The organism is Mycobacterium sp. (assembly GCF_035274705.1).
GTDB lineage: Bacteria > Actinomycetota > Actinomycetes > Mycobacteriales > Mycobacteriaceae > Mycobacterium.
On sequence record NZ_DATENY010000026.1, the window covers coordinates 1 to 57472 of the forward strand.

53 protein-coding genes and 2 pseudogenes (1 of these 55 cut by a window edge) are annotated in these 57472 nt (G+C 64.5%); 26 read left to right on the forward strand and 29 right to left on the reverse strand.

Translation table 11 applies throughout. The features are described from left to right. Positions 1 to 418 (reverse strand): hypothetical protein (locus VJV41_RS06515; protein WP_325332315.1); only part of this gene is annotated, 418 nt, incomplete at its 3' end. A 108-nt stretch (positions 419 to 526) separates the two neighbouring features. Beyond that, positions 527 to 2125, reverse strand: a complete 1599-nt coding sequence (locus VJV41_RS06520) for a WS/DGAT/MGAT family O-acyltransferase (RefSeq protein WP_414684896.1) — start codon at positions 2123 to 2125, stop codon at positions 527 to 529. Between the two features lie 167 nt (positions 2126 to 2292). Between VJV41_RS06520 and VJV41_RS06525 the strand changes: the two genes are divergently transcribed. Next, positions 2293 to 2913, forward strand: a complete 621-nt coding sequence (locus VJV41_RS06525) for a hypothetical protein (protein ID WP_325332319.1) — start codon at positions 2293 to 2295, stop codon at positions 2911 to 2913. A 16-nt stretch (positions 2914 to 2929) separates the two neighbouring features. Here the strand turns inward: VJV41_RS06525 and VJV41_RS06530 are convergent, their stop codons facing one another. Together VJV41_RS06530 and fucP are read right to left on the reverse strand one after the other, a co-directional pair. Then, positions 2930 to 4198 carry an ABC transporter substrate-binding protein gene (locus VJV41_RS06530; protein WP_325332321.1) on the reverse strand — a complete coding sequence of 423 codons (1269 nt, stop codon included), beginning with the start codon at positions 4196 to 4198 and terminating at the stop codon, positions 2930 to 2932. Continuing rightward, complete coding sequence (fucP, locus tag VJV41_RS06535) at positions 4195 to 5541, reverse strand: L-fucose:H+ symporter permease (protein ID WP_325332323.1); 1347 nt, start codon at positions 5539 to 5541, stop codon at positions 4195 to 4197. Before fucP ends, VJV41_RS06530 begins: the two co-directional genes overlap by 4 nt. Before the next feature lie 171 nt (positions 5542 to 5712). Here fucP and VJV41_RS06540 point away from each other — a divergent pair, with 171 nt between their 5' ends. Beyond that, complete coding sequence (locus tag VJV41_RS06540) at positions 5713 to 6180, forward strand: SRPBCC family protein (protein WP_325332449.1); 468 nt, start codon at positions 5713 to 5715, stop codon at positions 6178 to 6180. Beyond that, a complete protein-coding gene (locus tag VJV41_RS06545) occupies positions 6173 to 7990 on the forward strand; it encodes a sulfatase-like hydrolase/transferase (RefSeq protein WP_325332325.1) in 1818 nt (605 codons plus the stop codon). Before VJV41_RS06540 ends, VJV41_RS06545 begins: the two co-directional genes overlap by 8 nt. Positions 7991 to 8153: 163 nt before the next feature. Here the strand turns inward: VJV41_RS06545 and VJV41_RS06550 are convergent, their stop codons facing one another. After that, positions 8154 to 8897: a TetR/AcrR family transcriptional regulator C-terminal domain-containing protein gene (locus VJV41_RS06550; RefSeq protein WP_325332327.1), complete on the reverse strand. Its 744-nt coding sequence runs from the start codon at positions 8895 to 8897 to the stop codon at positions 8154 to 8156. Between the two features lie 140 nt (positions 8898 to 9037). On the opposite strand from VJV41_RS06550, the gene VJV41_RS06555 reads away from it, so the two are divergent. Further along, on the forward strand, positions 9038 to 9424 hold the full coding sequence (locus VJV41_RS06555) for a hypothetical protein (RefSeq protein ID WP_325332329.1): 387 nt from the start codon (positions 9038 to 9040) through the stop codon (positions 9422 to 9424). An 85-nt stretch (positions 9425 to 9509) separates the two neighbouring features. Here the strand turns inward: VJV41_RS06555 and VJV41_RS06560 are convergent, their stop codons facing one another. Then, on the reverse strand, positions 9510 to 10754 hold the full coding sequence (locus VJV41_RS06560) for an acyl-CoA desaturase (RefSeq protein ID WP_325332331.1): 1245 nt from the start codon (positions 10752 to 10754) through the stop codon (positions 9510 to 9512). A gap of 221 nt (positions 10755 to 10975) precedes the next feature. Between VJV41_RS06560 and VJV41_RS06565 the strand changes: the two genes are divergently transcribed. Then, entirely contained in the window at positions 10976 to 11113 is a 138-nt protein-coding gene (locus VJV41_RS06565) for a hypothetical protein (protein ID WP_325332333.1), read from the forward strand. Continuing rightward, complete coding sequence (locus tag VJV41_RS06570) at positions 11097 to 12284, forward strand: N(5)-(carboxyethyl)ornithine synthase (protein WP_325332335.1); 1188 nt, start codon at positions 11097 to 11099, stop codon at positions 12282 to 12284. The genes VJV41_RS06565 and VJV41_RS06570 overlap by 17 nt, the downstream gene beginning before the upstream one ends. Before the next feature lie 180 nt (positions 12285 to 12464). On the opposite strand, the gene VJV41_RS06575 is transcribed toward VJV41_RS06570, so the two are convergent. From VJV41_RS06575 to VJV41_RS06620, 10 genes are all read right to left on the reverse strand, one after another. Beyond that, complete coding sequence (locus VJV41_RS06575) at positions 12465 to 12872, reverse strand: hypothetical protein (protein WP_325332337.1); 408 nt, start codon at positions 12870 to 12872, stop codon at positions 12465 to 12467. Between the two features lie 61 nt (positions 12873 to 12933). Beyond that, positions 12934 to 13131 (reverse strand): hypothetical protein, encoded by a 198-nt coding sequence (locus VJV41_RS06580; RefSeq protein WP_325332339.1) that lies wholly within the window; start codon positions 13129 to 13131, stop codon positions 12934 to 12936. A 70-nt stretch (positions 13132 to 13201) separates the two neighbouring features. Next, positions 13202 to 13360: a DUF6307 family protein gene (locus VJV41_RS06585; protein ID WP_325332341.1), complete on the reverse strand. Its 159-nt coding sequence runs from the start codon at positions 13358 to 13360 to the stop codon at positions 13202 to 13204. Between the two features lie 118 nt (positions 13361 to 13478). Further along, a complete protein-coding gene (locus tag VJV41_RS06590; RefSeq protein WP_325332343.1) occupies positions 13479 to 14282 on the reverse strand; it encodes a transglutaminase family protein in 804 nt (267 codons plus the stop codon). A 23-nt stretch (positions 14283 to 14305) separates the two neighbouring features. Further along, the gene (locus tag VJV41_RS06595) at positions 14306 to 15784 is read right to left on the reverse strand and encodes a glycoside hydrolase family 130 protein (RefSeq protein WP_325332345.1); all 1479 of its coding nucleotides are present in this window, start codon (positions 15782 to 15784) and stop codon (positions 14306 to 14308) included. Beyond that, positions 15781 to 16803 (reverse strand): glycosyltransferase, encoded by a 1023-nt coding sequence (locus tag VJV41_RS06600; protein WP_325332347.1) that lies wholly within the window; start codon positions 16801 to 16803, stop codon positions 15781 to 15783. Before VJV41_RS06600 ends, VJV41_RS06595 begins: the two co-directional genes overlap by 4 nt. Continuing rightward, entirely contained in the window at positions 16800 to 17936 is a 1137-nt protein-coding gene (locus VJV41_RS06605) for a glycosyltransferase (RefSeq protein WP_325332349.1), read from the reverse strand. The genes VJV41_RS06600 and VJV41_RS06605 overlap by 4 nt, the downstream gene beginning before the upstream one ends. Positions 17937 to 18165: 229 nt before the next feature. Next, positions 18166 to 18624, reverse strand: a complete 459-nt coding sequence (locus VJV41_RS06610; RefSeq protein ID WP_325332351.1) for a DUF5994 family protein — start codon at positions 18622 to 18624, stop codon at positions 18166 to 18168. A gap of 162 nt (positions 18625 to 18786) precedes the next feature. After that, positions 18787 to 18924 carry a hypothetical protein gene (locus tag VJV41_RS06615; protein ID WP_325332353.1) on the reverse strand — a complete coding sequence of 46 codons (138 nt, stop codon included), beginning with the start codon at positions 18922 to 18924 and terminating at the stop codon, positions 18787 to 18789. Between the two features lie 115 nt (positions 18925 to 19039). Beyond that, positions 19040 to 19243, reverse strand: coding sequence for a cold-shock protein (locus VJV41_RS06620; RefSeq protein WP_325332355.1), 204 nt, complete (start codon positions 19241 to 19243; stop codon positions 19040 to 19042). 352 nt (positions 19244 to 19595) lie between these two features. Here VJV41_RS06620 and VJV41_RS06625 point away from each other — a divergent pair, with 352 nt between their 5' ends. After that, positions 19596 to 20087 (forward strand): DUF5994 family protein, encoded by a 492-nt coding sequence (locus VJV41_RS06625; RefSeq protein WP_325332357.1) that lies wholly within the window; start codon positions 19596 to 19598, stop codon positions 20085 to 20087. Positions 20088 to 20108: 21 nt separating this feature from the next. On the opposite strand, the gene VJV41_RS06630 is transcribed toward VJV41_RS06625, so the two are convergent. Continuing rightward, on the reverse strand, positions 20109 to 20633 hold the full coding sequence (locus tag VJV41_RS06630) for a DUF5994 family protein (RefSeq protein ID WP_325332359.1): 525 nt from the start codon (positions 20631 to 20633) through the stop codon (positions 20109 to 20111). A 427-nt stretch (positions 20634 to 21060) separates the two neighbouring features. Further along, positions 21061 to 22605, reverse strand: a complete 1545-nt coding sequence (locus tag VJV41_RS06635) for an APC family permease (RefSeq protein ID WP_325332360.1) — start codon at positions 22603 to 22605, stop codon at positions 21061 to 21063. A gap of 162 nt (positions 22606 to 22767) precedes the next feature. Between VJV41_RS06635 and VJV41_RS06640 the strand changes: the two genes are divergently transcribed. From VJV41_RS06640 to VJV41_RS06655, 4 genes are read left to right on the forward strand one after another with little or no spacing between them, the layout of a single operon-like run. Next, complete coding sequence (locus tag VJV41_RS06640) at positions 22768 to 25035, forward strand: MMPL family transporter (RefSeq protein ID WP_325332451.1); 2268 nt, start codon at positions 22768 to 22770, stop codon at positions 25033 to 25035. 40 nt (positions 25036 to 25075) lie between these two features. Further along, entirely contained in the window at positions 25076 to 26137 is a 1062-nt protein-coding gene (locus tag VJV41_RS06645; protein ID WP_325332361.1) for a type III polyketide synthase, read from the forward strand. Between the two features lie 4 nt (positions 26138 to 26141). After that, a complete protein-coding gene (locus VJV41_RS06650; protein WP_325332362.1) occupies positions 26142 to 26651 on the forward strand; it encodes an isoprenylcysteine carboxyl methyltransferase family protein in 510 nt (169 codons plus the stop codon). Continuing rightward, positions 26648 to 27664 (forward strand): NAD(P)/FAD-dependent oxidoreductase, encoded by a 1017-nt coding sequence (locus VJV41_RS06655; RefSeq protein WP_325332364.1) that lies wholly within the window; start codon positions 26648 to 26650, stop codon positions 27662 to 27664. The genes VJV41_RS06650 and VJV41_RS06655 overlap by 4 nt, the downstream gene beginning before the upstream one ends. A gap of 3 nt (positions 27665 to 27667) precedes the next feature. Here the strand turns inward: VJV41_RS06655 and VJV41_RS06660 are convergent, their stop codons facing one another. The 6 genes from VJV41_RS06660 to VJV41_RS06685 all read right to left on the reverse strand — a co-directional run bounded on the left by VJV41_RS06660 (position 27668) and on the right by VJV41_RS06685 (position 34972). Then, positions 27668 to 27973 carry a hypothetical protein gene (locus tag VJV41_RS06660; protein ID WP_325332366.1) on the reverse strand — a complete coding sequence of 102 codons (306 nt, stop codon included), beginning with the start codon at positions 27971 to 27973 and terminating at the stop codon, positions 27668 to 27670. Positions 27974 to 28148: 175 nt separating this feature from the next. Further along, positions 28149 to 28628 (reverse strand): nitroreductase/quinone reductase family protein, encoded by a 480-nt coding sequence (locus VJV41_RS06665; RefSeq protein ID WP_325332368.1) that lies wholly within the window; start codon positions 28626 to 28628, stop codon positions 28149 to 28151. Next, a complete protein-coding gene (locus tag VJV41_RS06670) occupies positions 28628 to 28945 on the reverse strand; it encodes an antibiotic biosynthesis monooxygenase family protein (RefSeq protein ID WP_325332370.1) in 318 nt (105 codons plus the stop codon). The genes VJV41_RS06665 and VJV41_RS06670 overlap by 1 nt, the downstream gene beginning before the upstream one ends. A 71-nt stretch (positions 28946 to 29016) precedes the next feature. After that, entirely contained in the window at positions 29017 to 30825 is a 1809-nt protein-coding gene (locus VJV41_RS06675) for a bifunctional serine/threonine-protein kinase/transporter substrate-binding domain-containing protein (RefSeq protein WP_325332372.1), read from the reverse strand. A gap of 91 nt (positions 30826 to 30916) precedes the next feature. Then, a complete protein-coding gene (locus tag VJV41_RS06680; RefSeq protein WP_325332374.1) occupies positions 30917 to 31852 on the reverse strand; it encodes a DUF4231 domain-containing protein in 936 nt (311 codons plus the stop codon). Between the two features lie 45 nt (positions 31853 to 31897). Next, positions 31898 to 34972: a type 2 lanthipeptide synthetase LanM family protein gene (locus VJV41_RS06685; protein ID WP_325332376.1), complete on the reverse strand. Its 3075-nt coding sequence runs from the start codon at positions 34970 to 34972 to the stop codon at positions 31898 to 31900. A 554-nt stretch (positions 34973 to 35526) separates the two neighbouring features. Here VJV41_RS06685 and VJV41_RS06690 point away from each other — a divergent pair. Then, complete coding sequence (locus tag VJV41_RS06690; protein ID WP_325332378.1) at positions 35527 to 39645, forward strand: TIR domain-containing protein; 4119 nt, start codon at positions 35527 to 35529, stop codon at positions 39643 to 39645. A 156-nt stretch (positions 39646 to 39801) separates the two neighbouring features. On the opposite strand, the gene VJV41_RS06695 is transcribed toward VJV41_RS06690, so the two are convergent. Further along, positions 39802 to 39975, reverse strand: a complete 174-nt coding sequence (locus tag VJV41_RS06695) for a hypothetical protein (protein WP_325332380.1) — start codon at positions 39973 to 39975, stop codon at positions 39802 to 39804. A gap of 274 nt (positions 39976 to 40249) precedes the next feature. Here VJV41_RS06695 and VJV41_RS06700 point away from each other — a divergent pair, with 274 nt between their 5' ends. The 8 genes and pseudogenes from VJV41_RS06700 (at position 40250) to VJV41_RS06735 (ending at position 46470) form a co-directional block, all read left to right on the forward strand. Then, positions 40250 to 41209 (forward strand): asparaginase, encoded by a 960-nt coding sequence (locus VJV41_RS06700; RefSeq protein WP_325332382.1) that lies wholly within the window; start codon positions 40250 to 40252, stop codon positions 41207 to 41209. A 31-nt stretch (positions 41210 to 41240) separates the two neighbouring features. Next, positions 41241 to 41948: a FadR/GntR family transcriptional regulator gene (locus VJV41_RS06705; protein WP_325332384.1), complete on the forward strand. Its 708-nt coding sequence runs from the start codon at positions 41241 to 41243 to the stop codon at positions 41946 to 41948. A 134-nt stretch (positions 41949 to 42082) separates the two neighbouring features. Then, entirely contained in the window at positions 42083 to 43579 is a 1497-nt protein-coding gene (locus VJV41_RS06710) for an amino acid permease (RefSeq protein WP_325332386.1), read from the forward strand. Further along, on the forward strand, positions 43576 to 45012 hold the full coding sequence (locus VJV41_RS06715; RefSeq protein ID WP_325332388.1) for an aspartate ammonia-lyase: 1437 nt from the start codon (positions 43576 to 43578) through the stop codon (positions 45010 to 45012). Before VJV41_RS06710 ends, VJV41_RS06715 begins: the two co-directional genes overlap by 4 nt. Before the next feature lie 4 nt (positions 45013 to 45016). Beyond that, positions 45017 to 45199 carry a hypothetical protein gene (locus VJV41_RS06720; RefSeq protein WP_325332390.1) on the forward strand — a complete coding sequence of 61 codons (183 nt, stop codon included), beginning with the start codon at positions 45017 to 45019 and terminating at the stop codon, positions 45197 to 45199. A gap of 144 nt (positions 45200 to 45343) precedes the next feature. After that, a pseudogene (locus tag VJV41_RS06725) lies at positions 45344 to 45646 on the forward strand (aldehyde dehydrogenase (NADP(+))); the annotation flags it as partial. 128 nt (positions 45647 to 45774) lie between these two features. Next, a pseudogene (locus VJV41_RS06730) lies at positions 45775 to 46044 on the forward strand (LysR substrate-binding domain-containing protein); the annotation flags it as partial. Positions 46045 to 46137: 93 nt separating this feature from the next. Further along, entirely contained in the window at positions 46138 to 46470 is a 333-nt protein-coding gene (locus tag VJV41_RS06735) for a hemophore-related protein (protein WP_325332453.1), read from the forward strand. A 58-nt stretch (positions 46471 to 46528) separates the two neighbouring features. Here VJV41_RS06735 and VJV41_RS06740 read toward each other — a convergent pair whose 3' ends face one another. Further along, a complete protein-coding gene (locus VJV41_RS06740; RefSeq protein ID WP_325332392.1) occupies positions 46529 to 47494 on the reverse strand; it encodes a 2-hydroxyacid dehydrogenase in 966 nt (321 codons plus the stop codon). 270 nt (positions 47495 to 47764) lie between these two features. Between VJV41_RS06740 and VJV41_RS06745 the strand changes: the two genes are divergently transcribed. The 4 genes from VJV41_RS06745 (at position 47765) to VJV41_RS06760 (ending at position 50531) form a co-directional block, all read left to right on the forward strand. Beyond that, positions 47765 to 47947, forward strand: a complete 183-nt coding sequence (locus VJV41_RS06745; RefSeq protein WP_325332394.1) for a hypothetical protein — start codon at positions 47765 to 47767, stop codon at positions 47945 to 47947. Further along, entirely contained in the window at positions 47893 to 48654 is a 762-nt protein-coding gene (locus VJV41_RS06750) for an NAD(P)-dependent oxidoreductase (protein WP_325332396.1), read from the forward strand. Before VJV41_RS06745 ends, VJV41_RS06750 begins: the two co-directional genes overlap by 55 nt. After that, positions 48597 to 48983 (forward strand): DUF2237 domain-containing protein, encoded by a 387-nt coding sequence (locus VJV41_RS06755; RefSeq protein WP_325332398.1) that lies wholly within the window; start codon positions 48597 to 48599, stop codon positions 48981 to 48983. The genes VJV41_RS06750 and VJV41_RS06755 overlap by 58 nt, the downstream gene beginning before the upstream one ends. A 648-nt stretch (positions 48984 to 49631) precedes the next feature. Next, a complete protein-coding gene (locus tag VJV41_RS06760) occupies positions 49632 to 50531 on the forward strand; it encodes a hypothetical protein (protein ID WP_325332400.1) in 900 nt (299 codons plus the stop codon). On the opposite strand, the gene VJV41_RS06765 is transcribed toward VJV41_RS06760, so the two are convergent. Next, the gene (locus VJV41_RS06765; protein ID WP_325332402.1) at positions 50528 to 52972 is read right to left on the reverse strand and encodes a CocE/NonD family hydrolase; all 2445 of its coding nucleotides are present in this window, start codon (positions 52970 to 52972) and stop codon (positions 50528 to 50530) included. The genes VJV41_RS06760 and VJV41_RS06765 overlap by 4 nt on opposite strands. 76 nt (positions 52973 to 53048) lie before the next feature. Here VJV41_RS06765 and VJV41_RS06770 point away from each other — a divergent pair, with 76 nt between their 5' ends. After that, complete coding sequence (locus tag VJV41_RS06770) at positions 53049 to 53240, forward strand: hypothetical protein (RefSeq protein WP_325332404.1); 192 nt, start codon at positions 53049 to 53051, stop codon at positions 53238 to 53240. On the opposite strand, the gene VJV41_RS06775 is transcribed toward VJV41_RS06770, so the two are convergent. Together VJV41_RS06775 and VJV41_RS06780 are read right to left on the reverse strand one after the other, a co-directional pair. Continuing rightward, on the reverse strand, positions 53188 to 54552 hold the full coding sequence (locus VJV41_RS06775) for a cytochrome P450 (protein ID WP_325332406.1): 1365 nt from the start codon (positions 54550 to 54552) through the stop codon (positions 53188 to 53190). The genes VJV41_RS06770 and VJV41_RS06775 overlap by 53 nt on opposite strands. 22 nt (positions 54553 to 54574) lie before the next feature. Then, positions 54575 to 56041, reverse strand: a complete 1467-nt coding sequence (locus tag VJV41_RS06780; protein WP_325332408.1) for a DUF4407 domain-containing protein — start codon at positions 56039 to 56041, stop codon at positions 54575 to 54577. Between the two features lie 549 nt (positions 56042 to 56590). Between VJV41_RS06780 and VJV41_RS06785 the strand changes: the two genes are divergently transcribed. Further along, positions 56591 to 57472, forward strand: the 5' end (the start) of a protein-coding gene (locus tag VJV41_RS06785) for a hypothetical protein (RefSeq protein ID WP_325332410.1). It continues 1167 nt past the right edge of the window; the window shows 882 of its 2049 coding nt (coding positions 1-882); its start codon is at positions 56591 to 56593; the stop codon falls past the right edge of the window.

Below are 57472 nucleotides of genomic sequence, written 5' to 3' on the forward strand. Positions count from 1 at the left end.
CTTCACTTTCGGCTGTCTCGAAGGAACGAGGCGGCGCCTCGAATGTCCCGTCGAACGCTTGCTCAATTCCCGGCGGCCCCTCGTCCTGGGCTAGCCGAACCAGGCTCGCAAGGTTCGTCATCGGCAGGATGGCGTGGACGAATTCCTGCAAGGTCATTCGTATCGATATGAAGCTCCCCGTAGCGATCGGCTGACATTCCGCAATAGCGAGCTGAGTGCTCAGAAGATCGTCAAGAACCCGCGGCGTGCCGTACTCCTCGTTGGTGTCGAGGATCAAGTCGACGCGGCCGTCCAAGCCGAGCTCGGCCGGCCTCGCATACGCCAGCCAAACGTCAAACCGAACGGGGCAATCGGTAGCCCACGCGGCGGGCACCGCGCCCTCCCCGTAGAAAACCCTTGCGAGTTCATCGCGTTCCATTCGGGCCCCCGCCGGTTTGGGTCGATACGGTTCGCTAGCTTAGTGATCTCGGCGCGGGCGTCAGGCTGATTTGCAGGGCGATCCCGCGATTTGCGACGATCCCAATCCTCACAACGGCGCCGGAACCGCGCATTCAAGCAACTGCTCCAGCGCAACGTCGAAGTCGTCGGCGAGCCGCCACAGATCGGGTACCAGGTCCGGGCAGGAGAGGACCCCTACGTTCAACTTTCCGCTCAGCGACATCACCGTGATGTTCAGACCGCAGCCATGAAACAGCGGGCCGAGTGGATACATGGCCTCGACTTCGCAGCCCAAGAAGTACAGCTTCGCTTGCGGACCAGGCACATTCGAAATGATCAAGTTGTGGACCGGGTTTCCGATGTGCGGCGTGCTGGCGACAAGCCGCAACACCGAGCCGAGCAGCACTCTGCCCGCGAGTTGTGTCCAGTCCTGCAAGAGCGTCGGACTGATCGCCGCGCTGTGATTCTTCGCAGCGGCATCGTCTCGAGCGATCTCGCGTAGTCGCACCCCCGGGTCTCCGATGTTCGTCTCGAGTCGGCAGAACATCCCCGATAGCTGGTTGTGGCCCGGACGGTCGCACTTGTCGTGCACCGACACCGGCACCATCGCCACCAGTGATCTGTCAGGCAGCTCGGCATGATCGAGCAAGAACCACCGCAGCACCGCCGCGCACAGGGCCATCACGACATCGTTGACCGTGACGTTGAAGCGGTTCTTGACCTTCTTGATGTCCTCAAGGTCCATCTGGGCCAGCGCGACGTTACGTGCGATGGTGATTGACGCATTGAACCGTGTGGCCGGGGCCGCGAACGGTGCGGCCATCGTCAAGCCACCCCGCGCACGCCGCAGAGTCTTGACGATCGTCGCGACGGTCGTCGGCACCACATTGACGAACTGCCAGGGGCGCGAGGCGAAGCGCATCAGGCCGCCCGCCGCGATCTCGAGCGGGCCGGCCTTTCCAGGACCTGCCACCGCGTCGGGTGGTGGCGCATCGGGTTCAACGCTGCACAGCTGCGACAGCAGGCTGGCGCCGGTCACCCCATCCACCGCGGCGTGATGGACCTTTGTCATCACCGCCAAGATCCCGCCCTTGTGGGGATTCATCTCGGCGATGCCCTCGATCACCCACATCTCCCACAGCGGCCGGCTGCGATCCAACGGTACCGACGCGATGTGTCCGCAGATCTCGGCCAATTCCCGGCGCCCTCCCGGCAACGGCAGGCTGATGCGATACAGATGACGGTCGATGTCGAAGGCATCGTCGTCGACCCATACGGGATAGTCCAGATTCAGCTGGCTGTCGGCCAGCTTTGCCCGGAACTCGGGTATTCCCGCGATCCTTGTGGCCAATTCGTCGCGGAGCCGATCAAAGGTGTAGCCACCAGGCATCGTCGAGGTGTCCACCTCGAGGATCGAACACACATTGAGGGGCTGGGTGGGACTCTCGCTGTACAGAAAGCTCGCGTCGAGGCCGCTGAGCCGTTCCATGTGCAACCATGCTAGGCGCGTTGACCTCGGGCCAACACCCCCAAATCGGTCGATTTGCAACAAGATCCGTGATCGTGAGAGTGCGCTGATCGAGCTCGCCGCGCGAGTCGATTGGAGTACACGATCACGACGGCGCGCCGGCCGAACGGAACCATCGCCTCGAGTGGGGTACGCACGCGGCTCACCCGCAGAACTCATTAGTTGCGCTCGATACGTATTGCTCAGGTGCGCAGGGAGTTTCGACGATTCCGAATTGCCGCATTCTGACACCCGCCACCCATTGCCATGCCTTGCCTGCGGGGAGGACGATGAAGTGGTCCGGCGGCGCCGTCGAGACGCTGCCCCACATACAACGGAGGCAGATCATGTACGCACGAAGCACCACCATCCAGGCGCAGCCCTCGTCCATTGACGCCGGTATCGCACATATGCGGGATACCGTGATGCCCGCACTCGAGGGCATCGGCGGGTGCGTCGGCTTGTCCTTGTTGGTCGACCGAACGTCCGGCCGCTGCATTGCCACCAGCTCCTGGGAGTCCGAGGAGGCAATGCGCGCGAGTGAGGAGTCCATCCGGCCAATTCGCGACCGTGCCGCCGAGCTTTTCGGTGGTAGCGCGCAGGTCGAGGAATGGGAGATCGCTGCCATGCACCGCGAGCATCGCGCGGGTGAGGGTTCCTGTGTCCGAGCCACCTGGGTCAAGGTCGATCCGGATCGAATGGACGAAGGCATCGATTTCTACAAGACGACCATCCTGCCCGCCCTGGAAGAGCTGGAGGGGTTCTGCAGTGCCAGCCTGCTCGTCGACCGAGCGTCCGGTCGTGGCGCGGCCTCGGCCAACTTCGAAAACGCCGAAGCGATTGAGCGGAACAAGGATCAGTTGGACAGGCTCAGAGCGACTGGCAGCCAGGAAGCCAACGCAGAGGTAGTCGACCAGTCAGACTTCGAGTTGGCAGTCGCACACCTGCGTGTGCCCGAGTTGGTCTGACCGCGGGTAGACGTCCTCAGCGTCCGGCAACGGGCACCTCGATAGCATTCTGCAAGGTGTCGATGAATGCGTCTGGGCTCTTGCTCTGGTCGAACGTGGCCACCGCGTCGTAGATCGCTTGCTGGAACTGCGACGGCATGAGTTCACCGTGGGTGATCGACAGCAGAATCTTGTCGTGCCACAACGACTCCGACGCCTGACGCTGATACGCCGGTAGCGACGACACATCCACGTCGTTGCGCACCGGCACCGATCCCTTCACCTTGTTGAACTCCAGCGAGATCTTCGGATCAGCCACCGTCTCAAGGAATTTGAGGCCATTCACCCCGTCCTTGGCGTCCGCCGACACGACGAATGTGTCCACGATCGCCAGGTACGCGCCGGTGGTTCCTGGATAGGCCACATACCCGAAGTCTTTGCCCTCGGCGACATGGTTGGCCACAAGTTCGCCGTAGACCGAGTCGTTCATCGACAGAAACGCGCATTCTCCCGTCGCCAACTTCTTCGCCGCCTGATCCCACGTGAGTCCGGCGGCATTCGGATCGGCCCGGGACACGATCTGGCCGAACCTCGCCAGTGCCTGCCTGAGCTGAGGTCCCCGCCAGTCGAACGAATCGTCGCCGATCCTCGTCCATCCCTCCGGACCGATCACCCCCAGCAGTGTGTTCTCGAACAGCTCGGTTGCGGTGAACCTGTCCTTGCTGCCCAGGCATAACGCCGTCCGCCCGCTCGCCGCGACCTTGTCCAAGTCGTTGCCGAACGTCTCTGAGGAGTAGCCCGGCCCGGGAGCCGCGACGCCCACGTCACGAAGCACACGTTGGTTGAACCACAACACATTTCCGCGATGCGACCCGGTCGGCACCCCCCACTGCTTGTCCTTGTATGTCGCCGCATCGAGCAACTTCGGCGGCAGCGTGGAAGCCAAATTCGCGCGCTCGTACACCGCCGAAGCCTCCGCGATGCGGCTCGCGTCGACCCACGCGCGAAGCGAACTGCCCAGGAACGTCTGCCACACGTCGGGAGGATCTCCCGCCCGCAGACGGGCGGCCAGCGCGACCTGAACATTGCTTCCGCCGCCGCCCGCGATGGACCCGTCGATCACATCCACTTTCGGATTCTTTGATTTGAACGCGTCCAGCAAGACGTCGAAAGCCGGGTGCTCAGACGGCGACACCCACCACGACACCACCTCGAGCCGGTCGGTGGGTTCGGAGAAGTTCGCCTTCTGCCCTCCGCCGCATGCGGCGAGCACCAATGCCAGCGCGATGACCCAGTAGCGCTTCATGCTCGTTCTCCAACCACGTGGGGGGCGGCTCCGGCGGGCGGGGGTTCGGCTCGCAGGTCGTACACGGCGTAACAGGTGACCACGACGAAACACACCGCGGGGACGATGAACGAGGTCGCCGGACTGGTCGCGTCGAGCAGCTTGCCTTGAATCAAAGGCATGATCGCCCCGCCGACAATGGCCATCACCAGTCCGGCGGCACCGAATTTCGTTGCGGGACCGAGCCCTTTGAGGGCCACACCGTAGATCGTCGGGAACATCAGCGACAGGCAGAAGGACAATGCGACGACCGCGGCCACGCCCGCCACGTTCGGCGACAACATGGCGAAGATGCACAGCACCACCGCGAGTGCGCCGAGAGCGGTCAACACTTTCGTCGCGCGGATCCGCCCGATCACCCACGTCATGATGAACCGCGAGATCAGGAACACGATCAGGCTGACCTGCAGCAGATAGCCTCCTAGCCGGAGGGATCCGTTCAGCGCCTGCTGCGAGTACTGGATCAGAAACGTCCACGTGCAGACTTGGGCTGCCACGTTGAAGAACTGCGCGACGACGCCGAAGACGTATCGCTTGTTCGACAGCAGAATCCGCACGGGAGACTTCCCCTCGAGGTCTGCATCCGGATACTCCTCCACGATCGGCGGCGATTTCTTCATGGCGATCACCAGCGCGATGGCGATCAAGACGAACCCGAGGCCCAGATACGGACCCATCACCGCCCCGAGTTCACCGGCGCGGATCGTATGCATCTCGGCTGGGGTCAGATTCGCCATGTTCACCGGCTCGTCCAGCTTGGGCAAGATCAACGTCGCGGCCAGAAGCACCCCGATGTTGGTGCCGACCGGGTTGAAGGCCTGCGCGAAGTTCAGTCGCCGGGTCGCGGTCTCCTCGGGACCCAGCGACAGGACGTAGGGGTTGGCGGACGTCTCGAGTATCGAGCAGCCGGCCGCGATCGCGAACAACGCGACCAGGAATGCCTCGTAGGTCATGATCTTGCTGGCCGGATAGAAGGCGATGGCGCCCGCCGCGGCGAGGAAGAGGCCTGAGAGCAGCCCCGCCTTGTAGCCGAACCGCTCGTTGATCAACGCGGCGGGAATCGCCAGCAGGAAGTACGCACCGAAGTAGGCCAACTGAACCAGCGACGCCTGGAAGGTGTTCATGTCGAAGATGCGCTTGAAGCCGGCCACCATCGGGGTGGTGAGGTCGGCGGCGACGCCCCATGCGGTGAAACAGCAGATGAGCACGCCGAACAGCACCCACATCTTCGGATATACAAGGCCTTGTTTCGACGACGACGCTGGTGCTTCGGCAGGTTGATCGGCGTGTTCGGTGGTCGTCATGCTCGGTGCCTCTCGCCATGCGAAGCGATAGGGCGCGACCCCTACCTGTGATCTACATCACGCTCTTCCGGTGTTCCCGAAACTGGGCGTCCTTACGCGGGCGAAAGCAATCTCGCCTCAGTCAGCCCGACGCGCATCGGCGACTTGCGATCTCCCGCAATTCGCCGCTGAATCGGATTGAATGCCGTGGTGACCGACATCCGCCGCTTCCGAACCATCGCGGCTGAACCGCGGGCGATCTGGGATGTGCTCGCCGACTTCGGCGCGATCAGTTCATGGGCCGACATCGTCGACCACTCCTGCCTGCTGATCCCCGCCGTCGACGGCGTCGCGGTCGGCACCGCCCGCCGCGTCCAGCTCGGACGGAACACACTCGTCGAGCGCATCACCGAATTCGACCCGCCCCGCGCACTCGCCTACGACGTCGACGGCCTCCCCGGCCTGCTGGGCCGCATCACCAGCCGCTGGACCGTCACCCCGTCCACCGGCGGCACCACCGTCACCCTCACCAGCACCGTCGACATCGGCTCGAACCCACTGCAGCGGCTCGCCGAACGGATCGTCGCCCGCGGCACCGCCAAACAGCTCGATGCGCTGCTCGCCGGACTCACCCGCCGATTGGAGAGCACCCATGCCTGACCGCCCCGACATCGTCATCCTCATGACCGACGAGGAACGCGCGATCCCGCCCTACGAGTCCGCCGACGTTCTCGCCTGGCGCGACCGAACCCTCAAGGGCCGCAAGTGGTTCGACGACCACGGCGTCAGCTTCGGCCGCCACTACACCGGCTCGCTGGCCTGCGTGCCAAGTCGCCCAACGATTTTCACCGGGCACTACCCCGACCTGCACGGCGTCACCCAGACCGACGGCATCGGCAAGACCTACGGCGATTCACGCATGCGCTGGCTCCGCCAGGGCGAGGTCCCGACACTCGGCAACTGGTTCCGCGCCGCCGGATACGACACCCACTACGACGGCAAGTGGCACATCTCCCACGCCGACCTCACCGAACCCGCGACCGGACAGATCCTGGCCACCAACGACGACGATGGCGTGGTCGACCCCGCGGCGGTGCAACGCTACGTCGACGAGGATCCCTTGGGCCCGTTTGGCTTTTCGGGTTGGGTCGGCCCCGAACCGCACGGCGCCCTGCTGGCCAATGCCGGGTTTCGCCGAGACCCGCTGATCGCCGACCGCGTCGTCGCATGGCTCACCGATCGATACACCCGCCGCCGCGCCGGCGACGCCGCCGCGCTGCGTCCGTTCCTGTTGGTCGCCAGCTTCGTCAACCCGCACGACATCGTGCTGTTCCCGACGTGGGTGCGCCGCAGCCCGGTGAAGCCGTCGCCGCCGCTGGATCCGCCGCCGGTGCCGCCCGCGCCCACCGCCGACGAGGACCTGTCGACCAAACCCGCCGCACAGATCGCGTTCCGCGAGGCCTACTACTCCGGCTACGGCCCGGCGCCGGCGATCAACCGGACCTACGAGCGCAACGCGCAGCGCTACCGCGACCTCTACTACCGCCTGCACGCCGAGGTGGATACGCCGATCGATCGCGTCCGGCGCGCTGTCACCGAGGGCGGGTCCGACAACGCGGTGCTGGTGCGTACGGCCGACCACGGCGATCTGCTCGGCGCCCACGGCGGACTTCATCAGAAGTGGTTCAACCTCTACGACGAAGCCACCCGGGTGCCGTTCGTGATCGCGCGGATCGGCGAGGGCGCCACGTCACGACGCATCGTCACCGCGCCGACGTCACACGTCGATCTGGTCCCGACGCTTCTCGGGGCCGCCGGCGTCGACGTCGCCTCGGCCGCTGCCACCCTAGCCGAGTCGTTCACCGAAGTGCACGACCTGCCGGGCCGCAACCTCATGCCAGTCGTCGACGGCGAGCAGGCGGACGACACCCGTGCTGTCTACCTCATGACCCGCGACAACATGCTCGAGGGCGACAGCGGCGCCTCGGGTCTGGCGCGCCGGTTGAAGCGGACGGTGAATCCGCCTGCGCCGCTGCGTATCCGGATTCCCGCGCATGTCGGGTCGAATTTCGAGGGGCTGGTCGTCCGGGTCTCAGAGGCAGAGGGCGGCGCGGGTCATCTGTGGAAGTTGGTGCGCACGTTCGACGATCCGGCGACCTGGACTGAGCCCGGTGTCCGTCACCTCGCGGCGAACGGCCTTGGCGGCGAGGCGTATCGCACGAGCCCGCTCGACGACCAGTGGGAGCTCTACGACCTGACGGACGACCCCATCGAATCCGACAACCGGTGGACCGACCCCGACTTGCACGACCTGCGCGCGCACCTGCGGATGCAGCTCAAGCAGGCGCGCGCCACGTCCGTGCCGGAGCGCAATCAGCCGTGGCCGTATGCGGTTCGTCGACCTCCGACGGCGTCACACGGCCAGATACGTTCTGCTGCCGCGCGTTTAGTTCGTCAACTGTTCGACTGATCGGCGATATGGTCGCTCGCTTGTCGCTGCGCAGTCGCTGATACGCGGACAGTTTGGACATTGGGTTCCATCGATCCTGTCTTGACCATGAACCGGCCAGATCCTGCGAATCGACGACGGTGGAGCAGGCCGCACCCCTATGTCGCCTCAACATCATGTCGCCTCAAGAGCGAGGCGCCCCGTCCGATGGTGTCAGCGTGGCCGTCAGGCCGGTGAGCAGCAGATCGAGGCCGCGGTCGAGCTCGGCGGCGCCGTCGTAATTGGCCAGCGCCGACGCCAATGCGCGCACCTGAGGGAACTCGGTCACCGTCAGCCGATGAAGGCCAAGGCGCAAGACATCGTCGGTCTCCTCGGGTCGCTCGATGAGTTCCTGCAACTCGGTGAGGATGTGGCCATGCAGGTAGCCGAAGAGCACCCGGTAGATGTGCAACGCGTCCGTCCCGCTGAAGCCGGCCGAGGTGAGCAGCGTGAGTACGTCCTCCAGCGGCCGCAGCATCCCCGGGGGCCGCTGCCCCAATGGCGTGGCAAGTGGTCGAGTCACCAACAGTGGCACCACATTTGGATGCGAGGTCGCGAGACGACGGAAGTCATGGGCGACGGCGCGCAGCTGATTCGTCCAGTCCGGATCTGCAGTGTCCACCCGTAATTGTGCGAGCACGATCTCGGCCACACCGTCGAGCAGTGCCGCCTTGTTCGGCACGTGCCGATAGATCACTGTGGGATCCCGACCCACCTCGTCGCTGAGGCGGCGCATGGACAAGCCGTCGATGCCGTCGCGGTCGACGATCTTCAGTGCGGATTGCAGGATCACCGACCTGGTGACTTGGCCGTCGCGTGGGGCGGCGACCGCGGCGGACAGATCAGTCCGGGCGGCGCGTGCACCGGGCGCGGTCCGATGTTTCGCCATACGGCGGCACTCTCCTTCGGCTCATACCAGATTCGGCCCAACGGATGTTAACGCCGTGTGCCAACATTGTTGACACAATCGTGAATCAGGCGTGTACTGGAGGTCTACCAGCAGATGAGAGGCATCGAATGCTCGTCATCGTGGGATTGATTGTCTTGCTCACCGCTGCGATCGTCTCGATCGTGGGCGTAGTGAGCAACGCTGGGGCGGCCCACCCGCTGACCGATTTTTCCGTGTTCGGATATCACCTCACGGGGTCGACCGGCACGTTGTTCCTCTTAGGGATCGCGGTCGGCGCGGTGGTGTCGCTCGGCGTCGGTCTATTGCTGACGGGCGCGCGACACACCGCGAGTCGCGCGGCCGACGCCCGTCGCGCGGTCGCCCGCCGTCGCCGCGAAATGGCGTTCATCAACCGGGACCGCGACACCCGACTCGAACACCAAGAACGCGCCGACAGCGCGGGCCACACGCGCCGCACGATGAAGACACATGCCGAAACAGAAGTCCAGTACCGGGTTGCCGGTTAGCCGGTCGCAAGACCCTCACTCAAGCTCGACCAATCTAAAGGGCCTACATGGCAGCCCACCGCCAACACTGTCCGTCCGGCACTGGCTAATCTGCAGCGCCAGCTCGCGGGCGTCTGACCGCTCTCCGTAACTGACCACTGGCCCGCAAAGCGCTTCGCAGCCCAATTATCGGGCCACCCGATCGGATGGCCGGCGTAGCACCGGGACCGAACTTTCGCTCCGAGGCGGTTTCAGGCGCGTCGTCGCTTGTGGCCCTGAGGAATCCGTCGGGAAGCGCCAGTTTATGGATGGTTCGCAGCGTCAAAAGATATTGGTGCGCAAGCGAACCGCTGGTGTAAGGGAGATCGTACTTGTCGCAGAGTTCCCGCACCCGCACCGCGATCTGCGCGTAGCGGTTACTCGGCAAGTCGGGGAACAAGTGGTGCTCGATCTGGTAACACAAGTTTCCGCTCGAGAACGCCAGCAGCCGGCCAGCTTTGAAGTTTGCGGCGCCCAGCATCTGTCGCAGGTACCACTCTGCACGGGTTTCCTGTTCGAGTACATCGGCGGTGAATTTCTCTGCGCCGTCGGGGAAGTGGCCGCAGAAGATCACCACGTACGCCCAGAGGTTTCGCAGTAGGTTGGCCGACGCATTCGCAGCCAGGGTTCTGCGCCAGCGAGATCGGCTCAGCGCCGGGAAGAGCACATAGTCCTTGACCGCTTGGCGGACAACCTTCCCGACCAGCGCCACCCTGGCCTGTGCCACCTTGACCGGCTCTGCTTCCAGCCGGTCGCGCTCCGAATGGACACCGTGAAGGGCAATTCCCCACTCGAAGATGCTCGCCAACAACAGGTTTCGAAGCGGCTGTAGTAGGTGAGCAGGTCGCCACGGTTCGTCGCGGGTCACCCGCATGATGCCGAAGCCGAGGTCGTCGTCAACGCCGACCACATTGCTGAACACGTGGTGGCGGTAGTTGTGCGAATACCTCCACTGCGACGAGACCGCGACCATGTCCCACTCCCACGTGCTCGAGTGAATCTCCGGGTCGTTCATCCAATCCCATTGACCGTGGCTGACGTTGTGGCCGATTTCCATGTTCTCGACACTTTTCGCGAATGCCAGCGACGCGGTCCCCAAGAGCCAGCCGGTCCGTGACCGGCTGGCGCAGATGAGCAGGCGCGCGACGACGTCGAGCGTTCTCTGGAACGTGATGGTCCGCCGGATGTAAGCCGCGTCGTTCTCACCGAGCGACTCCTCGACGTCGCAGCGGATGGCGTCCAGTTCTTCCCCGAGGGCCGCGATGTCCGCATCGCTCAGATGCGCGTACGCAGCGATGTCAGCAATTGCCAATGATCGTCCTGTTGGTCCGTCCGGATACTGAGGGTGGGCTCGTATGAGAACCCGCGGATTGCGGACCACCAGCCGAGATCGAGAGAGACGACGGCAGCGCGTCGGCGTCCCACCAGTGTACGTGCCGGCGAAGCCGCAAACCAACGGGCGCCAATGCCGCTGTCAACCGGGTAGCGTCGGGGAATCGGGACCAACCAGGCCCCACGATCAAAGGGCCAACGATGTCTGACAAGTCTCCTCGCCAAACAATGACCAAGAAGTCCGGAAAATCCCTGAAGGAGAAGCGCGCCGCCAAGCACGCCAAGCAAGCGGCCAAGGTTACGTCCACCGAGGCGTTGCTTCATGACAAGAAGCGCTGAGGCACAGCAGCTTTCGCTAGGGGTTCTGGCTCGTTCGCGCAAGCCGAACGAGCGCAGATTGCCGATTCACCCGGCGCATTTCGTCAGGATCGACCAGCAGCTCCGGCAGCGGATCGTCCTCGAGCACGGTTACGGCGCGGAGTTCGGGGCCACGGATGACGCGCTGGCCGGACTCGTCGGTGGCATCAGGAGTCGGCAGCAGCTCATCGCCGACTGCGACATCATCTTGTTGCCCAAAGTTCAGGCGGAGGATTTGTCCGAACTCAATGTGGGACAGATCGTCTGGGGTTGGCCGCATTGTGTCCAGGACGCCGCGCTGACGCAGATCGCCATTGACCGGCGGCTGACGTTGATCGCCTTCGAGGCGATGAACCACTGGCAGGCCGACGGCGGCTTCGGGCTGCACGTCTTCCACAAGAACAACGAGCTGGCCGGGTACTGCTCCGTACTACATGCCATGCAACTGGCGGGGATCACCGGCAGCTACGGTCGGCGTCTGCGCGCTTCGGTCATCGGATTCGGCGCCACCGCCCGCGGCGCAGTCACCGCGTTGAACGCCCATGGGGTTGACGATGTGCGCGTGCTGACCAACCGCGAGGTGGCCGCCGTCGGTTCGCCGATTCACTCCACCCAGATTGTCCAGATGGGTCACGACAAGGAGGCGCCCGACCGGACGTGGGCGGATACTCCGGACGACGGTGTGATACCGGTGGCACGATTTCTTGCCGGCGACGACATCGTCGTCAACTGCGTACTGCAGGATCCCGCCGCGCCCCTGATCTTCTTGACCGAGAACGACCTTCCGTCCTTCACGCCAGGAAGCCTGATCGTCGACGTCTCCTGCGACGTGGGCATGGGATTCAGCTGGGCGCAGCCGACTTCGTTCACCCAGCCGGTCATCGAGTTGGCGAACGGCGTGCACTACTACGCCGTCGACCACAGCCCGTCGTACCTGTGGAACTCGGCAACCTGGGAGATCAGCGAGGCATTGTTGCCTCACATCGAAACGCTTCTTGCCGGGCCGGCGGCGTGGAATTCGACCCCAACGATCTCTCGAGCCATCGAGATCCGCGACGGTGTCGTTCTCAATCCGAGCATCCTGGCGTTTCAGCACCGCGAGGACGCCTACCCGCATCGTGTCCGTACTGACCGCCACAAGTACGCGCAATAACTGCGGGTCAGCGACCGCCTTCCGAGTCCCATCTCGACTCGGCCGCGTCTGTTTCCCGGCGTCCGATCCTGCCCCGGCGACGTGCACGCGGTACGTCGGAAACCGTCAGCGTGGATTTTTCCTGTGACGATTCGCCCATCTCGGCATGGTTGCCGATAACACGCGCCTCGGTGATATGCGTCATGTCTGCCTCTCGGGCAGCGCGGACCCGCCCGGGTGTCGAATCGTGTTACCCCTGAGCCTGCGGTTGTTCATGGGTTCGCGCGCCGACTTCTGGTGCTCAAGCTGCCGGATGAGTTCGCGTTTCGCGTCGCCTAGCGCGCGGGTGATATCCGAGTTCACAGCGACCGCTACCAGCGGCGGGAGGCCGGGCAGCCTCGTGCGCAACGTGATGCGCTGTTCATTGCCGCCGCGGTCCTGCAGAGAGACATCGATATCCACATCTTGCGGATCCCACCTCCCCAGATGCGGTCCAAGCGTCGACAACGCTTCCAATACGTGGGGACGCTCCTTCGCCACGAAACCCGCGCCTACGCGGATCACGTTGTCACGAAAGATGATTCGTTGTGCGTCGTCAGACTTGTTCATCGTGGTCTCGATTCGGGCGCCGCGATGCGCCGCATTGATGTTCTGAGCGTAGCGCCGTTGATCAGCCCCAGAAACGGCTCTTCTTGGACCGCCTTTGGTCACCCTCTACGTCGGTCCACTCACCGGACGCATAGCTGTGGTGCTTTTCGGCGCCACCGCGAATGACGTCGAGCGTCCCGTCGCCGTTCTTTACGTACGCGTCTCCGAACCGCATGTATTCGTCGGTGCCACCGTCGGACAACGTCACGGTAACTGTCATAGTGAAACCTCCAGGTGCACCGGCGAAATGCCGGGCAAAAATGAATAAAACAGACGTGCGAACCGGTGGTTCAGCGCATCTTCTCGGGGATTGAGTTCAGCGCATGCAGGACGTGCACGGCCAAGTCGCTTGCCGCCTTGTCTCCAAGCTTTGAGTGGGCCTTGATGGTGTCGGCCACCAGTTCCAGACGTTGGATATAGGGAGTACGCAAAATTGCTGGCGAAGTCATCGAATTTCCTTTTCAGCCGGGCATGTTCGCTCGTAATCGAGCTGCCCGATGCCTATGACGTTACGCCCTTTCCCGTCGGTTGGGTTAGTTACTGACCGTCGTATCCATAACCCGGCGCTCAGCCGATCGACACGAGGTGGTCGATCGAGTCCTTGGGAAGCTCGCCGTCGACGATCGCCGTCACCTCCAGCTTGGTGAGCGTGATCGCGCCCCTGTGGTTGTCGAGAAAGGCGACGTCTGCGGCATCGCGCCCAGTGGCGATGCGCACCAGCGTTTGCCGAGGCGCCAGCAACGTGCCGTCAACCACCCGCCATTGCCCGTCGACGAACGCCTCTGCCACCGCATGGAAGTCCATCGGAGACAGCCCCGGCGCGTACACCGAGACGACGCGGGCCGGCACGTTCACGGCCCGCAACAGCGCCACCACCAGGTGCGCAAAGTCGCGGCACACACCCGCGCCGGCAAGGAGGGTGTCGACCGCGCCATCGATCGGGTCGCTGGAGCCTGGCACGTAGTTCAGCCGCGTGCCCACCCACGAGGACACCTTCTCCAACAACGTCGCCGAATCGACGTACTGGCCGAACTCCGTTGCAGCGAAACCGAAAAACTTGTCAGCCTCTGCGTAGCGGCTCGGGCGCAGATACATCGACAGGTCATATTCGGTCACCGGCGCCGGGTCCGTCCGTCCGACGATCGTGGCGCTGTACTCGACCCTTAGATTGCCGACCGGAACGTCCAGTTTGTGAATGCGGTTGCCATGCGTACCGCTGATCTCCATGGGTTGCACGCCCGCGCCGTCCAAGTCGAAGGACAGTGACTCGTACACTTCGGTATTGGGATGCGGTGCGACCGCGATCTGGAATTCCAAGGTCGTCGGCGCAGTGATCTCAACCTCGAGTGAAGCGCCAACCTCTCGTCTCATCTGCGTCTCCTGTTGACCGACGGTCACGCCTCGAGCTGTGCCAACAACTCCCCCAGCGGCACCGTCGCGACACCGATTGCGGCGTCGCCGATGCCGTACGGCAGAACCAGTATCCCCCCATGCGCCAGCCCACCGCACGAGTAGACGACATTGGGGACGTAGCCGTCCTGCTCGTCGGCAGCCGGGCTCAGCAGGGGCTCGCGAAGCTGACCGAGAATCCGTGTCGGATCGTCGAGATCGAGCAGTATCGCCCCGATGCGGTACGTGCGCATCGGACCGACGCCGTGGGTGAGCACCAGCCACCCGGCCTCAGTCTCGATGGGCGGCCCGCAGTTGCCGAGTTGCAACGCCTCCCACGCTCGAGCCGGGCTCTGGCAGGGAACCGAGTCGGTCCACTCGAACGGATGATCCGAATACACAATCGAATTCGACTCGCGATCCGATCTGGACATAGCCGCGAAGCGTCCGCGAATCCGCCGCGGGAATAGCGCCAGGCCCTTGTTGGCCGCCGCACCGCCCACCATCGGTGTGGACGTGAACGCACGGAAATCGTGCGTCTGCAACAGCTGCTGGCTGATGTGAGATCCGCTGTAGGCGGTGTAGCTCGCATAGAACGTGATGGCTCCGTCGTCGTCGACGAACCGGACGAACCGCGCGTCCTCCATGCCGGCATCCTCGGCGCTCATCGCCGGCCACAAAACGCGTGCGGAAAGCGGGATGTCATCGGCGAATTCGACGCCATACGTCCTTTCCGCAATGGTCCGAATCAGCGAAATCGTCTCGGCCGCGTGGCCACGCGTCCTTCGGTGGGTCTGAAGCTTGTCGAGTTGTTCATCGAGGTCGGCTCGGGTGAACTGGTCGCCGAGTGCATTCAGGACATAGTCGGCGGCCTCGCCGGCGCCATGCAGCCTGCCGAGCTCACTACGCAACACCGCGCCGTCCAGCAGGGTCGGCACGACAGCTCCGACGATGGCGTACGGAGCCGGATCATCGATCGTGACGCCACCTGTCTTGTCGATGACACCGGTCCGGAACCCGATGGACGAACGGTGCCCCTCCCCGATGCCGCGCACGCTCATCACGAATCGCAGGCTGCCCGCTGCAGTTCCTGTCTGGTCCGGGTGCGCCACCATGCTGGGGTTGCACAACGCCGCACCCTCAATCGCGTACTCGCTGGTGAATACCGCACCCAGCAACAACATTCGCGTCTCGGAAAGATCAGTCGCGGGGTCGAGGCGGTCGGCGACTTCACGGGCGTGCCGGCGGAATGTGTCGGCCAGATCGCGGTGACGACCGTCGAAGCGGGTGACGACATCATCCAGCGATGCGCGCACCTCGCTCTCGTCAAGGGCCAGGATCCGAGCCAGTACCGCACCCGCGCGTGAGTCCTGATGCTCGAAACCCTCCTGGCCGGGGACGAACAACCGGGTGATGACCCTCGACGGGTTGGCCGCAAGCCGCTGCGGGCTACGAGTAACGAGTTGCGCCCGCACCGAAGTCATTGAGGCACAGTCGATAAACGGTGCGCGTGCTGCAGCGTCGAGATCGCCGCAAGGGTCGACTCCGCGCCCTGGTTACTGTTCACCCCGTCGGCATGCAGCCCGTCGTATCCGCCACCCGTGTCTGGATCCCACATCGGAACTCCCGCATCGTTGTCGCCCATGAACCAGGCGGCTGCGGCCTCCATACCCGCACGCCAGATCGGGTTGACGTCGACGGCGGCGGCACGCGCGCACGCATCGGCGAGCGAGGACACCTCGATGGGCTGCTGATCGAATCCGGGCCGGGCGTCCGTGGGGCCTCGGCCCGCAACAGGAGTGGGCGACAGGTGGCCGTCTGCCGTTTCGAATTCGACCAGCCACGCCAACAGATCCAGGCCACGCTGACACAGCGCCGCGTCGGCCAGAGCGTCACCGGCAGCGATCATCGCTTCCGGCAGAACGGCGTTCGCGTAAGTGAGTCGCGGCTCGGGCCACGGCCACGTCGGGTCGTCGTTCGGCGTTGGCACCGACGCGGCATAGTCGGTGAGCAGTGCGCGAGCCGCGTGGTGTTCCGCGTCGACGGCGAGGAGTTCGGCAGCGCCCAGTGCCGCAAAAGCCATCGCCCGCGGCCATGTTGAGCGCTCCTGGGCGGCGCGGTCGAACTGCATGAGGGCCGACTGGCGGGCCCACGCGACATCACTATGCGCGGCCGCGGTCCCCAGACCCCAGATGCACCGCCCCCAGGCGTCCTCCAGGGCCGGCTCGTCGACCCAGCGGCCCGTGCTGTCCATCCGATTGCGGCAGGCGCCGGTGAGGGCCTGCGCATCGTCCAAGAACCGCAACGCACCTCCGGCGAGACCGTTCAATGTTCGGTCGGGGCCATGATTACGGGTGGCGACAACAAGCACGCGCGCCACGTCGTCGGTGCAATAGCCGTGCTCGGGCAGCGGTTCGGCGAGCCGAGCGTGCTCCAATGTCCCGCGGCGGTCCGTCAGCCGCAGCAGATGGTCGAATACCGGGGCCGGCATCGTCGTGGTCATACCAGTGCCCGCCGCTGGGTCAGGACCCGATGCGCGAGCTTCAGATAGGCATTCGCGACGACCGGCCAGGCCATTTCGGGTGCTAGCCGGCGGGCCTCGGCCGCCATCGCACCGGCCACGCACGGCTGCCTCAGTACCCGGCGCAATGCAGATGCCAGCGCATCCGGATCATCATGCGGGACAACGATTCCTGCCCCACTGCCGAGCAGCTCGACGGCGTGCGGGAAGGCGGTGGCCACGACGGGCCGCCCGCTCGCGATGGCGTCGACCAGCACACCGGAGGTGACCTGATCGGTCGAGTCGTAAGGGAGAACGACGACTGCCGCGGACTGGACGAGGTCGGTCAGCATCGCAACGTTGCGGTAGCCGGCATCGAAGTAAACGGAATCCGCTACGCCGTTGCGCCGTGCCTGTTCGATCCGGGCGTCGCGGTACGCCTCGCCGTCGGCGGCCAGAACTTTCGGGTGCGTTTGGCCCGCAACCAAGTAGCGCGGCCGCCCGGGGAGTTCGCTTAGTGACCCCATCGCCTCGATCACCCGCTCGATGCCCTTGCCCGGGCCCAGCAGGCCCCAGGTCAACACGGTGGGTCTACCGCGCCGCACGCTGGAGGCGCTCGTCGGGATGGTCGCGCCGTGCGGGATGGTGGCGACTTTGCTGCGGTCGATGTCGAAGCCACGGCATAGCCGTTGGCTGGCCGCCTCGGACATCACGATCACCCGGTCGGCACGGGCGGCGATCGCCTCGAGGACCGAACGTTGGTGTGGCGTAGGGTTTTTGAGGATGGTGTGGGCAATGACGATCGACGGGACACGCAGGCTGTCCATAATGTCGACGACTTCGTCTCCGTCGGCGCCGCCGTAGATGCCGTACTCATGCTGGATGACCGCAATGTCACTCCGGTTCAGCAACTCGGCGCACGCCGCTACCGATGCCGGTGAGCCATTGATCAGCTCGCCGATGACATGGCTGCTCGACGACGGCGAGCCGTCGGACACTCGCACGACGCTGACATCGGCATCATTGGTGGCCAACCCACGGGCCAGCGCGGCGCTGAACGTCGCCAGCCCGCACGGTGTCGGTGGATACGTACTCAGAATGCCGAAGCTAGGAGTGTTAGAGAATCCTTGAGCCACAACAGGAAACGACGAAGATAGAATTGTAGAAAGGGTGGTCAAGGTGATCCCAACTGGAGGTTGTCACCTGCGTGTCCGGCGTGAGCGGTTGCTCGGTGCGGTCAGCGGCAGCACGGCTGACTCATCCCGGACTAGCTGGGTTTTCAACTTGTTCTGACGATACACCCCTGGCCTGGCCTGACCGGAGGTCTAGATTGTTCGACCTGGGGTAACGAAACCGTTTGCGGCCCTAGCCGTTGGACGAGCCGACCGCAAGCAGATCGTCGACCGTCGACGCATTGTCTGGCGTTGCCGCGGCCATCATCGTCTCGTGTGCCTGGCCCGGATCGGTGTGCGGAGGTACGACCAGCAGAAGAATTCTCTCGCGGCCGACACCGAGCACCCCGAGGGTGTTGGCCGGCTGTCGCTGATATCCATCGAGTCGAACCGAGCGTCCACCCGTCTGAAGTCGCCGCGGCATCTTTGCCCACTCGGCGAGGTTGTACATCACGCGGTCAATGGCACCAAGGCGTACTGACAGCACAGCCAGCAGATCGGGCAGCTCGGCGGAGAGATCCTCACTGCGCGGCCACCACGCACCGTCTACCTGACCGGTTGCCCGAGCCTTGGGCTTCAAACGCAGTCGCGGCGTCTTGTCGGGTCCCGTGTGCGGCCGGGCAGAGGCGGCGCTGCTTTCTTGTCGTGTCATGGCGAGATCCCGCCTTGGCCGGGAGTCGGCCAAATACATTCGAATCGGCGACGGCACGATCTCAGATGGTTGTGCTCGACGAACCGCCGATGAGGTTGATCATACGCGCAGCTCAGCCAGCGTGGACACGCGCGTCGGTATTTCAATAAACGACGTTGCGCGTCAATGCCTCTTGATGTGCAGCACGCCGTCCACAGTCGATGATGCGCCGTCTGCTTTGGCGCGCTTGACCGCGCGTTTCTCCTTCAGCGACTTGCCCGATTTCTTGGTCATCGCTTGTCGGGGAGATTTGTCAGCCATCGTGGGCCCCTCGGTAGTTGGGGGCCTGGACGGTCCCGATGCCTTGACGGTACGCCTTGAAACGCATTGTGGGCTGGTGGGAAACAACCCACCAGCCCACATGAGGTAGACCTCGCTAGACGGCAGTCACTCCGACTGCCTGGGGGCCCTTGGCCCCCTGCTCGACATTGAACTCAACCCGCTGATTCTCAGCGAGCGACCGGTAACCGTTCCCCTGGATTGCGCTGTAGTGGACGAACACGTCCTCCGCGCCACCGTCAGGAGCGATAAAACCGAAGCCTTTGTCTTCGTTAAACCATTTCACAGTTCCCTGTGCCATACTCTTCAACTTCTCTCATTCTTGAATGGATGCCGAAAGGCAGCCCAGATAAGGGTATCACGGGCAGCGCATAACCCCTCTTTCGCTAGGGCGGGTCCTCGACTTCGGTTGCGACAGAGAACGTTTCGCTTGCCGTGACCTTTGTCAACCTGCCGGGTGTACTCTCGAGGGTGGACCGTTTCGCAGTCAACAAGATCAACGTGCGATCCGATTTACATGCCGATCCCCCGCATTCGCGCGCCGGGTCAGCCTCGAAGTTGAAGGAACCGGCCATGGATCACACAGGCTCAAAAACCAAACTCCTTGCGATTGAAGCAGTTTCGGCCATCGTGGCTGTCATGACGGCGCGATCATGAGAAGCGATCTTGACGAGCGGCGGTTGTCCAGCCCGGTCCGCTTCACCTTGGCGTCCGAACTGGGCGTCGGCATCGACGGCGCATGGTGGCCGCACACGGCCTCGATAGCGCGCGAGCTTCCCGAACTGATCGATGCCGTCCGACCGCGCTTGGGTCGAGTCGTCGATATCGGCCTCAACTGGTCACCGTTGGAGGGTGTGCCAGACCTCGACTTGCTCAACCGTCGGGGTGTTGCGGCCACGCCCGGTCGCGAAACCCGTCAACTTCGCGTCATGACAGTCACGGGCAGTCACGCACGGGCGGATCTACTGGTCGTGCCATGCCGTACAAGTCCTGCCCTGGCTGTCATGGTGCTGCGTCAAGCAGCGGATCTTCCCATCCTGCACGCACACCAGCAGATGCCGGCATTCGAGGCCGCCTGCGCGATCCTGCGTGCCGCGCGCGAGCAAGTTGCGCCGCACGCAACAACCGCGGATAGCTCAACCTGAGCTCTGGCGGCCTGAGCCGGCTCAGTTGGGCTTCGGTAGCGACTTTGCGCCGTCGACGGCGTCCAAGTCATGAGTGCGACTGTTCCACAATGCACTCTCGTCTTGAGCCGCGCGTAAGACACTGTCGGCGGTCTTGAACACCTCGGTGTCTCGTTCTGCATCCGAGAAGGGCCTGGCCGCGGCGCAACGCATCACCATGACGCCGAGCGCTTGCGGCGTCATGTGCGGTACGACAAGAAGTTTCGCGCACGCTTGACGGCCGGTAACCACCATCAGACGATGACATCTGCGCTGTACGCCGGCTTGCCAGCGAGCCCCGGTAACGATCGAGCTGAGGTCCACAGCCCCCTCGGTGACAGACCAGTTGACGCAGATATCGACGATCTCGCCCAGTGGCCGGTGCAAAGCCGCGATCAGGTCCGGCAATTCCTTCGCCACCGAGCCGGTGTGCGGCCACCACGCGCCATCGATATCGGCCCCTACGTGCTGTGCGAGGGCGAGCCTGACGGGTCGAGCCAGGCGCCGCGTCCCCGTCAAGCCATTCACGAATGTGGCCGCGAAGTCGCGCTGGAATCGCGTTCGGGTGCGTCGGAGAAGGCGGGCGATTGCACAGGTTCCGAATCGCCGTCGGTCCTCGAGACGTCCTCGGGCTTGTAGGGATGTGAGAACAGGTCAGACGACTTCATGGACGTCCTTAACTGGGTTCAGGTTCGGCCCGTTGGTTGGCTTATTGGGCGAAGGGCGATCGATTCGTGAGCTTCTCGTCTACACGCAAAGGTCCACGGTCGCACTGCTAACACGAACGGCTTACTACTCAATCTACACCCGAGCGTCAGAAACGCGGGGTCGCCTGCTCACGCGGTTGATGACAGCGCATGTCGAAGCTACCCGTCTCGACCCCTGCACGCCGACGGGAGCGTCCGTCGGAAGTCTTGGATTTTCGCCAAGACACGTGGTACCGCAGAGAGCCGCGCTACGCCCTTTCCGGCTCGCGCACCGCCCGCGCCGACGTCGCATTCCCAAGAATATAGATACCTACTGCCACCAGCAACGACAGAGCCGCAATGCCCGCGACGAGGTAAAACCAAGTCCCATAAGCAATTTCGGCGCCGCCAATAGATACAGCGCCCGAGTCGTTGGAGATCAACGGCGTCCACGACCCGCTCAGCGTGGCGATCACCGCCACCAACGCCGACAGACCACCGATCGCCGCGCACGTGTAGAACACCGCAGGCCGCGCCAGCCGCGTCTCCTCATACCGCGGCAGGAACCGCCTGATGATGATCACCACATCGACGAACAACACGACCATCGAGATGCACCAGATCACCGTGACCGCGGCCTGAAGCACGTCATACACCTTCGTCTGAATATCGATCGGCTTCCCGCCCCCGACGCCCAGCGACGGGAACACGATGAACGCAACCAACGCAAACAGCGCCGCAACCACCGTCTGTAGCCAGACCGCATTGCTCGGCACCTTGTGCTTGTTCACCTTCGCCATCGCCACCGGAAGCTTCTGATCCAGTCCCGATACGAAAACCAGCCGCGCGAACGAGAAGTTGTAGACCACCGTGATGAAGAAGAAGAACGCCGCGAACAAGATCGCAACCACCTTGCCCAGCCATGGAGCCAACGCCGAACCAACAGCGGAAGCGAGCGCCGTCACCTGCGCCGACTGCCCCTCAGCCGCCGGCACCGTCACCATCACCGCCCACGTCGCCAGCACATACGCCGCCATCACCGCCAGCGACCCCCACACCAGATAGCGCGTGATCGAACGCTCGTCCTTGATCTCGACGCCCATGTTCAGCGGCACCTCGACTCCCAATAGAGCGAGCACCACCACGCCGAAGAAACTCCAGTTGCTCAAGTTGATCCCGGTATCCGACGACGGCGCCCACGCCGACCAATCTGTCGGGTTCGTCTCCGGCGCCAGCCCGCCGGCCAGTTGGACGATGCCCGCCAGCACCACCAGGCCGATCGCCACCCCGTACAGCACGCACACAACGTTGACGATGTTCTGCGTCAACCGGAATCGCAGATTCGCCAGTACCGCCGACGCGACGATGAACCCGATGATCACCACGCCCTGCACCTGCACGCTGGCCGCGCCGATCGTCGACGGAAACACATAGCCCAGGTAGCTCAACACCACTGTGCCCGTCGCGACCATGACGAGCACACCCGGCCACCACGCGCAGAAGCCCGCGAAGAAACCCCAGAACGACCCGAACGCCTTCTGCGTCCACAGATAGATCGAGCCCTCACCCGGGAACATGCGGCCCAGCTGACCGGTGACAATCGCACCCGGAATCAGGAACGCCAGGAACCCGATGATCCACCACCCGAACGCCGCGGGCCCCGCGCTCTGGATGACCGCGGCGTTGGTGATGAACAGCACCACCGACACGAAAATCGCGACCATGTCGAACGTATTGAGAACGCGGGGCAGCATTCCTCCCGCGATGCGCTCCGAGATGAACTGTTCCGGCTGATCGGGTCGTGTGGTCGCCATGTCACCCGTCCTCTCCAGAGGCCAGTTCGAGGGTAAGCCGTCAGCCATAGCCACCTGCCGATATTCGACGGAAGCGGTAATTTGAACTACTAAGCGATGCGGTTCGTGTCTTAGGCAGGTCACCCACCGTCGTCGTGGCCGACGCAGAGTGGAGGACAGAACCTGCTGCACAGAATCGCCCGACTGGCCATCGCCGCGCCACGCCGAGTCATCACCATCGCGGCGTTGCTGACGATCGCCCTCGGCATCTTCGGTGTACCCGTCGCCAGAAGCCTGTCCCCCAGCGGATTTCAAGACCCCACGGCCGAATCCTCGCGCGCCACCGAGTTGCTGACCGAAAAGTTCCACCAGGGCGACGTGCAAATGCTGATCGTCGTCTCCGCGCCCGGCGGCGTCGACAGCCCAGCCGCCCGCGAGGCCGGCACCGACATCGTCGACCGACTCCGCCGCTCTCCTCAGGTCGCCGACGTCAAGTCGTACTGGACGACCCCGCCTGCAGCCGCCGCGGACCTCGTCAGCAAGGACCACACCTCCGGCCTGATCGTCGCCGGCATCAACGGCAACGAAGCCCAGCAGCAGACCTACGCCAAGGAGCTGTCCGAGCAGGTGGCCCGCGGCCACGACGGCGTCACCGTCCGGACCGGCGGCACCGCGATGGTCAACGTCCAGGTCACCGACCAATCACAGCGCGACCTGCTGTTGATGGAGTCGCTCGCGATCCCTCTGAGCTTCCTCGTGCTGGTGTGGGTGTTCGGTGGGCTGCTTGCCGCGGCGCTACCCGTTGCCGTCGGCGTGATGGCGATCCTCGGCGCGCTCGCGGTTCTGCGCATCATCTCGTTCACCACCGACGTGTCGATCTTCGCGCTCAACCTCACCACCGCGATGGGCCTGGCACTCGCGATCGACTACACGCTGCTGATGATCAGCCGGTTCCGCGACGAACTCGCCGAAGGCGCCACCCGGGACGACGCGCTGACCCGCACGATGGTGACGGCCGGACGCACCGTGCTGTTTTCCGCCACGACCGTTGCCCTGTCGATGGCCGTCCTCGTCATCTTCCCCATGCACTTCCTGAAGTCGTTCGCCTACGCAGGCATCGCCACCGTCGCGTTCGCCGCGGCCGCAGCGATCGTGGTGACGCCCGCACTTCTCGTTCTCCTCGGGGATCGCCTGGATTCCCTCGACGTCCGTCGGCTCGCCCGGCGCATACTCGGCCGACCGGAACCACAGCCCACCCCCATGGAGCGACGATTCTGGTACCGCTCCGCGAAATGCGTTATGCACAAAGCGATTCCACTCGGCCTGGCCGGCGTCGCGCTGCTGCTGGTGCTCGGCGCGCCGTTCCTCGGCGTGCGGTGGGGCTTCCCCAACGACCGCGTACTGCCCAGCTCCGCCTCAGCGCACCAAGTGGGCGACGAGTTGCGCCGCGACTTCACCAGCAACTCCGACACCGCCGTCACCGTCGTCATTCCCGACGCCGACGGCCTGGCCCCTGCCGACATCGACCGCTACGCCGCCGAACTGTCCCGCGTTGCCGACGTCTCGGCCGTGTCCGCACCGACGGGCACATTCGTCACCGGCAACCGCGTCGGGCCGCCGTCGGCACCGACCGATCAAGTCGCCGGCAGCGCATTCCTGACCGTCAACAGCCAGGCTCCGCTGTTCACCGACCGTTCGGAGACCCAACTCGACCGCCTGCACGCGGTGGCCGGCCCAGGCGGCAGACAAGTCGACATGACCGGCACCGCCCAGACCAATCACGACAGCGTCGAGGCCATCACCACCCGGCTTCCGCTGGTGCTGGGGCTCATCGCCGTCATCATGGTCGTGCTGCTGTTCCTGCTGACAGGCAGCATCGTCGTGCCGCTGAAAGCCTTGGCGCTCAACGTACTTTCGCTCACTGCCGCGTTCGGTGCGATGGTGTGGATATTCCAGGACGGTCACCTGTCCGCGCTCGGCACCACACCGACCGGAACGCTCGTCGCCAACGTGCCCGTGCTGCTGTTCTGCATCTCATTCGGGCTGTCGATGGACTACGAAGTATTCCTGGTGTCCAGAATCCGGGAGTTCTGGCTTTCCTCGAGCCAGACTCGCGCCGACAACGACGAGAGCGTGGCACTCGGCATCGCCCACACCGGCCGAATCATCACGGCGGCCGCGCTGATCATGTCGATCTCCTTCGCCGCATTGATCGCGGCGCACGTGTCGTTCATGCGGATGTTCGGCTTGGGCCTGACCCTGGCCGTACTGGTCGACGCGACCCTGGTGCGGATGGTGTTGGTGCCGGCATTCATGCACGTGATGGGCGCACTGAACTGGTGGGCTCCGCGGCGGCTTGCCCGGCTGCACGAACGCCTCGGCTTCAGCGAGAGCGCTCCGCCTGCGGCGTCCGCTGCGCCTGCCGAACCGCCGAAAGTGCTTGACAGCTGAACCGCCTGACCTTGTTCCACGTATCTAGGAAGTGAGCCTTATGAGTGTTATTGCGGGCGTCCACGGAGTACTGCCGCCCCACCGCTACACACAAGACGAGATCACCGACAGGTTCGTCGAAGTTCCCGGCTTTGCGGGTTTCGAGGAGGTCGTGCGCAGCCTGCACCGCAGCGCGAAAGTCAACGCTCGCCATCTCGTGCTTCCGATGGACGACTACCTGTCCCTTACCGACTTCGGAGCTGCCAACGACATATTCATCGAGCACGCAGTCGAACTGGGCTGCCAGGCACTGTCAGGTGCGCTCGACGAGGCGGGACTGCGGCCGCAGGATGTCGACCTGATCGTGACGACGACAGTCACCGGCGTGGCGGTGCCGTCGCTGGATGCCCGCATCGCCGCCCGGTTGGGGCTACGACCCGACGTGCGCCGGGTGCCGATCTTCGGCCTGGGTTGCGTGGCCGGCGCGGCGGGTATCGCGCGCCTTCACGACTATCTGCGCGGCGCACCCGACGACGTCGCGGCGCTGGTGTCGATCGAGCTGTGTTCGCTGATGTTTCCGTCCGCCCAGCCGACGATCGCCAGCCTCGTAGGCAGCGCGCTGTTCGGCGACGGCGCCGCCGCGGTGGTCGCGGCGGGTGAGCGTCGCGGCAAACAGATCCGCGCGAGCGGTCCCGATGTGATCGCGTCGTGCAGCCGCCTCTACCCCGACTCGCTCGGCACGATGGGTTGGGACATCAGCGCTTCCGGCTTTCAGCTCGTGCTGTCCCCGGATCTGCCCGACCTCATCGAGCGGTATCTCGGCGACGACGTCACCACGTTCCTGGGTGCGCACGATCTGACGATCGACGACATCGGCGCATGGGTGAGCCACCCCGGCGGACCGAAGGTGCTCGAGGCGATCAACGCTGCGCTGGGTCTGGAGGACGATGCGCTGGAGTTGACGTGGCGCTCGCTCAGCGAGATCGGCAACCTGTCGTCGGCGTCGGTGCTGCATATTCTGCGCGACACGCTGGCCAAGCCGCCGCCCAGCGGCGAGCCGGGGCTGCTGATGGCCATGGGCCCGGGATTCTGCTCGGAGCTGGTCCTGCTGCGCTGGCACTGAGCCGATGGTCTGGTATGCGCTGCTGATCGCCGCGGTCGCGGTCGAGCGAGTAGCGGAACTCGTGGTCTCCCAACGGAATCTGACATGGAGCCGCGCCCGCGGCGGCCTCGAGTTCGGCGCCGGCCACTACCCTGCGATGGTCATCCTTCACAGCGGTCTGTTGGCCGGATGTCTCGTCGAGGCCATCGGGCTGCACCGCCCGTTCGTGCCCGCACTCGGCTGGCCGATGCTGGCGGTCGTGCTCGCCGCGCAGGCGCTGCGCTGGTGGTGCATCGCCACGCTCGGCCACCAGTGGAACACCCGCGTCGTCGTCATACCCGGCGCTGCACGGGTGGCCGCTGGTCCGTATCGACTTGTGCCGCATCCGAATTACGTGGCGGTGGTGCTGGAGGGGGTGGCGCTGCCGTTGGTGCACACCGCGTGGATCACGGCACTCGTGTTCACCGTGCTCAATGCCGCGCTGTTGCGGAGACGGATAACCGTCGAGAACACGGCATTGGCGGAGCTGCGGTGATCGACCTGCTGGTGGCAGGAGGTGGGCCGGCCGGCCTGGCCACCGCCATCTACGGCGCCCGGGCCGGTCTGGAAGTCGTTGTCGTGGAACGCCGTCCGTTGCCCGTCGACAAGGCCTGCGGCGAAGGGTTGATGCCGCATGCCGTCCAGCAGCTGCACCGGCTCGGTGCGGACCCCGCGGGCAAAGCTTTTCGCGGCATCACCTACATCGACGGCGACTGTCGCGTCACCGGGCGGTTCCGATCCGGCACCGGCCTCGGAGTGCGACGAACGACGTTGCACTCCACGCTAGTTGATGCCGCGAAGGCGGCCGGCGTGCTCATCGTGCATGACGAGATCGGCGCCGTCAGCCAGGACATGTCATCGGTACGCGGCGGCGACTATCGCGCTCGCTATTTGGCCGCCGCCGACGGGCTGCACTCGCCGATCCGGTCTGCTCTGGGACTGGCCATACCAGCACCCGGCCCGCGGCGATGGGGCATCCGCCGCCACTTCCAGACCGCACCGTGGAGCGACAACGTAGAGGTGTACTGGTCACGCAACGCGGAAGCGTATGTCACGCCCGTCGCCGATGACTGCGTCGGCATCGCAATCCTCACCTCGCATCGCGGCGGATTCGGCGACCATCTCGCCGCGTTTCCCGCTCTGCAGGATCGGGTGCGTGGTCACGCCGACGGTACCGATCGTGCCGCAGGACCGTTGCGACAGAAGGTACGCACGCGAACGGCCGGGCGGGTGTTATTGGTCGGTGACGCAGCGGGTTACGTCGACGCGCTGACGGGCGAAGGACTCGGGATATCGTTCAGCGCGGCCGAGTTGCTCGTGAAGTGCGTGGCGTCCGACCGGCCCGGTGATTACGACCGCCAGTGGCGCCGCATGTCGCGCCGCTACCGGATGCTGACGGCCGCAGTGCTGCAAGGCAGTTCGTACGCACCGCTGCGCTCCCGGATGGTGCCGACTGCGACTCACTTCCCAGGCGTGTTCACCGGTCTGGTCAATCTTCTTGCGGACTGAGGCCTATAGGAAAGTCAAGCCGGCAATGATGTTTTGCAGCTCGGTCAGCTCCTGCTGCGCCTGCTGCTGGGTGGCGTTGCCGCCGCCGACGGCGATGCCCTGCCAGAACTGACTGCCGCTGATGCGCAGAAACACCACCGCAGCGAAAAGGTCGATGCCCGGCTTGTAGCCATGAACGTCTTGTTGGTGCTCGACGCCTTTCCAACCCTTCTTCTTCATTTGCGACACCAGCGCCGCGTACACGTCGCCGATGCCCTCCGCCGCCGCCGACAGCTGGTATTTCTGGAACGTCCAGAAGAGCTCCGCCATGACTTCCTCCTACGATTTATCGTCCCGAGAGACGATGCCTGCCAATGGACGTGTTCACCGTGGCATCGGCGCGACGGCACCACACGAGTAGTCGTGTACTCGAATTCGGGCACCGCCCGCGTGGCTGCTTCTGTGCCCGCCCGGGGGTAAACGGGGGAGTGTGTCGGGGCCTACCTCACGCCGCCTGGATCAAGAACACCGGATGCTTGGACACCGCACGCTCGAAATCCTCTAGCGGGGAATCCATTTGAACGTCGAGGTACGGCAGCACCGAGAACCGGCGATACAACCGCACGATGAGTCGCGGAATGCGCGGAGGCCCGTTCAACAGGCTGTACCGCAGGACCGGTGCGGCTTGCTCCGGCGGCAGCTCGACCGCGGTGATCGTCTCGGACCGTCGCCTGCTGACCAGCTCGGCCCGCCCGTCGGCGGCGCGCAGATTGCGAACCCAGTTGACGATGCCGTATGGCGCCACCAGATAACGGTTTTCGCCGTACGGAAACACAACGAGCGGGGTGCGAATCGGCCGTCCGGTCCTGCGGCCGGGCACGATGAGAATCGCAAACGTTCCGAAGCGCACACCGGTTCGCAGCACCGTTCGCATGAAGGCGTTGTTGAACCGCACAAAGGCGCCGGCGCGATACTGTTTCGCCATCATTGCGCTCCGTCGACGGCGACGGCGACCGTGTAGATCGCTGGGTGCGCGGTGACTGCGAACTCGTCCATCGAGCGCTGCACACTGCTCTGGAAGAACTCCTGCGACGTGGCCGCCCTCAACGCGTCGACACTGTCCCACTCCGCGACGTTGACGAGTTGAAACGGAGCGTCGGGCGTCAGTGCACGGTGAAGGCGAAACGATCGGAAGCCGGGCTGTCTGCTCATGAACTCGGCGCGCTCACTCCACCCGGCCAGAAATGCGTCAAGCTGTGCCGGATCGATCTCGAAGATGTTGATGAATGTGACAGGTGTCATCGGCTGTCTCCTCCAGTCGTTACTACGACGATGACGAAGGAGAGCCCGAAAGTATGACTCCGAACCTCAGCTCATCTGATCGCGCCGTTGATCACCGGGCCCGTGATCATTCCCTTGTCGACTCCCCAGATCGTGGCGATCGTCCGGTACTCACCGGTCTGCATCACATGCTCAAGCGCGTGGCGCAGTGACTCTCCCAATGCCGAACCTTTGGCCACCGGCCAGCCGTACGGCGCGGTCTCGAAGATCTCCCCTGCCGGCTCCAGCGCACCGCCCGACGTCTTGACCGCGAATCCCGTCGCCGGTGAATCCGCCGACATCGCATCAAGTTCCCCGGCCATCAGCGCCTTGGTCAGATCGTCTTGGTTGACGAACACGACCTTTTCGATCGCCGCGTTGCCCGCCTCCGTACACGCGTGGCTCTTGCCCGGGATCTCCTCGGTCTCCTGGATCGAGGCGTACTGCACGCCGACCCGAAGGCCACACGCATTATTGGGATCCACCGACGACCCGGCCTTCTGCGCCCACCAGATGCCCGCCTGAAAGTACGTCACGAAGTCGGCCTGCCCCTGCCGCTCCTTGGTGTCGGTGAACGACGACATCCCCACGTTGAAGTCGCCCGCCCGCACCGACGGGATGATCGCCTCGAACGCTGTCTCCCGGTACTCCGGCACAAGTCCGAGCGTGCGCGCAACCGCATTCATCAGGTCGACGTCAAAGCCCACGATCTGACCTGAGGTGTCCTTGAATTCGTTTGGCGGATAAGGCACATTGACGCCGACAACCAGCTTGCCCGTCGCCCTGATGTCGGCCGGCACCGTCGCCGCGATCTCCGGAACCGCACCTGGAGCGGCGGACGGCGTCGCCGTCGACGAACTCTGCGCCATACTCGCCGGCTGCGCATCGCCGCCCCCGGAGCCTCCCCGCCACTGCACCACCCCGAACGTGGCCAGCGCGGCCACCAACACCACCGAACCCGCCACCGCCATGGCCCGCCGCGATACACGCAGACCAGTACGGGCCGACCGCGCCGAATGCCGCCCACTCCGACCGGTCGTGCGCACCGGCGCATTCAGCGCCCGCCGCGCCGCCTCGGCCAATTCGCCCGCGGTCTGATACCGCTTCGCAGGCTTCTTCGCCATCCCCTTCGCGATGACATCATCGAACGCCGCCAGCTTCGGGTCGGTCATCGATGGGCGCGGCACCGGCGCCGTCATGTGCCCGGCGATCTGCTGCTCCAGGCTGTCCGCGGGATAAGGCCTTGCGCCCGTGAGACATTCGTAAAGCACACACGTCAACGCGTACACGTCGGACCGCGGATCGACCTGCCCCGCCTCGAAGCGCTCCGGAGCCATGTACGACATCGTGCCGAGCGTGCTGCCCGCCGTGGTCAACCCCTTGTCGCCGGCCGTGCGGGCCAGACCGAAGTCGATGAGGTACACGAACTCACGGTCGGTGATCAAGATGTTCGACGGCTTGACGTCCCGGTGGATCAGGCCCGCTTCGTGCGCGGCATCCAACGCCGTCGCGACCTGCTCGATCACCTTCACCGCAAACGAAGGCGCGAGCGGCGCGTCGCTCTGCTCGAGCATGGTCCCCAGGTTGCGGCCGTCGATCAGCCGCATGTCCAGATAGAGCCGCCCGTCGATCTCGCCGAAACGGTGGATCGGGACCACATGTGGGTCGTTGAGCCCGGCCGCCGCCTGCGACTCGCGCCGGAACCGCTGCTGAAACGTCTCGTCGGCGGCCATATGCGGGGGCAGCACCTTGAGCGCCACAATGCGGTCGGTCTTGGTGTCGTAGGCCCGATAGACCTCACCCATACCGCCCCGGCCGATCAGCTTCTGCAGCTGATAGTGCCCGAATGGCGTCGCATCCACCGTTTACTCCTCGACACGCCGACCCCGTATCGATGTGCCGATCGAAACTACACCACGTTTGCCAGCAATGTCGTGGCTGTGGCGATGTCGGTTATCCAGGGCTGGCCTGCGGGGCGCTCGGCAATTGCGGTGGTGCCGCGCCCTCGGCGACCACGAATCCGCGGGCCATCCAGGCCTCGTTCTGCTGCGAGATCACCCGCTCGGCGGCAGTCACGAACGCGTCGTCCGCGGCGGCGTCATGCGTTGCGGAGCGGCGATCCCGCAAAAGTCGTTCGAGTTCGGCACTGGTCCGTGCGTACTCCACGGCCAGCACGCTGTACCGCTGGAAGGCAGCCTCGGCCGCCAGCGCGGCGCTGATCGTGGTGATCACCGGCAACCACGCCACCCAACCCTTGCCAGATACGCCGGCGGCGGCCGACAAGCCGGCGGCAGCCACAGCGAGCGCCGTCTCCGTCACTCGGAAGAACCGCGCGTTGCGCAGCATTGCGACACTCTTCGGCTGGTAGTACTGCCGAATCTGGCCTTCCACCCGGGCGCTGATGTAGCTGTCGACGTCATGCACACGCGGAAGATCTCGTGAGGCTGCCTTGACGCCGATGATCCGATCGGACAGGTCGGCGGCGTCCCGCAGCACAGCGTCGATCTTCTGCCGGAATACGTCGTCCCGATCCGCCCCGCGATACGGCGAGACGCCCGCCAGGTAGCCGTACAGGATCGATTTCAGCGACTCGGAAACCGATCGTGTTCGCATCCGCTCGTGCACCTTGCCTGGCCGGATGAGGGCCTGCGATAGGGCCGCCAACGAAGCGCAGGTGAACGTCGCCCAGGTGAGTACCGATTTGGGGGTGTCCGACAAGCTCGTCGCCTGCGCGGCCGCGGTGACCAGGACGGCGGCGGCCGCCGTGAGCACAAGTGCGGTCACCCTGGCCCAGTGAAGGTTCTGCCGAAGCCTGTCGGCGGCCTTCGACCAAATGCTCTGCTGGTCCCACGCCCATCTCACCAAACTGGTGTCGTCCGCTGAGCCCATCAATCCATCCCCACCTGTCGACAACGCTTCCTATATGCGGTCAAGCTATTCCCAAATGAGCGGGTTTGGCAGCGAGTCGTCGACTTCTCGCAGGCACGTGTATCCGACGCCGGCCAGCCCACGGAAGAGCCCGACGTTGAATCGCGACGATACCGGCACGCTCCAGCGGTAACTCCCGGCGGCCGATTTGGCCTGCAAGATCGCCGACAATCGCTTGGTCGCGAGCTCGTGCAGGTCGTCGCGGGCCTGTACCTTGCCAGCCTCGCGGGTCAGTTCGACGCTGCCGAGCGCGCCGCAGCACAACGTGTCTGCATGCCCGGGCCAACCACGTGCCGCACCAGTCAGTGCATGCTCGATGTCGGCATGCACTGCGTCGGGGTAGTCGGAGCCGAACGTCGACATGCCAAGACGCGCAAGGCCGATGCCTACGGCCCCGTGGCACCACTGCGACCGCCAGTGTGGCTCGCCCACCCGAAAGTCGCACCAGTCGCTACGCTGCGCGTCGAAGTTCGACCGCTCGAATTCGAGGCACTCTGCCGCGGCGTCGGCGAACTCGTCGCGGCCGGTGGCCGTCGCCAGTGCCGTGAGCGCGTAGGCAAATCCGGCCGCGCCGTGCGACATTCCATTGAGCACCTGGTCATTCGATGAGCGGCACGGCCAGCTTCTGCGACCGTGCGGTCCAAGGCGTGGTTGCGCCAAGAGATGCGTGCCGCATGCGACGGCGCGATCGAGTATCTCCTCGGCCCGTGTGTGGCGGTACAGACTGAGCAGGCTCAGGATGGCGCCCGCGCTCCCACCGATCACGTCCAGTTGTGTGTCGGCGGCGATTAGTTCATCACTGAACAGCCCCGCGGCGTCGAGAGCCTCGGCGGTGAGGTCGCCGTCATCGAGAAGCCGCGAAATACATGTCAGCCCATAGACGAGGGAGCCGAGGCCGGTCGCGCCGCCGATGCCCATCACCCTGGCGATGCGTGACGCGCGACGGCTTCGTAGCTCGGCTCGCATGTGTGCGATCGCCGCCAAGGCGAGATCGGCGGAGTCCTGGCTCTGAGTGATACGCGCGTGTGCCGCGAAGAATGTGGCGACACCGCATACGCCGTTGTAGAAGTCGTGTCCGAGCACGGAGAGCTGGGTTGCGTTGGAGTCGGCGAACCAGCCGAGGCCGATCCAGGCCGCGCCTGAGCCTGCGCGGATCGCGTAGCCCGCGATCTGGCCAGCGATTGTGTCGGCTTCTCCGAGGAATGCCGAACTGGGCAGCGCCACAACGTCATCGGATGGCGTTGCGGACGCATTGTCGGAGATGCGGAGGCCCGACAGGTCGGGGGAAGTCTGTCGGATGACATCGACTTGCCACGCGATCTGCTCGTGGTCGAGGTGCGCGACGCGGTCTCGAGCACGCTGCGGACCGTCGTCGGAGAGCGTGGTGAACAGCGGCACGTTCAGATCGAGAAGCGCTCTGCGCTCTTCACGCTGAAGGGCCCATCCATCGTCGGTGTCGCTGTCCCAATCAGCCAGCCTGGCAAGGAAATCAGCCTGACTGGACCACACGACGCCGTCCTCCATGGTGCGGTCGTCTCTTAGACGCTGCTGAAGCATGGAATAGAACTGGGTGGGCCGGATGACCTTACGGACAGGGAGACCGGCGAAACCGTCGAAGAGTTGTTCCCGTGGCGCGCTCACAAACGCCGCGTACTCGCGAAACCCCGCGATGAAGTCCTCGATGTGCTCGGTCAGCCCGACGTAGCCGTCGATTCCGAAGCGAGGCAGATTCGACGGTTTAGGGATGTCCTCGACCGTCGACGGCCGCATGGCGTCGGAGTTGACGTGCTCCCAGACCAGCCTCTTTCCGACGGGCCATTCCGAGGCGACTCCTCCGGCGGCGCGAATACCGTTGGCGGACTTTCCATACGAAGGCAGCAGACCGACCGCCGCTACGGAGTTGGCGATCAATTCCCTCGCGGCCTCGTAGGCTTGCGATTCTGGCCGCGCGGTGCTGGCTCGTGTCGCGGTCGGTTGAAGGAGGGTTTCGACGTCGACGGGGACGGGGTGGTCGCCGGCGGCGATGAGGTTCTCGTGATGCATGTCGCTGGCCGCGAAGCAGTGGAACAGGGCCAGCCATGCGCCGGCGCGCCGGAAGAACCGTTGGCAATCCGCCTGCGTGTTGGATCCGGTGTGCTCGATGAACTCGGCCCAGCCGTAGCCGTCCCGAGCGATGGCTTCGGCTGCACGGAGTTGGATCGGTGCTTGTTCGTTGAGCCGCTCGACGAGTGAGCGCCACGCGACGTCCAAGTGCAGGTCCCTGGGTTTGTACATGACGTGTGTGCCGTCGTCGAATTCGACGCACAGCACGCTGCGACCGCCGGAGTGCCGGTCGGAGAGACTGCCGTGGATGTGGGCGACATGGGCATCGGCATCCCGATGCAGGATGTCGTGTCGAATGTGTTTGTGATCGTCGTTGAGTCGGATGACGAATTCACGTGACGTGGTGAGCCATTGGCGCGTCAGCGAGGCGACCAACCGCAGCAGCACCGGCTTTTCGTTGAACAGGCGAAGGAGCCCGCCACTCTTCATCTGTGCGACGAAAGCGTCGTAGTGATCGGATGATTGGATGAAGCGTTCGTAGAGGACGGGAGCGCATAGCTCGCACAGGCTGGTGATCAGCAGCCGGCGCAGGTCATCGCGCGCCGAGAGGGCGAAGCGATTCGCGAGGTGAGCACCGACCGAGTCCCACAGTCGAGCGTCGGCATCGGCGACCGGTCCGGAGAAGATGTGCGCGAAGGGCGCTCGGCTGGTGGAGGTTTCGGCAGGGCAGTTCTGGATCGCGGCCTGGATCCAGTCGGCGTCACAAGCCCATTGGGGTAGAGGAACTGAGGGACGTCGGCGAGCGGTCGCGAAGCGGGCTTGTACGTCGGGAATCGTGTAGCCGTCTCGTTTCAGCCGTCGCTCGAACAACTCCCAGTCACCGCCGGCACTCGAGTTGCACCAAGCAGCAAGATGTTTGGCCGCCGGGTCAGTGTCGCGCGTCAGCTCAGGAAGCGACTCGAACTCATCCGAGAGCATTTCGTCGACAGTCGCAGCCCTGGCGGCCAAATCTTCCGGCGCTACGACGTCGCTGCACATCGGACTAGTAGCAGCAAACGTAGTATGCGTTTGTTTGGTACGTGTACGACAGCGCCGACTCCTCCGCCGCTGCCTCGAGCTCCGCGTCGGAGATCACGTACCGATGAATATGCTCGGCTTCAGCGCGTTCCAGGATTGCTGTGGTCATTCTGCTCCCTTTCTCTGAGTCCAGGCCTTCCCTCGGAGCCGCCACGGCAGGACATGAAACTCATGTTCTCGCTCCAAGACGCGGCGCAATAGAGTAGTCAGCTACTCGATACCGGCAGCACCCGCTAGCAGGGCGGACCGTCTCCCCCGTCACCTGAGTCCCGAGTGGCTGGTCAACGCACCTCTCGCGACAGGCGAGGACGGCGGCCTCACGCGACAGCAAAGAGCCCGCGCGGAGCACCGAAGCGAGATTACGTCGCAGCAATAGCCGGATACAGGTAGTTCACTACTCTGTCTGCGGTTCGACAGCCCTACCTACACTCCCGTCATCCGACACAAGGGGGTCGTCGTGAGCTATCGGATTACCAGCGGTGACGTGGCGGCCCGCCGCCTGAATTGGAACTGCCATGTACCGAATCTTCATTAGTCACGCCAGTATCGAGCTCCGCGAGGCCAAAGCCCTGAAGGATTGGCTGGTACAGCAGGACCCACCGCTGGCCAACGAGATCTTCCTCGACGCCGAAAAGTTGCGTCCCGGTCTGACGTGGAGAAGTCAGCTGGGCCAGGCGATGAAGAACTGTGAAGCCGTCGTATGCATGACGTCAAAGGCCTGGGCGGAACGTCCTGAATGCATAGCCGAATTCAGCACTGCGGAATATCTCAACAAGCGAATCTTCTGTGTTCGACTAGAACCCTCGGTCGCCGATGAGAAGACAAGGGCCTGGCAACGCGTCGACCTGTTCGGAAAAGGCGAACAAACCAAAGTCCCCCTCGATGACGGCGGACCGCCGATCGCCTTTCCCACAGAAGGCCTGCAGAGGCTGAAAGAGGAGATCATCAAGAAGGGGATCGGCGCGGACTCATTCGTGTGGCCGCCTCCTGACGAACCCGACCGCGCACCGTACCGCGGCTGGGAGCCGTTGGAAGAAGTCGATGCCGCGGTGTACTTCGGTCGGGACGCGGAGTTACTTCGGGCGATGGACAAACTCCGGGGAATGCGGAAGTCACCCGAGGACTCGCTATTTGTCATCCTCGGGCCGTCAGGCGCCGGAAAGTCGTCGTTCTTGCGCGCGGGCTTACTGCCCCGGCTACGCCGCACGGATCGCGACTTTGTGGTACTCGACGGAGTGGTCCGGCCGGAAACCCATGTGCTGACTGGGAAGAACGGGCTGGCCGAGGCGATCCACGCAACCCGGAAGCGATTCGGCCTGCGGGAGCCGCTGCTGGCAGACATCAACGACGCATGTCTGAATGACGCTGACCGCGTATGCGATCTGTTGCGTGAGATTCAAGTTGCTGCGGCGCGCCCCGGCCCTAAAGACGACCCTGACGAGCCAGAACTTCCGACTCTCGTGATACCGGTCGACCAAGCAGAAGAGCTCTTCTCCGATGACGCCGTTCAGGAAGCTCCGCGTTTCCTCGACATGATCGACCAGCACTCACGAGCCGGCTTCGCGCAAAAACTATCGTTGATCTTCGCCATCACGATCCGTACCGACCGGCACCAGGCGCTGCAGACCGCAAAACAGCTCGCCGAAGCGAAAAGCGTTGTGTTCGATGACCTTAAGCCGATGCCGCAAGGACAGTTCCGAGAGGTCATCGTCGGGCCAGCCCGCCGCGGCACAGAAGGCGGAAACAAGCTTGAGATCGATCCGGCGCTTGTCAACCAACTGCTCGAAGATTGCACTGAGGGCGCCGACACTCTTCCGCTCTTGGCTCTGACCCTGGCGCGGCTCCACAAGGAGTACGGCAGCGACGGCGACCTGCTGCTCGAGGAATACGAGCGCATGGGTGGAATGCTCAACGTTGTACAAACGGAAGTCGACACCATCCTGTCCCACGACCCGAAGAAACGGGAGGACAGGCTCGCTCGGCTCCGACCAGCTTTCGTTCCGTGGCTCGCGACGTTCAACCGCGACAGCGACGTCCCGGTACGACGTGTTGCCAAGGTCGCCGACCTGCCCGAAGACGCGAGTGATCTACTGCAGGAGTTCGTGGACAGGCGACTACTGATGCGGGACAGTCGCGAAGGCGGCGACGTAGTGGAGATTGCGCTCGAAAGCCTGGTACGGCAATGGAAAGAGCTCGGGGACTGGCTCGAGGAGGAGCGCGCCGACCTCAAGATGGCCGACTCGCTACGGCAGAACGCCGCCGAGTGGCAAGAGAAGAACAAGGACAAGGAATATCTGTTACGGCGCCAACGTCTCGCTGTCGCCGAGCGTCTGCTGAACCGACCCGACTTCCGTGAACACCTCGCGCCGATACGACCATTTGTAAAAGCCTCTAAGGCGATGGCGAGACGCCGGAAAGCTGCGTTCTGGGGTCTGGTGGCAGCAGCACTGGTCGTTGCGCTGGTACTCGGAATCCAGACGATCAACGTGTTCTCCTCCAAGAGGGAAACCCGGTTGCGCGAACAACAGAACACAGCCTGGCAACTGGTATCTGATGCCGAACAGATATTGAAAGGAAGCCGAGCAGGAGGTGACGTCAAAGCGCTGCAAGAACTAATTGCCGCGGATGCGATGGGCCCGACGACGGCCGAGGCCGTGGCCAACACTCGACGCGACGAACTCAAGATCATGGAGAACCCCCTGGCAGCCGACGGCCGGGTGATGCCGGTGCGCAGTCTTGCGGCAAGCCCTGACGGCAGCCGTGTCGTATCCGGTAGTGACGACAACGCGGTTCGAGTGTGGGACACCAAGAGTGGTTCAACCGTCGCGCAGTTGAACGTCGGCTCGACCGCCGGCCCGGTGTCGACTGCATTTAGCCGGGACGGGCGATGGATCGCTACAAGCAACGGCGACAAAGTAGTTCAAGTTTGGGATGCCACAAGCTTCGACCGCGCTGGCGACCCGTTACAGCATCAAACCAGCGTCTCCAGCGTGGCATTCAACGGTAGCGGTCGATTGGTCGGTACGGGCGGTGCTGACGGCGTAGTGCATGTATGGGATCGCGAAACGGGCCTAGAGGTGACTAACAGGCCTTCTGCGAACCAGGGTCGCGACGCAGTAATGGCCCTGGCCTTCAACCCTTCCGCCGACCTGCTGGCATCTGGCCGTAACGACGGCACCGTGCATCTGTGGGATATCCCAAACGGCAAAGAAATCATCTGGCCGGTGCCCAACTTGTGGCCTGTGACGAGTGTCGCGTACGACCCCTTGGGCGATCGGTTACAAATTGGCCTCGGCGACGGCCATATCCAGACACTAGACGGGCGCACATTGCAGCCCACCGCACCGCCGATACCGGCTCACGTCAACGCTGTGCAAACAGTCGCCTTCAGCCCAGACGGTAGTCGCTTCATCACCGGTGGCTGGGACAACACGGTGCGCGTCTGGGATGCGAACGGCAATGCGGCAATTGGTGATCCGTTAATCGGCCACCACGGCCGCGTCTCGGCGGTGGCTGTGCTCGACGGTACTCGCATCGTGTCTGGCGGCTGGGACGGCTCCATACGCGTGTGGGACGTCGTTACGGGATTGCCCACGCCAACGAACCAAAGTGCCATCAAGGCAGTCGCATTCAGCCCAGACGGTCGAATGATGGCATCAGGCGGCGCGGACGGCACCGTCAAGCTGTGGGATAGCGATACCGCCGCATATCGTGGACAGCTCGGCCCAGTCCCAGGTGCACCCCGGCAAGTCGGGATCAACGCCCTGGCATTCAGCGGCGACGACAGAATCGTCACCGGCGCGATGGACGGTTCAGTCCTTCTCTGGGATGTAGGCAACCCGCAGCGGCAACCGCAAAAGCTGCGCCGTGACGCCCCCGCCGGCCTAGACGCGCTGCCGACTCCGCGGATCCTGAGCGTCGCGTTCAGTCCGAGGGCATCGTTGATTGCTGCCGGCGGCATGGACGGGGTCGTGCGGTTGTGGGACGCCAAGACCCTTGAGCCCGTTGGTGCGAGGGTCGCCCATAAGACCGGCACCGACGGTGAGCTGCCGTACCAGGTGTGGAGCGTGGCTTTCAGCGATGACGGCAGCCAATTGGTAACTGGCTCAGGGGATGACAGCAAGGGAACCAAAACCAGCCTCGTACAGCTGTGGAATGTGCGGCCATTGTCAGAAAACGGTCGTGCGATGGATGCCCACGCTGAGTCCATCTATAGCGTGGCGTTCAGCCCCGATGGCCACCAGGTCGCCTCCGGTGGTCGTGACGGGACCCTAAGCTTGTGGGATATCAATTCGCGCCAGCAGCAGAGTGCCCCAATGAGTATCGCCCAGAATCCCCTATTGAGCGTGGCTTTCGCGCATCATCAGCCGTGGATCGCGACAGGGGGCGACGACGGCAAAGTGCGGCTGTGGGATATCTCGACAGGTACCCCCCAGCCCATCGGCACACCTCTCGAAGGTCACAAAAACTGGGTATTCAGCGTCGCCTTCAGCCCGAATGACGGACGCATCCTCTCGGGTAGCGGAGACGGAAATCTTCATCTGTGGCTGACGCCGGCCAAGTTAGCAGATGTCATCTGCAGCAAGATAATCAGTGATCTCTGCAAGAATCCGCGACCTGTAGCCGACGCCTGAATTGCCGCTCCGGACGGGGAGGGAGCACATCGTGAGAAAACGGAATATTCACAAAAATTTGGCACTGGTGGGTGCTACCGCCGCCGTGGTTGCACTGACGAGCGGCACCGTCGCGCTCGCTCAACCGACAGACCCGGTTTCACCGACCGACCCGTGTTACTTCACACCACAACCGCCGTCATGCTTCACCACTGTGACGAGCACGCCGACCGGTGCCACTATTACGGGAATCCCAACAACAGCGATTGCCACGACGACCGTCATCACGCCGACGGTAACCGGAACCCCGACCACGGTGACGGCTACGGTCACGCCGACGACCACAACCATCAGCGGGACGCCACATGCCGCTCCGCCTACCGCCGCGGTCCTCCCCACTACCGTGCACGGAACGCGCGGCGTCATGACCATCCGACTGCCGGCAGACAAAAAGGCGTCGCGCACACCCACGCCACATCGACCAGGTGGAGTGTCCGGCCTCTTGCCGTAGTAGCCACACTGGCTCGCGACTTTGACGCAGCGGTAGTCGCCCCTCGAGAAAATCTGTCAGACAGCCTGACTAATTGTGGTATAACGGCCGTACGAGTCACTGAGGGGAGGCACGATGACGGTCGTTGTGCTGACCACCGGTGGCACGATCGCCAGCGGCCGCTCCGACCGCAATCGCATCGCCCCGACCCCCGATGGGCTCAAAGCCATCGAACCTCTCGCCGAGCCGTCGGTACTTGTCCGCGAAGTCATGGCCATCGACTCCTCCACCATGTCGCTGCAACGGATGGTCACGATTCGCGACGCCGTCACCGAAGCGCTCGACGATCCCGACGTCGACGGCGTCGTCGTTCTCCACGGCACCGACACCCTCGAGGAGACCGCCATGCTCCTCGACCTGTTCCACGACGATCCCCGTCCCGTCGTGCTCACCGGCGCCCAGCGGCCCGCCGACCATCCCGACCCCGACGGACCCCACAACATCAGGACCGCGATCGCGACCGCCCGCCGCGCCGACGCCCACCACCGCGGCGTCCTCATCGCCTTTGGCGATGAGGTGCTTCCCGCCCGCGGCACCCGCAAGGGCCACACCACCCGGCTCGCCGCCTACGAGCACTACCTCCCCGCCAGCGATCGCAAACGCGCAACGTTGCCGTGGCATCCAGGCATCGCCGAGCTTCGCGTCGACATCGTCGCGCTATACCCCGGCGCCGACCGCACCCACATCGACGCGAGCGTGACCGCTGGCGCACGCGGCATCGTGCTGGACGCGATGGGGTCCGGCAACGCCAACCCGAATACCCTTGCCGCCGTTCGCGATTGCATCGCCAGCGACATTGCAGTGGCAGTGACCAGCCGTGTCCCCGACGGCGTCATAGAGCCGATTTACGGCGGCACCGGCGGCGGCCACGACCTGATCGCCGCCGGCGCAATCGCCTCGCCGTGGCTGCGCGCCGCCCAGGCACGCATTCTGCTGGCCGCACTCCTCGGCACAGGCGCCGACCACTCGAGCATCGCCGCAGCCTTCGCCGACGTCGTCGGCCTCGCCGCCAAGGCCCAGTGCGCGCCTGGTTGACAGCTACAGAAGCCACGCGCACTGTGGAGACGTGAACCTGCCTGGTAGCTGGACAGATCGCTCAGTCAGGATCGTGCGGCGCAACGCCGCGGAATCGGTCTTCGAAGATCTGTGCTCAGCCATCGAGAGCGGCGATCTGCCGATCGGCGCCAAGCTGCCACCCGAGGCCACCCTCGCCGAACGCTACGGCGTCAGTCGGTCGGTCATCCGCGAAGCGCTACGGTCCTGCCAGACCCTGGGGATGACGTCGACGAAGACCGGCTCGGGCACCGTCGTCGTCTCCTCTCGCCCCGCGGCGCCGCATTACGGCAAGTTCTCTGCCCGCGACCTCGTCGAGGCCCGGCCGTACATCGAGGTGCCCGCCGCCGGCTGGGCTGCCCGCCGCCGCACCGACACGCAACTGGCCAACCTGACCCGCATCAACGACGAGATGCAGGCCGAAACCGATCCGGCACGGTGGGTCGAGCTCGACACCCAATTCCACCTCGGCATCGCCCAGGCGTCAGGCAACGAAGTCTTCGCGACGGTCGTGGCCGCCATCCGCGACGCCCTCGGGCAGCAATCCCGCATCCTCAACGCGACCATCGCCCAGCGACGAGCGTCGTCCAACGTCGAACACCGCAAGATTCTCGGGGCCATCGCGTCGGGTGACTTCGCCGATGCCAGCGACAGCATGCGTCAACACCTCGACAAGGTCGAAGAGGCCGTCGCCAAACTCGCAGGCACGACCTCCGCCTGACGCTTCGACTCGCGGATCCCGGCTCGAAGTTCGATACTCAGCCTTGACGCGAAAAGTGACGCGTGCCACACTCAGCTGACTAGCTGTCTGACAGCCTGGCAGCCAGTCCGCTCCGTAACGACGAGAGGAACTCGATGGCAACGCTGCCCGGCACCTCCGAACCCACCCCACGCCAAAAAGCCGCCAATCTCACCCGCGAAGACGAGGGCTATCACAAGGGCCTCAAACCCCGGCAGCTGCAGATGATCGCCATCGGCGGAGCGATCGGGACCGGCCTGTTCCTCGGCGCCGGCGGCCGGCTCCATTCGGCTGGGCCCGGCCTGTTCCTCGTCTACGGCGTCTGCGGAATCTTTGTGTTCCTGATCCTGCGAGCCCTGGGCGAGCTGGTGCTGCACCGGCCGTCGTCGGGGTCGTTCGTCTCATACGCGCGCGAATTCTTCGGAGAGAAGGCCGCTTTCGTCGTCGGATGGATGTACTTCCTCAACTGGGCGATGACCTCGATCGTCGACACCACCGCGATCGCCACGTACTTCCACTACTGGAAGGCATTCAACGTGGTCCCCCAGTGGACCCTTGCGCTGATCGCATTGGTGTTGGTGCTTTCGGTGAACATGATCTCGGTCAAATGGTTCGGCGAGATGGAGTTCTGGGCCGCGTTGATCAAGGTGCTCGCACTGATGACGTTCCTGGTCGCCGGAACGATCTTCCTCGCCGGGCGCTACAAGATCGAGGGCCAGAGCACCGGGCTGAGCATCTGGGTGCAGCACGGCGGGCTGTTCCCCACCGGCGCGCTTCCACTGCTGATCGTCACCTCTGGTGTGGTGTTCGCTTATGCCGCAGTCGAATTGGTGGGCACCGCCGCAGGCGAGACGGCGGATCCGGAGAAGATCATGCCCCGCGCGATCAACTCCGTCGTCGCCCGCATCGCGATCTTCTACGTCGGGTCGGTCGCGCTGCTGGCGCTGCTGCTGCCCTACACCGCCTACAAGGCCGGCGAGAGCCCGTTCGTCACGTTCTTCTCCAAGATCGGTTTTAGCGGCGCCGGCGACCTGATGAACATCGTGGTCCTTACCGCCGCCTTCTCCAGCCTGAACGCCGGACTGTATTCGACCGGTCGCATCCTGCGCTCGATGGCGATGAACGGCAGCGGCCCGAAATTCACCGCACGGATGTCGAAGCAAGGTGTGCCGTACGGCGGGATCCTGCTGACCTGCTTGATCTGCCTGTTTGGCGTCGCGCTCAACGCCTTCGTGCCGGGCGAGGCGTTCGAGATCGTGCTGAACATGGCGGCGCTGGGAATCATCGCCTCGTGGGGCACGATCGTGCTCTGCCAACTGAGGCTCTTCAAGATGAGCAATGCCGGGGTCATGAAGCGCCCGCGTTTCCGGATGCCGCTCACTCCCTACAGTGGATATCTCACCCTGGCGTTCCTGGCGGCGGTGCTGGTGCTGATGGCGTTCGACGCACCGATCGGCACCTGGACCATCGGCACGCTTGTCGTCGTGATCCCGGCCTTGATCGGCGGCTGGTACCTGGTGCGGGGCCGCGTGCTGGCCGTGGCCCAGGAGCGCATCGGCTACACCGGCGAATTCCCCGTCATCGCCAACCCGCCGATGAATCCCGAACCGTGAGCACCCGGATAGAACACGACCTGCTCGGCGCGAAAGAGATTCCTGCGCAGGTATATTGGGGAGTACACACCGCCCGCGCGGTGGAGAATTTCCCGATCACGGGTACCACCATCGGACGGTACGACCATCTGGTCGCGGCGCTGGCGGCGGTGAAACAAGCCGCCGCGCGGGCCAACGCCGATCTCGGACTGCTCACCACCGCGCAAGCGGAGGCAATCGAGGCGGCATGCAAGGAGATTCGACAGGGTCAGCTCGCGGACCAGTTCGTCGTCGATGTCATCCAGGGTGGGGCGGGAACGTCGACCAACATGAACGCCAACGAGGTGATCTGCAACCGAGCGTTGCAGATCATGGGCCACGAGATCGGCGAGTACCAGCACCTTCATCCCGCCGATCACGTGAACATGGGCCAGTCCACCAACGACGTCTATCCGACAGCGTTGTGCCTCGCGACGATCACCTCCTGCGACGGCCTCGACGCGGCGATGGCCCAATTGATTTCGGCCTTTGACGAGAAGGCGACCGCGTTCGACCGGATCATCAAGATTGGACGGACGCAACTGCAGGACGCTGTGCCCATGACACTGGGCCAGGAGATGCGCGGCTACGCAGTCACGATCGACGAGGACCGCCAACGGCTGGCCGAATCGACCGCTCTGCTGCACGAAATCAACATGGGTGCCACCGCGATCGGCACCCGGCTCAATGCCCCGCCGGGATATGTCGACGCAGTGTGCGAGCATCTACGCGCCATCACGGGGCGCCCGTTGGTTACCGCGGCCAATCTCATCGAGGCGACGCAGGACCCCGGCGCGTTCGTACACGTCTCGGGTGTGCTCAAACGGATCGCGATCAAGCTGTCGAAGATCTGCAACGATCTTCGGCTGCTGTCCTCGGGTCCACGGGCCGGCCTGCACGAGATCAATCTGCCTGCGGTACAGGCGGGTTCGAGCATTATGCCGGGCAAGGTCAATCCCGTCATACCCGAAGTTGTCACGCAGGTCTGCTACGCGGTGATCGGCAACGATCTGACGATCACCATGGCCGCCGAGGCGGGCCAGTTGCAGCTCAACGCATTCGAACCGATCATCGCGCGTTCGCTGTTCGACAGCGTCGGACAGCTCACCGCAGCCTGCCGCACGCTGGCCACTCGCTGCGTACAGGGGATCACCCCGAATGTCGACACCATGGCCGCGCACGTGCACGACTCGATCGGTCTTGCCACGGCGCTCAACCCATACCTCGGCTATGCCACCGCCTCCGATATCGCCCGCGAGGCGTTGGCCAGCGACCGCAGCGTCGCCGACATCGTTCTCGAGCGTGGTTACGTTTCCGCGGAGCAGCTTCGGCATATCCTGGCTCCGGAACGCCTCGCCAACCTCTCGACCGAACCCCAGCCAGTCGCCAGCCCACAAGCTTTCGCAGAGAGGTGATCAAATGACACGCAACCGATACGCCGCCAGACCGCCGCTATACGGAATGGTCATGGTCTTTCTCGCGATGGCGATCGTGGCCGTTACCGCCTACCTGCACATCGGCTGGTGGTCGATCCTGGGGTACGCGGTCGCCGCGGTAATCGCCGTCGGTGGATTCGCGCTCGCGTTCCGCGACCTGTCCTGACCTGAGGGCGACATCGCCCGGTCAGGACTAGGAGCTCATTGATCCAATCTGTGCATCACTGATGCCCAGATAGGTCTTGGACAAGCATCTATACCGTCCCTGGCGTTGATCGCAGACCACCGACCATCGACGGCCTAGGAAATCATGACCACCACCATGTCCGACCTTCTTCTGACGGGACAAATGTTCATCGCGGGCTCGCCCGTCCCAGGGGCCGGCAAACCGATCCACGCCTTCGATCCGTCCACCGGCCAGCTGCGCATGTTCGCCGGCGTTCTCCGCGAGGGCAGCTGGAATGGTGCACGCATCGACCCCATGCTTCCCGACCGAACTCCATTGCCTCGCCCAGATATTCGCCAACGCTCCATTCCGCTGGGTCCCGTCGCCGTCTTCGGCGCTAGCAATTTCCCGCTGGCCTTCTCCGTCGCCGGCGGCGACACCGCCTCAGTGAGCCTCGGTCGGCAGTTGACGCTCAACGATCTCGATCGCCAGGACGTCATCATGTATTCGCCGCTGCATGCGCGGTATTTCAACGAGCTGTTGATCAGTACGTTCACAATCGCGGGTGCGGCACCGCGATTGTGCAATACGTGACGCAGGTCCACACGATGTTGGTGCTGGTGCGCTCGGGCCTCGGTATCGCATTGGTGCCGGCGTCGGCTGCGACGCTGCATCCCGACGGTGCGGTTTTCCGGTCCATCGGGGCGTTCCGGGAACGGCCGGTGGAGCTCGATGCGGTGTGGCGAGGGGACAGTTCGAATCCAGCGCTGCTGCGGCTGCTCAGAGACGTTCTGCCGCAGCGGGAATGGACAACCGACGATTTGGTTGAAGATTTTGTAGGCTAGAGCAATTACGCCGACTGGGGAAAGGCAAAATGCATTGTCGGCAGAAGTGCTACCGTTATTTTGACCGGCTACATGTTGGAAGGTGAACAAATAATGCTGTCGACGACGAAACTGATTGTCGCGTCCGGCGGTCTGGCGTTGTCGCTGACTGCTGGAGCCGGGATCGCTTCCGCAGGACCCGACGTGAGCCCGATCATCAACTCGACCTGCAGTTATCCGCAGGTGGTGGCCGCGCTGAACGCACAAGATTCCGGTCTTGCTCAGCAGCTTTCGCAGACCCCGGCTGCCACTGGTTGGCTGCAGGCGCTGATCGCCGCGCCGCCGGAGCAGCGCAAGACGATGGTGGCGCAGGCGCAGGCCATCCCGGCGGTTCAGCAATACACGCCGGTGATCCTGGCAGTAGCCAACACCTGCAATAACTTCTAGGGCGCGCTGCCTCAGCGACTTTGTGCCGTCAGCATTTGTTGACGACCCACGAACGCACTTAGCCCGACGCGGCCGCCGGCATCGGCACCGGCGTCACCAGCCGACCAGACTCAAGGAAGCTGTCCAGGTTGCGCAGCGTCAGTTCCTCCATCGCCGCGCGCGTCTGCTCGGTGCCGCTTGCCACGTGCGGCAGCACCACGACGTTGTCCATCGCCAACAACGCCTCGGGCACATTCGGCTCGTCCGCGAACACGTCGAGGCCCGCCCCTGCCAGCCTGCCCGAAGTCAGCGCCCAAACCAGCGCCTCCTCATCCACGACGCTCCCCCGCGCGATGTTCACCAAGTAACCCCCCGCACCCAGCGCCTCGATCACCGAACGGCTGACCAGTCCCTGAGTTCCGGAGCCGCCCGCCGCTGCCACGATCAAGACATCGACGCCCCGCGCCAACTCCACCGGTGACCCCACATACGAGTACGGCGAACCTTCGACCACATGCCGGTTGTGATACGAGATCACACATCCGAACGCACTGAGCCGCAAAGCAATTGCGCTTCCGATCCGCCCCAGCCCGATGATCCCCACCCGCGTGTTGCTCACCTGGCGCGTCAGCGGATAGTTGCCTTCCACCGGCCACCGGCCCGCCCGCACATACCGGTCGGCCGCCGAGAACTGCCGCATCACATCGATCGTCAACCCGACCGCGGTGTCCGCCACACAGTCCGTCAACACGTCGGGCGTGTTGCTCACAAGAACACCTCTTGCGGCCGCGGCGTCGACGTCCGTGGTGTCGTAACCCACCCCGAAGTTCACCACCGCGCCCAGATTCGGCAGTGCTGACATCAGCTCGGCATCTACACCCGTGCGCCCAGAGGTCACCGCCGCCGTGATCTCGTCACCGTGCGCCGCCAGGAACTCGGCCGGTTCATCCGGCAGTACATACGCCGCGTAGTCGTCGTGAAGCCTCTGCGCCAACGACGGCTTCAACGGTCCAACCTGCAGCACGCGTCGACTATGGGTGCTCATGATGATTTCCACCGTACGGCGACCTGCGAATACCCGTCCAACCCCGAATTAGCTCAATCGAGAGCCGCGGCACGGTATCGCGGCCGATCCGTCCACCGTGAAAGTGCAGATCACACTGGGTTTTTCGAGTGCACGGAACACCGCCACAACGGCGGCTCCGACCCCGATTTGCGCCTTTCGCCCGGGTTGACGCTTTTTCGACGACGTCCTCAACGTGCAGTACCTGATTCCTGGCTGGACGTTCGACAGTAAACGTCCTGCGCTGCAGCGATGAAGATCGTCGTCGCCGATCCGAACCTGGTGCCGCGCCGCGAGTGGCTCGAAGCGGCGGTGGGCGGTCAAGTGCACTGGTATGTGGCCGGCACGCCGCTGGACGAACTGCGCGATACCGACTGTATGTGGGCAGCTGGTTCACCGCAGAGATGGCGCAGGCCGCCGAGAGACTGCGGCTGATCCAGGTAGCCGCGGCCGGCACCGACAAGGTGGACTTCAGGGCGGTCCCGCCGGACATGTTGGTCGCCAATACATTTCATCACGAAAGGTCCATCGCCGAGAATGCGGTCGCGGCGGCCGTGATGCTTCGCCGCGACTTCCTGGCACAGGATCGGCAGCTACGGCACTGCGTGTGGGCGACGTCGTTATACGACGCTTCGATTCCGCAACCCAGCACGTTGACTGAAGCGCGCATCGACTTCGGGCATATCGGCCGCCGTGCGTGGAACATGTTCCGCGCCTTCGGTTGTACTGGCGCGACGGTGACGGGTTCTGGTCGCGTCGCGGACTGTGGCCTGTCGTGGGCCGGTGACACCGGCGAGCTCGACCGGCTGATGGACGAGTGCGACGTCGCCGTGGTGTCGGCGCCGCTGAACGAGCACACCGAGGGCATGATCGGAACCGCCCAGTTGCGCGCGCTGGGCGCGGACCGGGTGGTGATCAACGTCGGCCGTGGTCGGCTGGTGCAGCAGCGGGCTTTATACGAGGCGCTATCGGCCGGCGCGATCCGGGCCGCGTCGACGACATCGCGGCCAACATCGGGCGGCTGCAGCGGGGCGAACCGCTGCGAAATGTCGTGGCCCGCTAGAACGCTGGGCATACTGAGTCCATGCCCGATCGCAACGTGCTCGGAGGACAGCTGGAACCATGCGGTACCGAACCGCTGACCGGCTTCTATCGCGACGGCTGCTGTACAACCGGGGCCGAAGATCTCGGGCGGCACACCATCTGCGCCGTCGTGACCGCCGAGTTTCTGCAACACCAGCGCTCGATCGGAAACGACCTGTCCACGCCGCGACCTGAATACCGCTTCCCCGGCCTGATGCCAGGAGATCGTTGGTGCGTCACGGCCGCGAACTGGCTCTTGGCCTATCAGGACGGCTGCGCCGCTCCGGTAGTGCTTGCCTCGACTCATGCATCGACGCTCGACGTCGTGCCCATGGATGCGTTACGGGAAAACGCCGTCGACGTGCCCGACGATCTGGGCGACTTATGAATTTGCCCGCCTCGGCGCGACAGCCGAGCGACAACCCGACCCAGGTCTGACGCAGTCGCTGAGTTGTCGCGCATAAATGAGCACAACAACCGACGCGGTTCCGTCGACGGTCGGGGCTCGGCACACGGACCGCAGGGGCGTGAGCACGTCGCCAGAGGGATTTGCGATATCCGCAGAAGATCACATTTTTAGCACAATATCTGCGGCGTTTTCTCGCCCTAGTCAAGTAGCCAGAGAAATTTTCCGTCGCGTCATTACATTTTGCGGTGTCAACCAGTCGCACGCAAGTACTACATGCCGTCGGATTCCGCGATGCGACCCTCGAAGGCGGGTGCGGCATGCCCATGCGTGCTGCATGTCCCGCCGAATCGACGCCATTGCCTACAACGCGGCGACGCTCGACACGACGGCCGCGGTTCCGATGGGATGCGCATCGGCGTCTTTGCCCGCAGCGCTTGTGATTGCTAATCGATAACGTTGCCGGGGCACCTTTGACGCTTCTCGACTGCCCGCCAAATACGCTGCGACACAAGGCACCTCGCGGCCGAGATTCTCGAGATGAGCAGTACTCACGACCTATGACATGCCACAATGTCACGACACCGTGGCTGCTGGCGAGCAGCGCCACGCTGGCGTTGGTGAGGCGCGATGGGTCGGGCAGACACGCATATGGCAGCGTGCGCGATCGCGGCGGCGTTGCTCCTGGCGGCCGCGAACGCCGCCGTCGCCGCCGCCGACACCCCCGATTCGGCAGGAAGCCAGAACACCAACACCAACGCCACCGCGTCGGACGCCAACTCCGCCCCTTCCCCCCGCACGAACGAAATCAAGACCAGCGACGAGAACGCCAAGACCGGCCACCCGACCGAAGGTGCCCAGACCAACAGCGTCGCCGCAACGGAGTCGGCCCCGAAAGTGGACACCGAGGAAGCCACGCAGAAAAAGCCGGTCGACAAGGAGTCGTGCGCGGACAACCACCATGGCAAGACCATCAATACGCCGACTCCCGAAGCGCCGGCTCCCATCGAGATCGCCCCGCTCCCCGAGACCGTGGCGCCGGCCCTTGAGGCGCCCCCTCCCGTGGACCTGCCCCCTGACGTCCCCAGCTCGCCCGTCGGCCCTGACACCGTGGACGCCACGTCCGGCGAGGCCGGTGCGAACCATTCCCACCGCCACGAACTGCCAGCCTTGAAGTTGCCATTCGTCGTCCTCGGCGAGTCGATCGCACCGCGCGGAACACTCAACGGTGAGCTCGTCAAGTCGACGCCGCCGTTGAGCGGTGAGCCGTCGCCAGGGCTGCTCCGGGCATCAACCAATGAGCCGCTTCCTGAAGCGCCGCCCACAAGCGCCGGCCTAGCCGCCCGTGGGCAGACACCCGATGGGTACACCTACGGCCTCCGGTCGCGATCGCTGGCCGGGATGGCGGCAACAGCGATGCCGGGTGTAGCCGGCATCGTGATCATGACTGCCGCCGGGATCTGCCTTGGCTACCGGCAAGCGAAGGCACAACTGGCGCTGATCGAAAGTGCCGACCGCTTCCTGTATTAAGCCGCGGTCGTGGACTCGGCCACTGACGATATTGCCGTGGCGTCCGCGGTCGGCAACGACAGCTGCATGCTCGACACATTGAGCACTCCGAGCGACGTGATCGTCTCGTACGGGAACGCCGAGGCGACCAGCTGCAGCGTCAGCGTCTCCCCCGGCGCCAATGTCTGCGCGACCTCCTCCATCGGAATCGTCACCGTGTGCGTCTGCCCGTCCAACGTCACCGGCACCGGCGTGACGAGGTTGCCGAGCACCACACCGGTGGTGTCGTCGACGAGTTGCGCGTACACGTGGCGGCTGGTCCCCGTGCCGGAATAGGTCAGGGTCAGCTGCGGCGCACCGACGATGTAAGTGGTCGTCGTCGCGGCCGGAATCTTCAGGTTCAGCGCGTTGACCGCCGGCGCGCCGGACGGAAGCCCGAGCAATGCCCCGATCGGGCCAAGGCCGAGCACCCGGAGCTGCGGCCCGGAGCCGCCGATCAACGGAAACAGCGGCAACACACCGCCGCCACTGCTCGAGGCGACGATCGGATCACCCTCGGGCACGGCATATGTGTCCGACGAGTAGTACTGCCCGTGCTGGTCGACCCACTCGAACTGCGGGCCGGTCGGCACCAACTCGTCGCCCTTCACGTACCGGTCCAGCCACGCGAGCGTGTTCTGCTCGATCAGCACGCCGTCGTTGGTGCTCGTCACGCACGCGCCGTGACCGCCGCAGAACCACAGCACCTTGGTCGGAACTCCGTTGGCGATGAGGATTTTCGCGTTCTCGTCGGCTTCCGCCAGCGTGAACAGCGTGTCGACCGTTCCCTGAATCAAAAGCGTTGGCGCGGTGATCTTTTCGACCAATTCGTCTGGGCCGCGTTGGTCCAACAGCTCTTGGTCGGCGGGCGATACCAAGCCCGTCAGATCGCCCCAGATCGCCGCCGGGTAGAGCCGCGGATTCGCCCGTGCACCGGTGGCGATCAGCGCTGTCGCGAGTAGGGTGCCCCAGCTGCTCTTGAACGCCTCGCTCTTGTACAGCGAGGTGTTCAGGCTGTGCCATGCGATGGTCGGCACGATCGCGTCGATCCGCGGATCGATTGCCGCAGCGACCAATTGGATGCCGCCGCCGTACGACGCTCCGACCATGCCGATTCGCGGGTCCCCGGCAACGGAGAGAACCTCGGGCTGGGTCGCCAGCCAGCTGATGATTGCTGAGACGTCGCGTGCCTCGAAATCCGGTGAATCGACCTCCAATTGGCCGCCCGAATTCCATTCGCCGCGTGGATCCCACGTGACGACGTTGTAGCCGGCCCGCCGCAACGAAGCGATGCCGATCATGTCGTTCGGCAGGAATTCGTCCTCTTCGGCGTCCGGGTTCGTCGATCCGGGCAGACCCAACCCCGGACCATCGAGGATCGTCGGCGCCTGCCGTCCTGCGGTGAGGCCCGTCGCCGGCATGAAGTGGACGTAGATCGGCGTGCCGTCGAACGAGATGACCTTCACATCGCGCGGTGTCGGAGTGCCTGCCGGCAGACCGATCTGGACCGGGTAGCCGATGAACGGATGCAGGACGTCGCCGATCAGCGGTATTTGATGAATGAACGCCACGATCGGCGTCACGAACATCGGCCCGATCACGGGCAGCTGCTGCAGGAACGCCAGCGGCGCCGTCTGCTCGATCGCGACAACGGTCGGCGTGCCCGGCGTTACGACCGCATCAGTGGTCAGACTGTTCGTCACGACGCTTGCGGCCTTGTTGAGGCTCGGCGCAGTGGCGAACGACTCGCGCCGCGCGGCCGCGAGCATCGTCCACGTCAACGGCGACTCCACCGGTGCCGTCGGCGCATTACCGGCGAACGGGTTCAAGAAGGCGTTGACGACGGTCGATATCGCGGTGGTCGCCACCTCGACGGGATCCTGCGGCACGGTGGCCGTCGGCACGACAGGCTGCTGAACCTCGACGGTCTTCGTCTGAACCGTTGGCGCTACCGTCACACTGGCCGTCGGTTCGGTGTCCGCAACGACGTGGGGTTGTTCGTCGGTGGTCTTCGCGGATTCGGTCGGGTCCGAGTGCACTGTCGTCGCGCCGGGCGGGCTTGCCGTCTTCGTCGGTTTGGTGACCGGATCCGCTGTGCTGGTCGGCGGTTTGGGATCGCTTGACCGCTTCTTCGTGGTGGGCGGTGTCGGATCCGTTGTGGGCTCGGGCTTTTTCGGAGCGGTCGCCGTGGATGTGGGTTTGGGCTCGGCGGACGGTTCAGCGTTCGGCTTTGTCGACGAGTCCGCCGTTGTTGTTGAACCCGTCGACGGATCTGTGGTCGACGAACTGGTCGAGGCCGACTCAGAACCAGACGAATCCGAGGTGTCGGCCCACGCCACGCCGTGGCCGGCGACCACCGCCGCCCCAATGCCCAACGCAACAGCCAGTCCGCCGATTCGGCCTACGTATGCCCCCGCGCCCATGGGTGAAATTCATACCCTGAGCGACAGACGTCCGTACGCGTCTTCGACCAAACCCCGAGGATGAAACGATCCCAAGGTGACCGACGACCTGGCCGCCATCGCAGAAGGCCAGCTCGAACGGTGGGAGCTGCGCCGCGCCGCGACGGGCTTCGACGAGGAACGAGCCCGTGCGTGGGTCGTCGTTCGGGTTGTCGATGCGGCCGTCCGCGAGCTGACTAGTGCCGACTCGACGAAATACGTGGCGCTTGCCAAGGCGGTGCAGGTGTAAGAGTTTGCCGCATCGCTTGCACACGAATGCGCGCGCCGCGATCTGGTATGAGGATCACCTGCTTGACCTTCTGCCGTTCGCCGGAAGCCGTCGTGGTTTCCAATGAGACTCGACGCAGAATCTCGCGCAGCACCACCCGCATCTCGACCATCGCGAATGTCGCACCGAGACAACGACGATTGCCGCCACCAAACGGAAACCACGTCGTCGGAGTCAGCGTCGCATCCACCATTCGATCCGGATCAAACCGGTCAGGATGCGGATACACGTCCGAATTGCGGTGCACCAGACCGATTCCCGGTACCACCATGACACCGGCGGGCAGCCGGTAGCCAGCAAGTTCCACCGGCTCCTTCAACACGCGACCGACGTCGAACACCACGGGCCGAATGCGCAACGTCTCCTTGACCACCGCGTCGAGGTACCCGTCACCGTCTTCCGCGTCGGCCGCAGCGACCGCCTTGGCCAGGACGGCGGGATGACGGGACAACCGTTCCAGCGCCCACGACAGACCCGTGGCCGTGGTGTCGTGCCCGGCCACCAACAACGTCATCAGCTGATCCCGCAGTTCACGGTCGGTCATCGTGCGTTCGTCCTCGTCGGTGGCGCGCACCAGCATGGCAAGCACATCGGTGCGCTCGTCCAGATGCGGATCGGCACGACGTTCGGCGATCTCGGCGTACAGCAATCGGTCGGCTTCTTCGATGCGTCGCCGCAGGCCGCGCCACGGACGACGGCGCTGTAGCTCAGGGCGTGCAATGGCCAGCGACGCCCACTGACCGACGTTCAACAGCCGTGGCATGACCGCCCGCAGCGCAGCCAGCCGCGACGGGTCGGTAGCGCCGATGACGGTCCGCAGGATCACCTCCAGCGTGATCTGGGACATCTTCGGCGCGACCGCGAATGGCGGGCCAACCGGCCATCCCGCGACGTTCGACGCAGCGATCTCGGCCATCACCTCGGTCTGTCGGGCGACCGCGTCACGATGAAACGGCGGCAACATCAGCCGGCGACGCTCGCGGTGTTCGTCGTCGTCGATCACCAAGACCGAGCTGTCGCCGAGCAGCCCACTCAGCATCGCGTTGGCCTCGCCGGCATGAAAGACGCTCGGGTCGCCGGCGAACACCTTCTTGATCTCGGCCGGGTCGCACAGATACACCATCGGCGGAATCGTCGCGATGCGCAGCGTGAACACCTTGCCGTAGCGACGCCCACATGCGGACACCAGTCGCGGCCAATACCGCACGAACAGGACGAGTTGCGACCACTGCGGAAGCCGGGGCCCCGGTGGCAGGACGACCGTGTCGCTCACATTCGTGAGCCTACGAGCGGAACTATCCGACCGGGGGCAATTGACGCGGGCCGTCCGATTGCCGCAGTTGTGGCTGCCCTTCCCGTTCCGTCAACACGTGCTGACGCTTCACAGACGAAGTCACCGACGCCGAGGCCGGTTGTCGTTCATCGTCCTCGCCGGATTCCTCGGATTGAACGGTGACTTTGTGGCTGCGCCTTAGCGAGAAGTGAATCTCCTCGGTCTCTTCGAAGATCTGGCGTGCGGTGCGCAGCGGCCTGGTTGTCGTGTCGATCGCACTGGCGACGATCGGCGGTACGAACGGGCGAAGCCAGCGGGCAGCGGCCTTGGTGACATCGGGGATCGTCGGTATCAACGAGTTACCACCCGTCTCGAGGCGTGCGGGAAGGTTTTGCGTCTCAACGGTTTCAGCGGCAGGCAACTCGGCCATCGGCTCCGATGCGCGCTCCGACTGCACCTGCACCGGACCCTCGAGCGTTTCGACGACCCTGCGGCGATGTTGTTCGCGGTCGATCTCGGTTTGCGCCTCGACCGCGAACCGGGCCTTGGCCAACTCCTGTTCAGCCCATAGCGTTTCGACAGCGGCACGCACCTCGGCACGCTTCACGGCGATCGCGGTCTCGGCCTCGAGCTCCGCTCGCTCGACTTCGGCACGGGCGCGCTCGCCACGATCAGAAGGGGTCTCGCCGCGCCACAGCTTGAGAATCAACGGTAAGGCGGTCAGCAACGCGAAGAACGCGATCGTCAGCAGTCGCAGCAGCATCGCGCCGGGACTGGCCAGTGTGTACTCGTTCATGGCCGCCCAGCGCACGCCGAGGCTGCGATCCCCGTCCTTCAACGCGATCGCGCGCGCCTGCGCCACCGACTGCTCGCGGGCCGTGATGTCGGCGTCCAGCGCGGGTGCGCGGCGATCGCGCTCCGCCGCGGCGTTGTCCAGCTCGCGCTGCGCGTCGCCGAGAAAGTCGTTCGCCGTTCGGGTTTCGGGTCCCGCGCCGGGCACGCCGGTGATGCGGGTCGGCGGGCATGCAGGCGACGGGTTGAACTCGCAGCGCGCGACCACGAGCGCATTGTCGCGGCGTTGGCTGGCATCGGCGACCGCGGTGTCGAGTGCGGTGCGGGCCTGGCGGGCGCGCTCGAGTTCGGCCGATGCCTGGACCACCGCGGGCGTGGAATCGGCAACCCGTGCCGCCTGCCCGTCGAGACCGCGGTCGATCGAGCCGGAGAAGAGGGCCACCGCGGCGAGTTCGCCGACCACGACACCGACGACGAGCGCGACCGTCGCGCGCCCGAGGATGCTCGCCCAGTTCCGCGCCGGGCCGCTGGCAATCGCGTGGGTCAGTAGCCCGACCAGCAGGCCGAAGATCAGCGTCAGCGGCAGGACTGCCATGGTCGGCCAGAGTGTGGACTCCATGACGGCAAGCGTCGCGACAACCCACGCCAGCGCCGCAACGAGCAACGTCAGCTGAAAACCAATTTTGTTGGCAGACATACGAACTCCCACAGTCTCCAAGCGGTTACCAGCGTGACAGAGCGCGCGCCGCATACCTCCGGCTACGCAGAAACGAACCCCCACGGATCGCGCCGTCACGCCGGTGCGAATTATCTGAATCCTCTCACAGCGGTTGGTACCGCGCCCGAGAGATCGTCGGGCATTCACGCGAAGTTTGCGGTGACCATGCCATTCGGCGGCTATCGGCCACATCGGTTCGACAGAGACAAAGATCGACGAGCAATCGGGCCCGTTCTCGCAAAATCGGACGATTAGTCGGCTTAGGTAATTTGCAGCGGGTCCCTCGCTCGGGAGCGACCGCAGCTATTTCCAGTCGGCCTCAGACACCGTGTGTTCGGTTGCCGTACAGCGATCGTTAACTGTTTGCTAACAGGCGCTCGATCGGACTTTTCGGCGAGGAATTTCCAGTTCAGAGGTATACAGACTTTTCCTGACGGTGAAGTTAATTCTTGCCAAAGTCCGTCGTCGCCCGTTTTGTACACATGTAGATTTCACGCTCGTCGATCGTCCGATCTTGAAGGGGTTTTGATGCGCGCTTTGTTGGCCCAGTCACCCATTGCCGCCCTTGCTGCGGTCTGCATTGCCGTACCGGCAGGCACTCCCGCGGCAAACGTCGCGAGCGCCAGCCCGGACCACAAGGGCATCACCTACACCCTGGCCGCCAAGTCGTCAGAGGCCACGAACACCGCACCTGACTTGAAGCTGGTCCTCGCGCCGACCGGCACAGATGCCGGGGTCGGTAGCGGCGTGGCGGGCGGCTCGCCGACGAAGCTCGAGCTGCTGGCGCTTCCCGACAGCGTCGCCGCCAGCGTCACGGCGAACGGAACCGGCTCCGTGCCAAGCACATTCATCGCTGCTGGCCGGACCGCGGCGGCGGGCATCATCAGCGATCTCAATCAAACCGCGGCGGCGGCGGTGACCGCATCGCCGACGCTGCTGGACGTGCTACAGCTGCCGCTGCAAACCCTGTGGGCGATCGGCGCAGGCGTCGACATTCCGCCGACCCTTGATCCGAAGACCTACACCTCCCTGCTCACCGTGACCTCCAACGCAATTCAGGTCGCCATCCTGCCGCTGACAGTCATCAACCTGGCGCTCTACGGGCAGGCCCAGAAGATCCCGGACACAATCACCAAGACCCTCAACACCGCGGCCACGTCTCTGTTCCAAGGACTGCCGGCGTCGATCGCCGCCACTTTGCAGTACGACGTCAACGTCTTACAGCAGTTCTTCGGTGGCCTCGGGGCAACGGGGGCCACGGCGACGGCAGCGTCAAGCCTCGCCGTATCCCCGGCCGCGGTCGTCGCCGCCACTCCGACCCTGCTGGACGTGTTGCAGCTGCCGTTGCAAACCGCGTGGTCGATCGGCGCGGGCGTGAACGTGCCCAGCTCTCCGCTGATCCCGAAGCCG

Excerpts from the sequence above, each read along its gene's own strand:
- VJV41_RS06520 (WP_414684896.1), bottom strand. The coding sequence starts at position 2,125 with ATGAGTTCTGCGGGTGAGCCGCGTGCGTACCCCACTCGAGGCGATGGT.
- VJV41_RS06525 (WP_325332319.1), top strand. The coding sequence starts at position 2,293 with ATGTACGCACGAAGCACCACCATCCAGGCGCAGCCCTCGTCCATTGAC.
- VJV41_RS06530 (WP_325332321.1), bottom strand. The coding sequence starts at position 4,198 with ATGAAGCGCTACTGGGTCATCGCGCTGGCATTGGTGCTCGCCGCATGC.
- fucP (WP_325332323.1), bottom strand. The coding sequence starts at position 5,541 with ATGACGACCACCGAACACGCCGATCAACCTGCCGAAGCACCAGCGTCG.
- VJV41_RS06545 (WP_325332325.1), top strand. The coding sequence starts at position 6,173 with ATGCCTGACCGCCCCGACATCGTCATCCTCATGACCGACGAGGAACGC.
- VJV41_RS06550 (WP_325332327.1), bottom strand. The coding sequence starts at position 8,897 with ATGGCGAAACATCGGACCGCGCCCGGTGCACGCGCCGCCCGGACTGAT.
- VJV41_RS06565 (WP_325332333.1), top strand. The coding sequence starts at position 10,976 with ATGTCTGACAAGTCTCCTCGCCAAACAATGACCAAGAAGTCCGGAAAA.
- VJV41_RS06570 (WP_325332335.1), top strand. The coding sequence starts at position 11,097 with ATGACAAGAAGCGCTGAGGCACAGCAGCTTTCGCTAGGGGTTCTGGCT.
- VJV41_RS06575 (WP_325332337.1), bottom strand. The coding sequence starts at position 12,872 with ATGAACAAGTCTGACGACGCACAACGAATCATCTTTCGTGACAACGTG.
- VJV41_RS06580 (WP_325332339.1), bottom strand. The coding sequence starts at position 13,131 with ATGACAGTTACCGTGACGTTGTCCGACGGTGGCACCGACGAATACATG.
- VJV41_RS06585 (WP_325332341.1), bottom strand. The coding sequence starts at position 13,360 with ATGACTTCGCCAGCAATTTTGCGTACTCCCTATATCCAACGTCTGGAA.
- VJV41_RS06590 (WP_325332343.1), bottom strand. The coding sequence starts at position 14,282 with ATGAGACGAGAGGTTGGCGCTTCACTCGAGGTTGAGATCACTGCGCCG.
- VJV41_RS06595 (WP_325332345.1), bottom strand. The coding sequence starts at position 15,784 with ATGACTTCGGTGCGGGCGCAACTCGTTACTCGTAGCCCGCAGCGGCTT.
- VJV41_RS06600 (WP_325332347.1), bottom strand. The coding sequence starts at position 16,803 with ATGACCACGACGATGCCGGCCCCGGTATTCGACCATCTGCTGCGGCTG.
- VJV41_RS06610 (WP_325332351.1), bottom strand. The coding sequence starts at position 18,624 with ATGACACGACAAGAAAGCAGCGCCGCCTCTGCCCGGCCGCACACGGGA.
- VJV41_RS06615 (WP_325332353.1), bottom strand. The coding sequence starts at position 18,924 with ATGGCTGACAAATCTCCCCGACAAGCGATGACCAAGAAATCGGGCAAG.
- VJV41_RS06620 (WP_325332355.1), bottom strand. The coding sequence starts at position 19,243 with ATGGCACAGGGAACTGTGAAATGGTTTAACGAAGACAAAGGCTTCGGT.
- VJV41_RS06625 (WP_325332357.1), top strand. The coding sequence starts at position 19,596 with ATGAGAAGCGATCTTGACGAGCGGCGGTTGTCCAGCCCGGTCCGCTTC.
- VJV41_RS06635 (WP_325332360.1), bottom strand. The coding sequence starts at position 22,605 with ATGGCGACCACACGACCCGATCAGCCGGAACAGTTCATCTCGGAGCGC.
- VJV41_RS06645 (WP_325332361.1), top strand. The coding sequence starts at position 25,076 with ATGAGTGTTATTGCGGGCGTCCACGGAGTACTGCCGCCCCACCGCTAC.
- VJV41_RS06650 (WP_325332362.1), top strand. The coding sequence starts at position 26,142 with ATGGTCTGGTATGCGCTGCTGATCGCCGCGGTCGCGGTCGAGCGAGTA.
- VJV41_RS06660 (WP_325332366.1), bottom strand. The coding sequence starts at position 27,973 with ATGGCGGAGCTCTTCTGGACGTTCCAGAAATACCAGCTGTCGGCGGCG.
- VJV41_RS06665 (WP_325332368.1), bottom strand. The coding sequence starts at position 28,628 with ATGGCGAAACAGTATCGCGCCGGCGCCTTTGTGCGGTTCAACAACGCC.
- VJV41_RS06670 (WP_325332370.1), bottom strand. The coding sequence starts at position 28,945 with ATGACACCTGTCACATTCATCAACATCTTCGAGATCGATCCGGCACAG.
- VJV41_RS06680 (WP_325332374.1), bottom strand. The coding sequence starts at position 31,852 with ATGGGCTCAGCGGACGACACCAGTTTGGTGAGATGGGCGTGGGACCAG.
- VJV41_RS06685 (WP_325332376.1), bottom strand. The coding sequence starts at position 34,972 with ATGTGCAGCGACGTCGTAGCGCCGGAAGATTTGGCCGCCAGGGCTGCG.
- VJV41_RS06690 (WP_325332378.1), top strand. The coding sequence starts at position 35,527 with ATGTACCGAATCTTCATTAGTCACGCCAGTATCGAGCTCCGCGAGGCC.
- VJV41_RS06695 (WP_325332380.1), bottom strand. The coding sequence starts at position 39,975 with ATGGTTGTGGTCGTCGGCGTGACCGTAGCCGTCACCGTGGTCGGGGTT.
- VJV41_RS06700 (WP_325332382.1), top strand. The coding sequence starts at position 40,250 with ATGACGGTCGTTGTGCTGACCACCGGTGGCACGATCGCCAGCGGCCGC.
- VJV41_RS06710 (WP_325332386.1), top strand. The coding sequence starts at position 42,083 with ATGGCAACGCTGCCCGGCACCTCCGAACCCACCCCACGCCAAAAAGCC.
- VJV41_RS06720 (WP_325332390.1), top strand. The coding sequence starts at position 45,017 with ATGACACGCAACCGATACGCCGCCAGACCGCCGCTATACGGAATGGTC.
- VJV41_RS06735 (WP_325332453.1), top strand. The coding sequence starts at position 46,138 with ATGCTGTCGACGACGAAACTGATTGTCGCGTCCGGCGGTCTGGCGTTG.
- VJV41_RS06740 (WP_325332392.1), bottom strand. The coding sequence starts at position 47,494 with ATGAGCACCCATAGTCGACGCGTGCTGCAGGTTGGACCGTTGAAGCCG.
- VJV41_RS06745 (WP_325332394.1), top strand. The coding sequence starts at position 47,765 with ATGAAGATCGTCGTCGCCGATCCGAACCTGGTGCCGCGCCGCGAGTGG.
- VJV41_RS06755 (WP_325332398.1), top strand. The coding sequence starts at position 48,597 with ATGCCCGATCGCAACGTGCTCGGAGGACAGCTGGAACCATGCGGTACC.
- VJV41_RS06760 (WP_325332400.1), top strand. The coding sequence starts at position 49,632 with ATGGGTCGGGCAGACACGCATATGGCAGCGTGCGCGATCGCGGCGGCG.
- VJV41_RS06765 (WP_325332402.1), bottom strand. The coding sequence starts at position 52,972 with ATGGGCGCGGGGGCATACGTAGGCCGAATCGGCGGACTGGCTGTTGCG.
- VJV41_RS06780 (WP_325332408.1), bottom strand. The coding sequence starts at position 56,041 with ATGTCTGCCAACAAAATTGGTTTTCAGCTGACGTTGCTCGTTGCGGCG.